The following is a 42,872-nucleotide window of genomic DNA, read 5'->3' as shown; positions in this document are numbered from 1 at the left end:
AAGTTTCTAAAATTTCGAAAAGCCATGTTGACGTTGCTCGCTGCGGCCCGTGTTGGCGTCGCGTTGAGCGGAGGCGGACACTAAGTCCGGACCTCGTTGGCGTCAAGCCCGATTTCGAAAAAGTTTCGTCATCGTCGGTGGCTATCGGCCTCTCTCAGCGAGTGGCTCCGAGGAGCAGCACCGCGTCGAGGAGTCGGAAGTTATGCATCGGGGTGATTTGTGTCAACAGGTTTTTCCACCGATTGCAGAAATATTGGAATCGACGTTCAAAACGGCCCCGAAACGCCATAATTTTGTCGTATTGCGATCTCCTTTGGGCGGAAATGGGTTGTATTGTCGGTTTGGCGGGTGATCGCGGACGATCACCGAGCTGATCGGGAGGATCATCAGGGTATGTCCGGAAGGGTTCCGGTGAGTTGCTGGAGGGCAAGGGTGTGGCGCATGAGTTCGAGGTCGGCCTCGACGACGCGCTCTTCTGCCTCCTGGAGGCGTTGGAGGGCGTCGACGACTTCAAAGGCTGTTCCGCGGCCGGTTTCGAAGCGGGCGCGTTGGGCGGCGACGTTTTCGCGGGTGAGCTCGGCGGTTTGCCTGGCGAGTTCGGCGCGGGTGCGGGCGGCGCGGGCTTCATTGAGAAGAGAGGTGATGGTGTGTCGCGCGTCGGCGCGGGCCTGCTCGAGATCGTGTTCGGCGGCGCGCACCGCGAGCTCGGCGCGTCGGGCATCGGCCTGACGGGCGCGGTTGATGATGGGGAGTTCCAGGCGCAGGCCTACGAAGGCGACGTAGCCTTCGGCGCGGCCGATCTGCGCCAGGGCATCGGGGGTGGAGCGGCCGAGGCCGTCGAGTTGAAAAGATCCGACGGCGTCCAGCGCCGGGCGCGCGTTGTTCCTGGCGAGTGCGGCCTGCTGGCGGGCGTCTTCCAGGGCGATGGTGAGGCGTTGAAGTTCGGGGGAGTTCGCTTCGTAGCGCTCCAATGCGCGATCGCTCTCGGGGAGATCGGGGATGGAGGGGGCTTCGGAGCGGGCGCGTAGAGAGGTGTCGGTGGCGAGCCCCAGCTGTCGGGATAAGGTGAGGCTTCGCTCGTCGACGCGGGTGCGTGCGGCGAGTAGCGCCTCTTCGGCGCGGGCGATCTCGATGCGTAGGGGGATGAGGTCAGCGGGTGCGGCGGCGCCGGCCTCCAGACGCACCGTGGCCTCCTGCAGGCTCTGCTCGGCTAAGCGGCGCGCGCCCTGTTGGATCTCCAGCGAGCGTTGCGCGAGCCACAGATCCCAGTAGGTGGTGAGGCTCTCATAGAGGAGGGCGTTCGTAAGCTCATCGCTCTGGGCCAGGCGCAGCTCCTCGGCGCGGCGCGCAGAGAGGAGCGCGGCATCGACCACATCGCGACCCGCGCCGCGCAGGAGGGGCTGGGTGACTTCTGCGGCGATGCCGGCGTCGTAGGCCACGCCCAGATCCCCCAGCACCACCGAGTCACGCACAGCCCTGTTTAAAGACGCGCTCAACGCCACCCGCGTGCCGATGGGCAGGGTATGGGAGAGGCGGCCGGCCAGGCTCAAGGCGCTGGAGTCGATCAAGCGCGTTCCCTGGGCGGAGAGATCGGGGAACTGGCCGTAGCGGTAGCCGGCATCTGCGCTGAAGACAGGTGTGCGCTCGTGCTCTTCGCTTAGAACAAGCTCGCGGGCGCGCTCTTCTTCGATGCGCGCGCGCTCCAGATCGGGGCTCTGGCGCAGGACCAGTTCGACGACCTGATCGGGGGTGAGCCAGTTCAGGGGGTCGTTCGCGGCGCTCTGGTTCGCTTCTTCATAAGAAGAGGGGGAGGTCTGGGCGAGGGCCGGCGCGCTTCCCGCGATCATCAGAAGTCCGATCGCGGCGGCGGCTCCTTTTATGCTCCCGGCTCTTCGAGTCACGCGTCGGCCGCCCTTCTTACTACGGTCATTCATGGCGAAGCGCCTCAATGGGGTTGAGTCGGGCGGCCTTTCGGGCCGGCACAAAACCAAAAACCACGCCGATCACTGCCGAAAATCCAAAGCCCACGAGCATGGTCTCGGTGGAGAGCACGAAGGGAAGTCCCATCTTGTCGGTGGCGAGGTAGGTGCCGCCGATGCCGAGCATCACGCCGATGAGGCCGCCGAGCGTCGAGATGGCGACGGCTTCCACCAAAAATTGCACGAGCACATCGCGCACGCGGGCGCCGATGGCGATGCGGATGCCGATCTCGCGGGTTCGTTCGGTGACCGAGACGAGCATGATGTTCATGATGCCGATGCCGCCGACGAGCAGGCTGACCGCGGCGATCGCGCCGAGCAACAGCGTGAGGGTGCGGGTGGTGCCGGCGAGTGTGTCGGCGACCTCTTGCATGTCGCGTACGTAGAAGCTGTCTTCGCCGGCGGCGGGGCGGCGCTCGCGCAGAAAGCGCTCGATGTCGGCTTTGACCCGCGTGGTGCTGCCGTCGACAAGCGCCGAGACGTAGATCGAGCGCACGTCCAGGTTGCCGATCAGCCGGCGTTGCACAGCGAGGGTGGGCATGACCACCACGTCGTCGAGATCCTGACCGAGGGAGGCGCCTTTGCTGGCGAGCACGCCGATGATCTGGCAGGCACTCCGACCCACACGCAAGGTCTGGCCCAGGGGCTCTCCGGCCCCAAACATGGTCGTGGCCACGGTGTGACCGATCACACAGACGGTCGCCGCGCTCTCCTGCTCCTCGGCGTCGAAGAGGCGGCCTCGGGCAAGCTCCCAGTTGCGGATCGCAAAAAAGTCGTTGGTCGTGCCCATCACCGACGCGGAGTGGTTGATGCCGCCGTAGACCAGCGTGGCCTGGGTGTTGGCCTGCGGCGCGACGAGTACGCCGGGGATCTGGCGGGCCATCAGCTCGACGTCTTCGTGGCTAAAGGCGGTGGCCGCCCCGCGCACGCCTCCGCGGCCGCGGCCCCGGCCGGTCTGCACGATCAGGAGGTTGGAGCCCATCGAGCTGATGCTCTCGGTGACGCTGCGCGTGGCGGCCTGGCCCAGGTGTACCATGGCGATGACGCTGGCCACGCCGATGACGATCCCGAGCGCGGTGAGCACCGAGCGCACTTTGTTTCGGGCGATGGCGACAAAGGCCATCGTGAGCGTGTCGCGCATTCTCATGCGAGCACCTCCTCAGGCGGCCCATCGGCGCGCAGCGTGCCATCGACAAACCACAACACTCGCCGGGCGTGCATGGCGACTTCCGGCTCGTGGGTCACGAGCACGATGGTGATGCCCTGCTCGCGGTTGAGCGTTTTGAGGAGCTCGATGACCTCGAGCGTGGTGGTGGTGTCGAGGTTGCCGGTGGGCTCGTCGGCCAACAGAAGCGTGGGCTCGGTGACCAGCGCGCGGGCGATGGCCACGCGCTGCTGCTGGCCGCCGGAGAGCTCTGCGGGGGTGTGGTCGGCGCGGGCGCCCAGCCCCACGCTGGCGAGCGCGCGCAGCGCGCGGGGGCGGCGCTCAGACGGCGCGACGCCCTTGTAGATCAGGGGGAGCTCCACGTTTTCGAGTGCGGTGGTGCGGGCGATGAGATTGAAGCTCTGGAAGATGAAACCCAGGTAATTGCGGCGCAGAAGCGCGAGCTGGTCGCGGTCGTAGCGCGCCACATCCAGGCCGCAGAAGCGGTACTGGCCGCTGGAGGGGGAGTCGAGGCACCCGATGATGTTCATGCAGGTGGATTTGCCCGAGCCGCTGGGGCCCATCACGGCGACGAACTCCCCGGGGTGGATGGCCACATCGACGCCGTCGAGGGCGCGGACCTCGGTGTTGCCTTCGCCGTAGATCTTGCGGACGTCGCGCAGCTCGATGATGGGGGTGGGCTCAGGGGTCTGAGGGGGGTGGAGGGCGCTCACCGCTGGCCCCCCTTTTTCCCGGATGTCTTCTCGGATGTTTTTCCGGCTGGGTTTCCGGAAGAAGAGCGATCGCCCTTCCCTTCAAGTCCTTCGCGCTCGGGCGGTGGCCCTTCGGTGAAGCCGATGAGCAGTTCGGTGCCGTCTTCGAGCTCTCCGGAGGTGATCTGGGTAAAGCGGCCGTCGCTGCGGCCGGTGTGCACCCGGAGCTCGGTGGGCATCCCGTTCTCCAGCACATAAACGGTGCCCACGCCCTGGGCCGCGCCGCCGCCTCGCCCGCCCCAGCGGCCGAAGCGCGGTAGCAGCCCGCCGCCGGGGCGCGCGTCTTCGTCGGGGGCGGGCGGGGTGAAGCGCAGCGCGGCGTTGGGCACGCGCAGCACGTCGGTGAGGGTTTCGGTGACGATGGTGACCGCCGCGCTCATCCCGGGGCGCAGCAGGCGCTCGCTGTTATCGACCGAGAGCTCGGCGACGTAGGTGACGACGTTTTCGGTGAGCGTGGGCGCCAGATCAAGGGATTCGACGGTGGCGTCGAAGGTCTGCCCGGGCCAGGCGCTGACGGTGAAGGTGGCCTGCTGGCCGGGCTTTACGAGGCCCACGTCGGCCTCGTCGACCCAGACCTGCAGGCGCATCTTCGCCAGATCTTCGGCGGCTAAAAAGAGCTCGGGGGCCTGCAGCGAAGAGGCGACGGTCATACCCGGCTCCACATGGCGAGCCAGGATGACGCCGTCGATGGGGGAGGTGATCGTGGCGCGCTCAAGCTGGGTCTGCACGTCGTCGACCTGGGCGCGGGCGCGCTGCAGATCGGCGCGGGACTGATCGAGGTCGGCGCGGGCGCGCAGCGTGCGGGCAATCGCGGCCTCCAGCTCGGCCAGCGCGCCGACCTCGCGCTCGACCAGGGCGCGGGTGCGCCGCTCTTCGCCCTCGGCCTCATCGAGCGAGGCCCGGGCGCGGCGCAACGAGGCCTGGGAGGAGGCCAGCCCGGCGCGCGCCAGCGCGAGCTGGCTCTCGAGCACGGTGGTATCAAAGGTGGCGAGCACCTGGCCCACCTCCACCTCCTCGTTCTTGTCGACGTCGACCGTGGCGAGCTTGCCGGAGATCTCGGCGCCGATGGTCACGGTGCGCCGCGCCTCCACGGTGCCGGTGGCGCTGGCCGAGACGATGATATCACCGCGCTCGGCGGGCCGGGTTTGCCAGTGAATCGGCTCCTCGCGGGGCCACTGCCACCAGGCCACCGAGGCGATGATTCCCCCCACCACCAGCGTCGAGCCCACCCACAGGGGCAGGCGACCGCGGCGGCTTCGCGCCAGGGTGCGCTCGATGGTTTCGGGATCGGGGAGAGGACGTGGTGTGCTCATGCGGGGGCTCCGGCGCGTTCGTGTCACCCGAAAAGGGTGCGTGTCGTAAAGACTCAGAAGGCCAGAGAATATTCGCCGCCCCGCTCAATCGCGCGCTGATAAGCCTCGCGCTGGCGCAGCGTTTCGACCATGGCCCGGATGTGCGGGTAGGCGCTGACGTCCCCGCGCGCGGTGGCCGCCTCCAGGGGGAAGCTCATCTGGATATCGGCCGCGCTGAACTCCTCGCCGCAGAAATAGGGGCGGCTGGCCAGCTCGGACTCCCAGTACTTCATGTGTTTTTTGAGCTCGGGGTTGATGAACTCTTTGTTCACCATCGCCGAGATGCCTTTGAGCAGGGGGCGGGCGATCAGCGGGCCCTGGCGGCCGATCTCGTGGAAGACGATCTTGAGGAGCAGCGGGCTCATCGCCGAGCCTTCGGCGTAGTGCATCCAGTAGGTGTAGCGCAGGCGCTCGGGGGTGTCGGCCGGCGGGCGCAGGCGGCCCTCCCCGTAGCGCTCTACCAGGTATTCGATGATGGCGCCGGATTCGGCCACGGTGATGTCGCCGTCGGTGATCACGGGGGATTTCCCCAGCGGGTGGATCGCGCGCAGCTCGGGCGTGGCGAGCATGGTGGCCGGGTCGCGCTCGTAGTGTTTGATCTCGTAGTCGCAGCCGAGCTCTTCGAGCAGCCAGAGGATACGGTGGGAGCGGGAGTTGTTGAGGTGGTGGACGGTGAGCATGGGGATCTCCGGTGGGGGGTCGGCTTAATACACTTTGCGTAAGCGGGGGCATCGTCGCCGCCGGCGGCCTTCGGAGCAAGGGGGAGTGGCGAGGGGAGGTCACCTGCCTCCTCTTCGGGTGCCCGGGTGGCTTGGGAGCCTTAGCGGCGCAAAAAAATGGCTCGAGGGGTGGCAAGGGGGGGAGGTCACCTCCCTGCCCGGGCGTTCGAGGCACGGCAAGGGGGGGAGGTCACCTACCTGCCCGGGCGTTCGAGGCACGGCAAGGGGGGGAGGTCACCTACCCCCTCTCGGGCTCGGCGATCGGCTTCGGAGCCTTAGCGGCGCAAAAAAATGGCTCGAGGGGTGGCAAGGGGGGGAGGTCACCTCCCTGCCAGGGCGTTCGAGGCACGGCAAGGGGGGGAGGTCACCTCCCTGCCAGGGCGTTCGAGGCACGGCAAGGGGGGGAGGTCACCTACCCCCTCTCCCGGTGCCCGGGTGGCTTCGGAGCCTCAGCGGCGCAAAAAAATGGCTCCATGACCGGCTCGGGGGGGAGGTCACCCCCCTCGTCTCGGGGGCGGCGACCGGTTCAGGAGCCCGGGGCGGGCACAAGGCCCGCCCCTACGACGTGGGGGGAAAGCCCAAATCAGGCATAAGACCCGCCCCTACACATTGGGGGGGCGGCGCGCCACGCGGGTCATCACCACCAGGCGATCGTGGGCGGAGACCTCCCAGCTCCGACCGCGCTCCGGGTTGAGCTCCAGCGTCGCGCCGGGGGCCGACCCTTTGCCCTCCCGGGCCGGGGCGCGGCGATCGACGCCCAGAAACACCTCGGCGCGGCGCGCGGCCTCCTCTTCGAGCTCCTCAAAGCTAAAGATCCCCGGCTCAAGGGCGTATTCGTCGAGCTGGCGAAAGCCCACCTCGGCGCCGCCGGCGGTGAAGAGCTCGTCGAGGATCGCCGACAACTCGCGGCGAAGCGCCACCTGCGCCAGCACATGACTCAGCAAGCTCGGGCTGATCATCACCTCCCCCACCCGCTCGCCAATCAGCGTCTTATTATGAGGGTCGCTCAGCTCGACGAGGGGCTGGAGCGCGGGGCGGCCGCGCTTGCGCGGCAGATTCAGCGTCTCTTCCAGCGAGAGGTAGCCCATGATGGTGCGGGCGTCGGCCTCTTCGCCGCTGACGAGGCGATCGCTGCTCATGAAGATGACGTGGTCGGCGCCGGCGATCTCGCTGGCCCCCTCGTCGCCCCAGTGGGTGTAGTCGACCTCGATGTGGCGGCAGAAGCGCTCGGGGAGCTCCAGGCCCTGGTAGCGCAGGCGCTCCAGGCGATCGGCGATGGGCAAGGACGAGACCACCGTGACGGTGAAGGTGCCGTAGGAGCGCAGCTCGGCCAGGAGCGCGGGCACCTTTTCGCTCCAGCCCAGCACGAGCACGCGGCGACCGCCGTGGTCGAGCTCCAGCAGGGGCTCGGGGCTCACGCGTTTGAGGCGGCGGCCCGCGCCACGCCAGGGATCTTCGGAGGGGGCGGCGTCGCGGTAGGTGGGGGCGATGAGCACCAGCGCGTCGCCGGCGGCCAGCTTAAAGTCGGGGCCGGGGGCCAGGTGGTTCTCAAACCCACCCTCGGTGCTGCGCACCACCCCGCAGAGGATCGCACGTTCAAAATGCCTCGCCGCCTCGGCCAGTGTTTTGCCGGCGAGTGTGTTGTGGTGGCGGACGAAGACCTCACTGCCGATCTCGGGACTTAAGAGCTCGTTGTAGACGCGCGAGAGGCCCGGGTGGCGCAGGTTCTGGGCCATCAAACGGCCGATGAGCTGGCTGCTGCTAACCACCTCCAGGGGACCGCCGTAGGCGCGGCGCGCGACCTCCTCATGGCGCGGCTCCTGAAGCTCGATCACCACATAGGGGTGGGGCTCCCCGGCGGCGCGGACCTGGCCGTCGAGGGAGAGGAGGATTTTGATGACCTCCACATCGGCGCTGACCTCCCCGGGTTCTTGTTCCTGAGGGGAGGGCACGATCACGGCGGCGGCGTGCACGGCGGCCACCCGGCGCAGGTGCTCGGCGTTGATGCCCGAGCCCGAGCGCAGCACCACCTCGGAGGCGCGGGGTCCGACGACGTGATCCTGGCGGATCTCCTCTAAAATTTCGTCGTCGAGCTCTTCGACCAGGGTGACGATGCGGGCGCGCCGGCCGCCGCCCAGGCCGGCCAGAAAGTGGCGAACGCGATAGGTGGAGAGCAGCAGTTCCTGAAGCAGCGGCACGGTGCGGTCGGTCCAGCCCAGGACTACAAAATGGTCCTCCATGACCACCGGGGTGAGCCCGCGCTCCAGGGTGCGCATCGAGCGCAGAAGCCAGCCGGTCATGATCGCGACCAGCGTGCCCATAAAGAGCACATAGCCCGCCAGGGTCAGCAGGGTGGCCACCACGCGGCGCCAGGCGCCCTGGTCGTCGCCGAGATAGCCCGGGTCGGTCAGGCGCAGAAACGCCCACCACACCGAATTTTCAAGACCGTCGCCGTTGGCGCCCGGGGGCAGCACGGCCAGCCCGCCCAGGAGCGCGACCAACGCCACCACGGCCGCCACCACCAGGAGCTGGATGTGGGGGCCGCGGATCAGCGCGCGCTCCACCCAGAAACGCAGGCGATCGAGGAGTCCAAAGCTAAACTTCATACGTCTACCTCAGCTACATACACATCAGCGTCGCGCATCTACTTGAGACGGGCCCCGTCGGGCACCTCGCCATCGGGCCTGGCCAGCACAATGGCGCCCCCGGCGTCTTCAAAGCCGCAGATGAGCACCTCGGAGCGGATGGGGCCGATCTGTTTGGCCGGGAAGTTGGTCACGCAGATCACGCGCGTGCCCACGAGCTCTTCGGGCGAATAACGCTCGGTGATCTGGGCGCTGGATTTGCGCACGTCGCCCTCGCCAAAGCGCACCCAGACCTTGTAGGCGGGGCGGCGCGCCTCGGGGAAGGGCTCGGCGCGCACGATGGTGCCGGCGCGCAGGTGCACTTTTTCAAAGTCCTGCCAGGTGATCGTGTTCTCGCTGCTCATGTTTGGCTCCTCATCATCGCTATCATCGGCCGATCGTCAGCGACTCCAACCTCGCATAAGGGGCGCATCGTGGCTACGCGGGCGCATAAGCCGCGTGTTGTAACGTCGTAAGCTATCGTTGCTGCCGCGTCTGCTGCATCGAGAACAACGCATGCCGCGTTGCAAAGCCTCGACGATGCTAAAGCATCGCCTGCGATTTGCGCCTTGCCTGCGTCGCTCTCGATTTCGCATCCAGCGACATCAACATCTGCTCACGACGTGTTAGGCTGGGCGGCGATCGGGCTTTCCGCGCCCGTAGGAACGCCCCACCCTGCCCCGGCTTCGGGCCGGACGAGATCACGCGCGACCGACCCGGGGTCACGCTAACCCACTGACGATGTTGCTGTTTTGAACACAAACTCACGTAAAAGCTCATCAACGAATGCGTTAAAAGACGGGCCGCGCCGGGCGCTGGTGCTCTCCGGGGGCGGGGCGCGGGGGGCGTATGAGGTGGGGGTGCTGCGCTACATCATGCACGCGCTGCCGGCGGAGCTGGGGCATGCGCCGCGTTTTGACATCATCAGCGGCACGAGCGTCGGCGCCATCAACGCCGCCTGGGTGGCGGCCACCCTGGACGAGCCCCACTACTGCGCGGCGCGTCTGGAGCACCTCTGGCGCGCGCTGAACTTTCAGGAGGTGATCCGCTTCTCCTACCCCGAGGTCGGGAGGCTGCTCTACCACTACCTGGTGGAGTCGAAGCTGCCGGGGCCGCTGCGGCGCGCGCAGCTCGCGCTCAGCGATACGAGCCGCCCGGGGGGATTTTTGCACACGGGCTTCTTCGACCGGCTGGTGCGCCACGAGATCCCCTTTCGGCGCATTGAACACAACTTAAAAAGCGGGCATCTGCTGGCGGCGTCGGTCTCGGCGACCGACATCGTCTCGGGGCAGACCACGGTCTTTGTGCAGTCGCAACAGCCCGTGCCGCCCTGGACGCGCGACCGCCGGCGCATTGCCCGGGCCGGGCCGATCACGCCCAAAAAGGTCCTGGCGAGCGCGGCGATCCCGATGCTTTTTCCCTCGGTGCAGGTGCACGGGCGCTGGTACTGCGACGGGGCGCTGCGCCAGAACACGCCGATCTCCCCGGCGCTGCGCCTGGGGGCGGATCGCCTGCTCGTGATTTCCCTAAAGTCCGAGCCTCCCCATGCCCGGGGTCGGCATATGACCCCGGTGCCGGAGCATTTGCGCAAGGTGGAGCACCCCAACCTCTCGTACGTGCTGGGCAAGGTGCTCGACGCGCTTCTGCTCGACCCGCTCGACTACGATTTGAGCGTGCTCAACCGCGTCAACGCCATGCTGCGCTACGGGGAAGAAGCCTTTGGCGAGGACACCTTCTTGCCCACCTTCAACGAGGTGATCCGCGCCCACCGCGGGCAGGGCTACCGGGTCGTTGAGCCTTTGCTATTGCGCCCGAGCCGCGATCTGGGGGAGCTGGCCGCAAACCTCGCGAAGACCCTGCCGGACGACTTCTGGGGCTCGGCGCCGCTGCGGCGGATCGGCCAGCGGGCCACCGAGGCCGAGGGGGGGCGCGAGAGCGATCTCTTGAGCTACGTGCTCTTCGACGGGCAGTACACCGGCGAGCTTATTGAGATGGGGTATGAGGACGCGGCGGCGCGGAGGGAGGAGTTGGTGGGGTTTTTCAGTGCGTAGTTTATATTTTATTTAATGATATTTTTCACTATTCGTACAATCAGCTTACTGCCATTGAATGCGCCTCGAACTTCACACTGACCAAATACACAGCCCCTTGCATAATTGAAAACGAGGCTTTAAGATTCAACACACGCATTAATCATAACGCAGAATATTGGAGGGTTTTATCATGGCCGTAAAACACACCCCAACAGGCGAAGTTCACAAGGGAAGCAAGGGCGGAAAAACTGGATGTGGCGCAGATACAACAAAGCACCCCACCCATTGGGTAAACTCAAGCTCTCGAATCACCTGTGCCAAAAATGGCTGCAAGTAAACTTCAGCTTTAATAATTTAAACATTCGTTAGATGTAAAAACCCCCGGCGCATTCACGATGCGCCGGGGGTTTTGTCGTCGGGGGAGCTTCGCGAACCACTTACGCGTCGCGCTTACGCCGCCGGTGATCAGCAGCCAATTTAACAGGAGTGCCAGGGCGGTGCCCTCGCCGATATGCCATCTCCTTTCCCACAACCGTGGCGGAAGCAAAGACGCCATAATGTGCGAGGTGGCCGACCAGTGACTCCTTAACAAAGTCCTCCTCGGTTGGCCCTTCGACGACAATGATCAGACGCATTAAGGCCGCCCTCCGATGACGCCTTTGTCAAAGATCTCGGAGAGGCTGTAATCCTCCATCCACGAGGCCAGTTGCGCCTCATCCAGACGATGCAAGGTGCTGGCACCGTTTTGACGCTCGACGACCACCACCTCGGCTGGATCAAAATGATCGAGAAAGGCGGTGGACTGTGTCGCGAAAAGCACCTGGGTGTGGCGCGAGACCGAACGCGCCAGCTCCGCGAGCGTGCGGATGGCGGCCGGATGCAATCCGAGTTCGGGCTCGTCGATGCTTATGAATCTGGGCAAATGCGCCGTCGGCTGTGCCAGTGCGGTGATGAGGGCAATGGCGCGCAACGTTCCATCGGAGAGCTGGTGGACGCCAAAGCGCTCATCCTGATCGTCGATCCAGTCGAGCCGAAGCGTCGTAGCGTTAACCGGAGTGGGCGCGAGCTCTTTTACGGCCGGGACAATACGGCTGACGAAGCGGTTGATCCGTCGCCAGGCTTTGCGGTCGGCCTCGTCGTCGCTTTGTTGAAGCCGGAAGAGGTAGGCGGCGAGGTTGCTACCGTCGGAGCGAAGGTAGCGGTCGTCTTCCGCACGAGCGTGGGTGCGGAGCGCGGACGTCATCGACGTATCGTGAACATGAAAAAAGGTGAGCTGAGAGAGCCAGTCGTTGACCGCGCGAGCGTTACTATCACCATCGGAAGCCATCCGGATCTCCGACTCCCAGTGCCCGGCCCCCAGTGAAGTAAGGTGCAATTCTGCGTCGGGGGTTGGCTGGTAGCCGACCTGCTCGTCCAGAAATACGAGTTTATCGCCCGCGGCAAAGCCCAGTCGGGCTTCATAAATATGGCGGTTTTCGCCCTGTAAAAACTCAAGTTTGAGAGTGATGGCAGGGGTGCGTTTAGGGCCGTAATAAAGCAAGGCGGAGGCACCTCCCGCCTCGGCCACAAAACGTTGGAGCGAGCCGGTCCGAATCAGCGGAACCATGCGCAGCGCTCGCAAGACGTTTGATTTTCCCGAGCCGTTCGCCCCGATGAGCACCGTGAGTCGCCCCGGTTGAAGCCGCACGTCGGCCAGCGAACCAAACCCTGCAATATGGATGTCGCACAATCCGTCGCTCATAACGTCTCTTCTGTTGGACTGGCGCACGGTCCCGCCCACACCGCTAAGACAGGGTGTGAGGTTTTGACCGTCACAGGTGGGGTTCATGAGGGCTACGGTTTCATACAAGCCGTCTTTGCCGATGCGGAGATGTTTTGAAGAACACCTCTGAACTCGGCTGCTAGAAGTACAATGTGGCGCATTTCCAGTGCAAGGAGCCCACACGCGTACAGCGGGTCGTCGAGGCCGAGGGAGGTCGCGAGGGCGATCTCTTAAACACCTACCCCATGTTTTGCACTTACGCTCCCTGAACGAAAAAGCCCCTGGCGAAGCGTAGGCTCGCCAGGGGCTTTTTAAGTACGGTTTTAGCTACCGGCCGGCAGCTTACGCGTCGCGCTTACGCCGACGGGTGATCAGCAGCCAGCCCAGCAGCAGTGCCAGGGCGGAGCCCTGACCGGAGCCGGAGGTGGAGGTGCAGCCGCAGCCGTCTTCCTGGTCGGTGATGGTGACCCGGGGGCCTTCGGGCTCTTCGGGCTGCTCTTCGTCGGCGACGAGGCGAGGGGTGCACTCGCTCCAGGGGCCCTCTTCGCCGCCGCCGATGGCGCGCACGCGTACCAGGTAGGTGCCGGGCTCGCTGAAGGTGCCTTCGTCGATGGCGATGGTGGTCTGGGCGCCCTCGCTCTGCGGGGTTTCGCTGCTGAAGACGACCTGGTCTTCGCGGCTGATCTCAAGCTCGAAGCTCAGGGCGTCGCCGTTGGCGTCGATGTTGTCGACGGTCAGCGATTCGAGCAGGCCCTCTTCGCTCATCAGGAAGTCGCCGGAGCAGCGCGCGCCCATCTCCGCGCCGATCACCGGGGCGGTCAGCGAGTCGGGGGCGCGCACGCGGAAGGACAGCGGTTCGGACCAGTCGCTCTGGGCGCCGCGATCGTCGGTGGCGCGGGCGCGCACGAAGTACTCCTGGCCGCCGGTCAGGGCCTCGGTGACCGTCCACTCGACGGCCTGAGCGGCGTCGTCGGCGGGGATTTCACCGCTGGCGACGAGCACCTCCTCAAAGCTGCTAGCCTCGGCGATCTCCATGAGGATGGCGACCGGGTCGTCTTCGGGGTCGGCGGGTTTGGTGGTGGAGATGCGCGGGGTCAGGGAGAGCACCAGCTCACCCGGGACAGGCTTGCGGATCTCGGGGATGCCCGGGGGCTCGTTGGTGGTATCGACGCGGAAGGTCTCCCAGTCGGTCCACATCCCGTAGCCGGTGGCCGGGTCGCCGTCGAAGGCGCGCACGCGCCAGTAGACGAGCGCGTTTTCGGTGAGCGCTTCGGTGCGCCACTCGGTCTGGCCCTCGGCGCCTTCATCGACGGTCACGTCCTGGCCGACTTCGCTCTCGGTGGAGTTCTCGCGCACCATGACGTCGTAGGTGAGGAGATCTTCGTCGACGTCGACGGCGTTCTCCCAGCTCAAGGGCACAGCGTTGATGCTCACGCGCTCGCCAGCGATGGGGCTGAGCAGTACGGGGAGGCCGGGGGCCACGTTGACCTGCTCGACGGTGACCACGACCGTGGCCTCGGCGGTGTATTCGCCGTCGCTGACGATGAAGGTGATCTCAAAAGGTCCGTTGGGCGCGGCGGTCTGCGCGACGTCCCAGGTGTAGACGTCGCCCTGGTCGCCGGGGGCAAGGGTGCCGGCGACCTCCTGGCCCAGCGCGTCGAGGTGCACGACGCTCACATCGAGCACGTCGCCGTCGATGTCGCCGTAGATCATGGAGAACTCGACGAGATCACCCTCCGAGACGGTGATCTCGGCCGGCAGCGGGGCTTCTTCATGGCTGACCTCGATGAAGGGGCGGCGGTTGCCCATCTCCACATCAAAGGCGTAGCGGCCGGCGGATTGCTGGCCGGCGCCGGTCCAGTCGGCGTCGCCAAAGGTGCTGACGACGAAGCAGTGACGGCCGCCCTCAAGCTCGCCAGTATCCAGCAGGCTGGAGAGGGTGCCGCCGGCCGGATCGTCGTCGTTGGAGGCGATGAGCGCCGGGCCGGCCGGGTTCCAGACCGAGAGGATGGGATCGACCCAGGGGTGCTCGCGGGTCTGGCCGTCGACCTCGATCAGCGCGCGGGCGCGGGCGATGAGGCGATCGCCGGGGTCGACCTCCACACAGTAATAATCCACATCGGAGCCACGGGGGGTGATGATGGCCCCCTCACTGCTGTAGGGCAGGGCGTCGATGGCCACGCCGGCGGCCGCCTCGTTGTTGGGCTCGTTGGCGTCGGCGCCCATATCGACCAGGGGGAAGTTGCCCAGCGCGCCGGCAGAACTTTCGGTGACGCTGAAGGGGCCGTCGAGCACCTGGGTCTCATAGCGCCCCAGAGGATCGTAGAGGAGCAGGCGGTAGCTGTGGCCGTCGCCGGTGGAGATCAACCCGCGCATCGAGAAGGCGCCGCTGACCGGGCCCTGCTGCTTTGTAAAATGGTTATGGTGGTAGCGATGATCGACGATGCTCTCGGCGCGCACCCCGATGCCCTGCAGGCCCACGCCGGCCGGGGAGGTGATGCGGCCGTCGAAGCCGCCGGTCAGGGGCAGGTAGACGTTAAGATCGGCCAGGGTGTCGCCCTCGGTGACCTCGATCACGTCGGCATCCGAGAAGAAGAGGCCCTCGCTCATCGGCTCGGCCTCATCATACCAGGTGTCGCCGTAGTGGCCGGTGAGGCCCGGGCCCATGCGCGCGTCGATCTTGTAGGTGCCCGTGGCCACGCCTTCGAACTGGTAGGCGCCGCCGGCTCCGCTGGTGATGGTGTCGACGATGCCGTAGCCCTTCTCCCCGGCCTTCCACAGGCGCACTTCCATGTTGGAGACGGCGGTGCCGGCCTCGGCTGAGAAGGTCGCGCCGCTTAAGGTCGCCGCAAACGCCGGCGCTCCGATCAGCGTTACCGCCGCCACACACCCGGCGCCCAACCAGCCCCGGTACTGCAGGTATCTTTTGCTCATCGCTCTCTCCTCACGGTGGGCTTTGTCGGCGTCACTCGCTGCGCGGAAACACAGAGGAGGCGCCGCTGCATCAAAGCCCGCGTTGACTCAAAATGTTACAAAAATCGAGGTAAGAGAGAGCTTAGCGCGCCTTGGGTCTTGACACAACGCACCGGGCGATTAGCGCCTCCTCCCCCAAACGCGCGATTCCCCCTTTTTTCAACAGGATGCGGCCTCGGTGGCCGCCTTGGTGACAGCCTCAGCTGCAGCTGTCGGCCAGGTTGCCGCCGGAGGCAAACTCACCCTCCCAGCCCTGGTCTTCCAGCTGCTCCTGAATCTCGAGCACCTGGCAAATGGACAGCAGCGGGTTGGCGCCGATCGACACGTTGGCCGCCACGTCCTGCAAGGAGGGTAAGCTCACGCTGACCAGGGCGTCGTTCACCCCGATGCTCAGGTTGTTTCCGACCGAGGCCAGCGCGGGCAGATCGACGGCGATCATCCCCGGGTTCCCGCTCAGCGCGAGGTTATGACCGACCGCCTGCAACGCATCGGACTCCACGACAAGCGCGGCGGTGATCCCGGTGATGTTAATGAGCCCGTGGACCTGCTGCAGCGCATCGATCTCCAGGGTGTCGAGCAGGGGGGTGGTCGAGACGCTAAAGGTCAAGTTCGAGCCCGAATCTCCCAGCGCGCCCTGCTCCTGGAGGCGAGGCATGGAGAGGATTTCCAGGCGTTCATTGGAGTAGAGCGAGAGGCTCTGGCCGATCTGCTCAAGTCGTCCCAGCACGATGCGATCGACCTGCAGCCCGCCGAACATCAGCGTGCCTCCCACCGTGCGCAGCGACCCCAGGCTGAGCTCAAGGAGCGAGGAGAGGTTGAGCAGGGAGAGATCGCCCACCACCGACTCCAGAAGAGGCATGCTCACGGACGTGATCGTGGTGTTGTTGGAAAAAAACACCGAGCCGCCCACCTGACGAAGCTCTGGAAAGTAGAGGGAGCTTGCCTCGGTGTTGGAGATGGTCATCGCCCCGCCGATGGTCTCGAGCACCGGCAGGTTAATCGAGCGCAACGCGGCGTTACCCGAGCCCATAAAGCCCTGGCCGATCGTCGTCAGTGAGGGCAGCGAGATCGACTCGGTGGTGGAGAGGCTGTTGATCATCACCGTCCCGCGCACCTCGCGCAGGGCGGGAAGCTCAATGGAGGTCACGTTGTCGGTGTTGACCTGGAAGGTGAGCCCGCCGGTGATCTCGGTGTAGGGGCGCGCGGCCTCCACGTCGGCGGCGTTCTCCAGGATCAGGGAGCCCTCGTAGATCAATTCTTCATCGCCGCCATCGGGATCGTCGGTATCTGGCGCGTCGGCGTCGGGCGCGTCGGCGTCGGGATCGTCAACGTCAGGAAGGCCGCTGTCGGGATCGTCGGCATCCGGAGTATTGGCGTCGGGATTCTCCGCATCCAGAGTATCGGTGTCGGACGCATCGGCATCCGGAGCGTCGGCGTCGGGATCTTCCGAATCCTCGCGCTCGAGGCACACGCCCGCCTGGCAAAACTCGCCGACAAAACAATCGGCCGCCGAGGTGCATTGTTTGTTCTGAATGCAGCCGGAGCTGACGAGGAGAAGCGCCAGCAGCGCGGCGGTGCTCAGGGATCTGGGGATCTTCGACATAGGTGTATCCAGAGCTTTTTCTCGGCGAGTGAGGCCTCGTGGTGGAGGCGCCTCAGCCTGATCGTTTCACGAAATGTAACACGTACAGGCTGACGAAGTGTGGGCCAACAATCAACGCTGCGCCGGGCTGCCTCGACGCGGCGCAGCCTGTCGCGGGCTTGAAGTGTGAAGCGGAGCACTCTAGCGTGAGCGCGTTCCTACCTGTCAATCATGGGCGGATATCCACGACGTCTGCCCCACGCTTTTCATGGAGTTTGTTATGCTCAACGCCCTCACCTCGTTCGCGCTCATTGCCCAGGCCCAGCCCGAGTTTCCGATCGAAGATCTCATCGGCAGCGGGGTGGCGATGGTCATCCTGCTCATCTCGCTGGTGATTTCGCTGGCGCTCCTCCTGGTGATGGCCGTGAGCATGTGGAAGATCTTCACTAAGGCGGGCCAGCCGGGGTGGATGTCGCTGATCCCGGTGCTCAACGTGATCATTCTGGTGCAGATCACCGGCAAAGAGATGTGGTGGGTGATTCTGCTCTTTGTGCCCATTGCCAACCTGGTGGCCACGGTCATCATCTCGCTGGCGCTCGCGGAGGCTTTTGGCAAAGACGCGCTCTGGGGGCTGGGGCTGATCTTTTTGCCGATGATCTTTCTCCCGATGCTGGCCTTCGGCAACGCGCAGTATGTGCGCGGAGGCTACGCTCGCGCCGGCGCAAGTTTCTGAGATGTCACACTCACCTACAAAGGAGGGCCGGGGGGCGAAGCCGGGGGGCGGTGCGTGTTAAGGGGAAGAAGCGCAAGGGGGGGCGTAACGAAGCGCTACGCGGGGTGCGTTGAACTCTACCCTGGAGTCCGGTAGATCTTAGCCTCCGGTCATCGGTATCGGCGGAAGACAGCAGCGCCTTAAGGTCTCGTGCGAGTCTCCGGGGGTTTTGAGGCCCTGTCGTAGCCTCATCAAAGACGTGGTCATTATGACGTTATCATCGCTCTTCTCGTGGCTGGGGCAGCTGCCGAGGCTTCCGCGCTGGGCGCGCTTAGGCATCATCGCCTCGCTGCATCTGGGCTTTTTTGCGCTGGCCTACCTGCTCGCCTTCCTTATCCGCTTCGATTACGCGATCCCGACGCCCTACCAGACGGCGATGTGGGCGGGGCTTTTGCCGCTCTTGGCCACCAAGGCGGTGGTCTTCGGGGCGCTGCGCATGTTTCAGGGGTGGTGGAAGTATGTGAGCCTCTACGATGTGCTCGCGCTGGCACGGGCGCTGGCGCTGGCCTCACTGGCCTATCTGGCGCTCAACGTGATGGTGCTCACCCCGGCTGATTTTCCCCGCTCGATCTACCTGCTCGACTTTGCGCTCTCACTGATCTTGCTGGGCGGCGCGCGCGGCAGCCTGCGACTTCTGCGCGAGAAGCTGGCCACCTGGGGCGACGATCGCCCGGCGGTGCCGGTGCTCATCTCCGGCGCTGGCGATACCGGTGAGACCCTGGTGCGGGAGATCTCGAAGAACCGGCAGATCGTGTATCAGCCGGTGGGTTTTGTAGACGACGATCCCTACAAGCACGGCCTGCGCATTCACGGTGTGCCGGTGCTCGGCCCCATCGACAAGCTCGCGCAGCTCGTCGAAAAGCACGGGGTCGAGGAGCTGATCATCGCCATGCCCTCGGCCAGCCGCGACCAGATCCGCCGGGTGGTGGAGCAGGCGCAGCGCGCCGGCGTAAAAACCCGCATCGTCCCGGCCTTTGAAGCCGTGGTCGAAGGCAAAGTCTCGGTCAACGCGCTGCGCGACGTGGCGATCACTGACCTTCTGGGGCGCGCGCCGGTGGAGCTGGATACCTACGCCATCGGCCGCTCGCTGGAAGGGAAACGCGTGCTTGTGACCGGCGCCGGCGGCTCCATCGGCTCGGAGATCTGCCGGCAGGTGGTGCGTTTTAACCCCGAGCGCCTCATCTTGCTGGACTGCGCCGAGACGCCCCTCTTTTTCATTCATCGCGAGCTCAGCGAGCAGCACGACGACAAGCTCTTTGCGGCCATCGGCAACGTGACCGACGCGGAGCGCATGCGTCAGGTCTTTGAGCAGCATCGCCCCGATGTGGTGTTGCACGCCGCGGCCTACAAGCATGTCCCGCTGATGGAGGAGCACCCGGCGCTGGCGGTGCAGAACAACATCGGCGGCACCGAGATCGTCGCAAACCTTGCCGCCGAGTATAAGGTCGCGCGTTTTGTGCTCATCTCCACCGATAAGGCCGTCAACCCCACCAGCGTGATGGGGGCGACCAAGCGGGTGGCCGAGCTTCTGGTGCGCCACCTCAACCACACCTGCGCCACCACGCGTTTTAGCGTCGTGCGTTTTGGCAACGTGCTGGGCTCCAACGGCAGCGTGATCCCCATCTTCCGCCAGCAGATCGCCCGCGGCGGCCCGGTCACGGTGACCCACCCGGAGATGACCCGCTACTTTATGACGATCCCCGAGGCCACCCAGCTTGTGCTGCAGGCGGCGACCTTCAAGCAGGGCGATCTTTTCATTCTGGATATGGGCGAGCCGGTTAAGATCGTGGATCTGGCGCGCGATATGATTCGGCTCAGCGGGTTTAGCGAAGACGAGATCCCCATCGACTTCTGCGGGGTGCGCCCTGGCGAGAAGCTCTTTGAGGAGTTGACGCTGGATCGCGAGGAGGTCGACACCACGGCGCACGCCAAGATCTTTATGGGCAAAGAGCCCGCCGACCTGCTCGTGGAGATGGAAGACGCCTTCGACGCGCTGATGAGCGCGGGCCGCGCGGGCGACGATCAGAGCGTGCGCGCGGGGCTGGAAGCGCTGATTCCGACCTACCGACCGAGCGCGCCGTCGAGCAAGGTGATTCGCATTGAGAGCGGGCGGCATAAGGCGCTGAGCAAGGTGTAAGGCAGGCGACGATTTGTGCGTTTCAAAGCGCCTCAGGGCTCGGCGTCGGCCGACTCTGAGGCGTTTTGCGTTTGAGGGGTTGGGAGCGCTTGCGAATCGGCTGCGTGGGGCTCCGTGGCCGAAGGTGGGGCGTAGGCCGGCGCCTCGAAGCGGACTCCCGCCAGGCGGGCGTAGAGGGCGTGGTAGCGCGCCACGATGGCTCCCAGAGAGAAGTTTTCGACGATACGCCGGCGTCCTTTCTGGCCCAGCTGCCGCCTCGCCACCTCGTCCATCGCCAATAGCTCGCTTATCGCCCGCGCCAGCTGCACGCTATCTTGAGGTGGCACCACGCGCCCGGCTTCACCTAAAAGCCAGGCCGCATCGCCCACGTCGGTGACCGCGGCGGGCACCCCACAGGCCATCGCCTCACCGACCACGTTGGGGAAGCCCTCACTCTTCGAGCTGAGCACCGCCACATCAAACGCAGCGGTGATGCGCGGGATGTCGCGGCGCTCCCCGAGCAGGATCACACGATCGTGGAGATCGAGGGCGCGCAGCTGGTCCATCAGCTCGACGTTATCCTCGGTGAGCCCGCGTCCCACGAGCACCAGGCGCGCCTGGGGGTGCTCGGCGGCCACGATCGTCATGGCGGCGAGGAGGTTGGGGTGATCTTTGATGGGATGAAGCCTGCCGACCATGCCGATGAGTGGCGTGGCGGTGGGAAGCCCCAGCTCGCGGCGCACCTCGCGGTAGTCTTCCTCGGAGGGCCGAAAGGTGGCGGTGTCAAAGCCGTTGGGGATCACCTCATCGCGCCGCTCACTGTAGCCCAGCGCGCGGTGCTGAATGCGGCTGAGCCGGGAGTTGTAGACGATGGCGCTGGCCTGCGGGCTCAAGAGCCCGCCCAGGCGAATCACCGCCTGGGTGCCCCGGCTCTCATCGGCCAGGTCGTAGACGCACTGGCGGATGTTCCAGGCAAAGGGGCGGCCCAGGCCGGCCATGATCCCGAGGTTGGCGTGGTACATCCAGGCGTGAATCACGTCGGGGTTATGATGCTCGACCAGCCGGCGCAGTCGAAAGAGGGCGGCCGGAGTGGGGCGTCCGCGGTTTAGGTTCAGAGTCTCAACCGGAGCGCCGGCGGCTTCCAGGCGCTCGGCCATCTGACCGCGATCCATCAGGCTTATCACCGTGGTCGGAAAGCGGCGGGGATCGCGGCCTTCTATCAGGCGAGTCAGCATGGTCTCGGCCCCCCCGGTTCCCAGGCCGGTGATGATGTGGCATACCTTGACCGGTCGCCCTGCCGTTGAAGTCGAGGTCGAGGGAGGACCTGATTGCGTGGCGTCCATGCGCGCTTCCTGCGTGGTTGAAGAGGAAGGCGCGGATAAAAAAGCCGCGCCTCGATGTTACTCCCCGCGCCGCCCGATGCGATGGGCCAGACGTTGCCCCGGAGAACTCGCCAGGATGTTAGAACTAATCCCCAGCTTCGTCACGATCCTCTTCGGGGTGGGAGCCCTGGGCCTTGCGCTCCGGGGCTACGTGCGCCGTGAGCAGGGGCTGATCGTCGGCGCGTTTGCGCTGCACCTCTTCGCCGCGCTGGCCCAGGTCTTTATCACGCGCGACTACTACGGCTACGGCGACATGCTCTCGTTTTTCCGCCACGGCGGCGTGGTCGCCGATGGCATGCGCGAGGACTTCTGGGCCTTTGCTCCCGATGCGGTGGCCCTGCTCTTCCAGCAGCAAACCATCCATTTCGGCTGGCTCGATGAGTCCAGTCCGGCGACCGCCACGATGTACGGCATCGGCTCCTGGCTCAATTACCTCACCCAGGGCTCCCTCTACGCGGCGTGTCTACTGGTGGCGATCGGCTCGTTTTTCGGAAAACTGGCGATGTTTCGGGCCTTTCGCTCCCTCTTCCCCGAACACCTGCATCAGCGGATGATCGTGGGCATGATGTGGATGCCCTCCACGGTGTTCTGGTCCTGCGGCATCCTCAAAGAGAGCATCGCGATGATCGGGCTGGGGGCGGCGACCTACGGGTTGGTGCGGCTGACCGACACGTCGAGCTCCACGCTGCGGGCGAGCCTTGCGCTGGGGGTGGGGGCGGTGATCATGGGGCTGGTCAAAACCTATATCCTGGGGCCTTTCGCCATCGCTGCGGGGGCCTGGTACTACTGGCAGCGCGGGCTGCGCTTGAGCGGCGGGCAGGCGCTCACGCTGCGCCCCTTCCATTTCGTGGTCGCCATGGCCCTGGCGATGGGGGTGGTGATCGGCATCGGGCAGATCTTCCCGCGCTACGCGCTCGATAACCTGGTTGAAGAGGCCAACCACCTCCAGGAAGTCGGGCAGCGCGTCACGGGTGATTCAACCTACGCCCTGACCAGCACCGCCCCCACCAGCGCCGCCGGCCAGCTCGCCCTTGCACCACTGGCGCTCATCACCGCCCTGGCGCGGCCCTTTATCTTTGAAGCCAACAACATCATGGCGCTGATCAGCGCTCTGGAGATGAGCTTCGTGCTGGGACTTTTGCTCCTTGCGCTCTATCGCCGGGGGGCGCGCGAGAGCTGGCAGGTGATCATGCGCTCCCCGCCGCTGGTCTTTGCGCTGATCTTCGTGTTGCTCTTCGCGCTGGGGGTGGGGCTGACCACCACCAATATGGGGACGCTCTCGCGCTATCGCATCCCGATGATGCCCTTTTATATGATGCTGCTCTTTGCGCTCCTGCCGATGCGCGCGCCGCGTCAGCCGGTGCGACTGCGGCGCCAGCGCTTCAGCGCGAGGCCCTGATCACCTCACCCGGGGCCACATCGCTCATGATGTGCACGCCGTTGGCGATCATCGCGCCCTCGCCAATGGTCACACCCAGGTAGACGGTTACGCCCATGCCGACCACCGCGCCGGCGCCGACTTTGACGTTGCCGGCCAGGATCGCGCCGGGAGTGATATGCGCGTGGGAGCCGATCTCACAGTCGTGGGAGACGACCGCCCCGCTGTTGATGATCGTGTTATCGCCCAGGCGCACCGTGGCGCTGACCACAGCCCCGGCAAAGATCTGGTTGCCCAGGCCCATCGTCACCGACGCCGAGACGCTGGCGTCGGGGTGAATCAGGTTGGGCACATGAAAACCGGCGTCCACGAGCTTTTGATACAGGCCGACGCGGCGAGCGTTGTCGGTGACGGCGCCGATGCCGAGCGCGGCCAAACGTACGCCGGCCTGGCGAAGGGTGGTGAGCTCGGCGCTGCTTCCAACAATCGGTACGCCTAAGACATCGAGCGGCGGGGTGCGGCCGTCGTCGAGTGCGGCCAGGAGCTCCCAGTCCGGGCGGCCCTGACGGATCATATCGATGAGCACCCGGGCGTGGCCGCCCGCGCCGTACATCACCATCTGCTCGGCGCTCGGGCGCACCTGCAGATCGCTCAGGTGCACCCTCCCCGCTCCGACTGCACCTTCGGTGGTTTTTTGCACATCTTCTGCTTGCGACTGACCTAAAAGCGCCCGCACATCGCGCTCACGCACCACCCCGGTGAGACCGGCCTCATTCAAGTCCAGGCCGTGGGCCTCGGCCAGCTCTTTTGCTTTGCGCGTGGCCCGAAAATCGCCGCTCTCGGCGGCTTTTGCGGCATCATCGGCGCTGAGCTCATAGGCCTCATCGGCCGTGGCCGTGAGCACGCAGAGCAGCGCGCCGACCTCCACCCGACTTCCCTCCTTCGTCGGCCACTCGCGCACCACCCCGGCCGCCGGCGCCTCCACATCAAAAGTCGCCTTGGTCGACTCCACCGTGCAGAGCACATCGCCCTTCTGGACCTCGTCGCCCACGGCGACCATCACCTCGACCAGCTCCAGCTCATTTTCGTTGGCGTTGAGCAGCGGGACTCGCACAATTTCCATCGGGGTTCCTTTGTTCGTTCGGTGAATCTGCACGCCTGCCAATACTCGCACCGGGAGGATGGCCGACCTCGCCAGCGTATACAAGGCTCGCCAGAGCTCAACCCGGGGATTCCTCGCCCTCACCGCGGCGCTTTAAAACATCGCGTAACAAAGATGGTCCGTGCCTTGTCGCAAGGCGCAGCTTAAACTGCAGCGCAGGCACGCGCCGCCTGCGCCCGGTCGCCTGACGAGCGCCCGGCAACGCAGCCGCGATGTCCGCGGGCTGGAATCGCGCGACGCCCCCTCGGCTTTCATCCTCTGGAGGACGCACTCCCCGGGTGCTCCTCTCCCCTTTTTGCCGATCGACCCAATCCCTGACACGCGAGCCCTGATCGATGTGCGGTATCACAGGTTTCTGGACCTCCCGAACGCTTCTTCATCCCCGTGAGGTGCTCAACGCGATGACCGATCGCCTGGAGCATCGCGGCCCCGACAGCCGGGGGATCCTCTTCGATGAGGCCCGGGGCATCGGGCTGGGTCACCGTCGCCTCTCCATCCTCGATCTTTCGGCGGAGGGCCATCAGCCGATGCGCTCCCCGTCGGGGCGCTACGATCTGGTGTACAACGGGGAGGTCTATAACCACGGGGAGCTGCGGGAGCGGGTGCAGCGCGCCCGGCCGGAGATTCGTTTTCGGGGCGGCTCCGACACCGAGGTGCTGCTGGCGGCGATCGACACCTTCGGGCTGCAAGAGACCCTGGAGTCGATCGTGGGCATGTTTGCGTTCGCCCTCTGGGATCGCCAGGAGCGATGCCTGCACCTTGTGCGCGATCGCCTGGGCATCAAACCCCTTTATTACGGGGTGCAGGCCGGCGCGCTGCTCTTTGGCTCGGAGCTCAAGGCGCTGCGGGCGTTTCCCGAATTTTCACCCGCCATCGATCGCCAGGCGCTGGGTGATCTTCTGCGCTTTAACTCCATCGCGGCGCCCCGCTCGATCTTTGAGGGTATTTTTAAGCTGATGCCCGGCCAGTGGCTCACCTTTGAGGCCCCGGACCAACCTCCCCGCTCGCGCCATTTCTGGGACGCCGGGGCCGTCGCCCGGCGCGGCCTCGCCAACCCCTTTGAGGGCACAGAGCGCGAGGCGGTCGACGCGCTCGAAGCGCTGCTGCTCAAGGTTGTGGGCGATCGTATGGTGGCCGATGTGCCCCTGGGTGCCTTTTTGTCCGGGGGCATCGACTCCTCCACCGTCGTTGCCCTGATGCAGGCGCAGTCCGAGCGCCCGATCAAGACCTTCTCCATCGGGTATCACGAGGGGGCGTACAACGAAGCGGCCCACGCCGCCGAGGTCGCGCGCCACCTGGGCACCGACCACACCGAGCGCTACGTCTCACCGGACGATGCCTTTGCGGTGCTTCCCGATCTTCCCACGCTTTTTGATGAGCCTTTTGCCGACTCCTCGCAGATCCCGACCTTTCTGGTCAGCAAACTCGCGCGCGAGTCGGTGATCGTGAGCCTCTCGGGCGACGGGGGCGATGAGCTCTTTGCCGGCTACAACCGCCACCTCTGGGGGCCCCGGGTCGCCGCAATGCACCGGCTGCCCTACCCCTTGCGCCGCGCATTGAGCCGCGCGCTCCAGGCCCCACAGCCGGCCCAGATCGACACGATCTATGCGGCGGTGGAGCCCTTTTTGCCCGACGCGCTGAAGATGCGCCTCCCTGGCGAGAAGATGCAAAAAGTCGCGACGCTGCTGGGCTTGCGCGACGCCGAGGCGCTGTACCTGCACCTGCGCTCAAACATCGCCGATCCGGCCACCTACATTCGGGGCATCGACCACCACCTGCCCGCCGAGATCGCTGCCCCGCCGGGGGCCTCCGCGGCCGAAGCGATGATGTTCCGCGACCAGTGCTCCTACATGCCCGATGATGTGCTCACCAAGGTCGACCGCGCCTCGATGGCCGTCGGGCTGGAGGCGCGCGTGCCCCTGCTCGACCACCGCCTGGTGGAGTTCGCCTGGAGCCTTCCCCTGGGTTTGAAACTTCAAAACAGCACGACCAAATGGGTGCTGCGCCAGGTGCTCTACCGCCACGTACCCCAATCGCTCATCGACCGCCCCAAGATGGGATTTGGCGTGCCCATCGACAGCTGGCTGCGCGGCCCGCTGCGCCAATGGGCCGGCGATCTGCTCTCGCCGGACGCGCTGCGCCGCCAGGGTTTTCTCAACCCCGAGCCCGTGCAGAAGCTCTGGGATGAGCACCTCAGCGGCGCCAGCAACCACTCCCATAAGCTCTGGAATCTATTGAGTTTTCAGGCGTGGTTAACGCATGGCATCGAGACCCCCGAGAAGGTGCGAGGTCGCGAGGCGATGCCCGCGTAAGGTTAGCCCGATCGACACGACCTCACCAGATCGGCGACTTGCGGCAAGATCATATCTTCAAGCGATCGCGTATTCGCGATGGGATAATCGCGCGCCGCCACACGCTTCGGCGCACTTTTGAGAAGCGAAAACCCCTCGGCGCTCACCCTGGAGATCACCTCGGCGCCAAAGCCCGCGCCGGCGGTGCCCTCTTCGCAGACGACGAGTTTGCCGCTGCGTTTGAGCGAGTCGAGAATCGGCGCAAGGTCGAGCGGTTGCAGGCTCGAGGGTGCCACAACTTCGACCACAAGCTCGTCTTCAAAAAAGAGCGTCTCGGCAGCCTCCAGCGCGAGCTCCACCATCCCGCCGTAGGCCACCAGCGTGACATCGGCCCGGTCGAAAGGCTCCCAGCTCACGGTGGTGGTGGGGTAGCGCTCGGAGGTCGCGCGCGCGAAAAGGTCGCCGATGCGGCCGCCCTCGGCGCTCATCTGACGCCGGGCGTACATCAGCTTGTTTTCGACAAAGACTACCGGGCTTAAGTCATCGAGGACCGCGGCGCGCAAGAGGGCGCCGGCGTCGTGCAGCACGCTCGGGGCGACCACGTGCAGGCCGGGCATCCCCAGAATATGCTTCTCCACGCTCTGGCTATGCGTCGGCCCGTAGCCGCGGCGGGCGCCCATCGGGGCGCGGATCACGAGCGGGACGTGGACCTGGTCGTTGTACATCCAGCGGTATTTGCTGATGTGGTTGAGGAGCTGGTCGGCGGCAAGCATCAAAAAATCGCCGAACATGATCTCAACGATGGGGCGCATCCCGCGCATCGCCATGCCGGCGGCCACCCCCACAAAGCCCGCCTCGCTGATGGGTGTGGTTAAGACCCGCTCCGGAAAACGCTCCGAGAGCCCGCGGGCCACCTTAAAGGCCCCGCCGTAGGGGTCGAGCAGATCTTCGCCGATGAGCAGCACGCGCTCATCGGCCTCCATCATCGCGTGCATCGCGCCGTTTAAGGACTTGAGCACCGTGGTCGTTGCCGCTGTCGAAGTCGTCATGCTCCCTCCCCGGCGTCGCTCGCCGACGCCTCAAAAGCCATGGGCGCCGGTCGCGCCACCCTCTCATCGAGATGTCGCGGGGTGGGGAAGGGCTGCTCCCGACTCCAGCGCACCGCCGCCTCCACCCGGGCCTCAATCCTGGCCTCAATCGCCCGGGCCTCGTCTTCGTCGAGCCAGGCGCGCGCGCCGATGAGCGGCTCGTCTTTGCGAAAGCGCTCGATCTCCTCTTCCGGCCGCATATCATCGCTCTTGGAGTGGTGACAGAGGCGGTAGGTGTGAATCACCTCAAAATGCGGGCGCTGCTCGTTGCGCACCTTCGCGATGATGTCGCCGAAATGCCCAAAAAGCTCCTCGGCGTCGGTGGAATCGATCTCGCCGGCGTCGATGCCAAAGGCGCGGCCGCGGGCGACCATATCGCCCGCCAGCTCCCGCTCCACCGGTGTGGACTGCGCCCAACGGTTGTTTTCAACGACGACGAGGAGAGGCACGCTCCAGAGGCTGGCCATATTCAGCGCCTCATAAAGCACGCCCTGGCCCAGCGTCCCGTCGCCGATAAAGGCCACGGCGATGTTGCCGCTGCCCTTCATCTTCTCGGCCAGCGCCATGCCGGTGACCGTGGGCATGAAGCCGCCCTGGATGCCGTTGGTATAAAAGTTCTCAAAGCAGATATGCTGGCTTCCCCCGCGACCGCCGACCACGCCGGTGACCCTGCCCATCAGCTCGGCCATCAAGAGCTCCGGTCGGTCGCCGTAGACCAGAAAATGCCCGTGGCAGCGGTGGTTGCTAAAGATGATGTCGCCATCCTGAAGATGGTTGATCACCCCCACCGCGTCGGCCTCCTGACCGATGTAGCAGTGCGTGGTGCCAAAAAGCTCCCCCTCGCCAAAGAGCTCCAGCAGGCGCTCTTCAAAGCGGCGGATGAGCATCATCTGCTCAAAAAGTTTGGTGCGAAGCGGCCGCCCGTCGCGCTCAAAACGCGCGCGGGGGTTGGCGATATCGCCTCTCTCGACTGGCTGACTCATAGAGCGTTCTCTTCAGGGATAAAGTGCGTCGCTGCGGCGCCCAGGGACGTTTTGTTGTGATGTAGACTTCAGGATGCCACCATCCGCTGGCGATAGTGCTCGGCAATGACGCGATGGTCAAAGGCCTGCGCCCGAGACCGGGGGTCTGGCAAACCGTCGTTTTGAAGCGTTTCGGCCAGCGCCTCGGCCAGCGCTGGCGAATCATTCACAGGCACAAGTCGGCCCCATTGGCCATCTTCTAAGATCTCGCACGGACCGCTGGGGCAATCCGTTAGAACCACCTTCGCGCCCACGGCCATCGCCTGCAAGGGCGCGGTGGGGAGCCCCTCCCAGCGCGAGGACATCACATACACATCGGCCCGGGCCATATACGCATAAGGGTTGTCCACAAATCCCGGCATCTGCACCTGTTCGCTGAGTCCGAGCTGCTGAACCAACGCCTCAAGCTCGGCGCGTTTGCCGCCCTCTCCCAAAATCAGCAGTCGGCAGGGCACCTGATCTTGCAGGAGCGCCAACGCGTGGAGCAGGTTCGGATAGTCCTTCGCCTCGGTCAGTCGCCCCACGGCGAGCAGCAGGGGCATCTCGCGTGTGCCACGCGCTGTTGCAAGCCAGGGGTGGTCCACACTCTCTTCGGCGGCGGCCTCAATCGCGTCGATCTCCATCGGGCTGTAGATCGTCGAAATCTGCTCCGGCCCCACAATGTTTGCCTCGACCAGCGCTTCTCCCACGCCCCGGGAGACAGCGATCACTCCGTCGGCACGGCGGTAGGCTAGCTTCATCAGTGCCCGCAACCCCTCAGCCTTTACGTTGTCGCCCAGGCTATGCGAGACGGTGCTGGCCTCACGCACCCACACCGAGGTTTTGACGCGGGCGGCGGCGCTCGCCAGCACCGCCACGATGTTGGCGTGGGCGATGGTGCTCAGCAGGGCGTCGGGCCGCTCTTCGCGCAAGTAACGCACCAGGGGAACAAACGCGCGCAGCATACGGCCTGCCTTCAGATCGATCAGGCTCACATGCTCAGGGACCTTGTCACAGTAAGCCCCGCGCCCATCCGCGACGATCACATCGACGCGATCGCCGCCCTCGGCAAAGGCCCGCGCAAGCGTTAGCATCACCCGCTCGGCGCCTCCCCCGCCCAGCGAGGGCATAAAAAGCGCGATATGTCGGCTATCCTGACGCATCGTGATGATCCGGCCGGGCTCTGGGGTTAAACGATATGCATGGTCGCCGAGCAAAACCCCGGCCTTTGTCGGGCTATCCATAGCGTATGGCGCATCGCCTTGCTACCTCACGCATCTTCACACATGGGTGCTCCATTCCGTGCTACACTCTTTTGATTGTGTTCTCTGCATCCCTTAGGATGACGATGTCGACGCGGGGATGTAGTGCGTCATCCCTCACCACCGCGTTTTGAGCCTTCGCTTTTCTCATCCAGACGAGCCCTGTTTTATGCCGTACTTCAAAACTCGTCGCCGTGCACCGGCGTTCGCGGCCCTTTTGCTCGTGATCAGTCTGGCCGCCGGCTGCTCCTCGGAGCCCGCTCCCACCCCAGAGCCGGATAGCAGCTTCGACGCCGCCGAAGACGCTCAGCCCGAAGACGCTGACGCTCAGCCCGAAGACGCTGACGCTCAGCCCGAAGACGCTGACGCTCAGCCCGAAGACGCTGACGCTCAGCCCGGAGACGCTGACGCTCAGCCCGAAGATGCCGACGCTCAGCCCGAAGACGCTGACGCTCAGCCCGAAGATGCCGACGCAGACGCCACGGACGCCACCGACGCCGACGCCTCCGACTCGGACGCCGGCGCCACCGACGCTGATCTCGATGCCACCGACGCCGATGGGGATACAGACTCCGCAGACGCCTCCGACTCGGACGCCGACACTGACGCCGATCCCATTCTCACCGTCCCCACATGCACCGCGGACGTAGACTGCACCGAAGGCCACTGCTCCAACGGCGTCTGCACCCCCGAGGGTCATGTTTATCTGCCGCCCGCCACCTACACTCGCGGCGCCCCGACCACCGAGCGCGGCTTTCACGAAGATCGCGAGAACGGTGAGCATACCGCCGTGCTCACCCGCGGCTTCTATATGAAAACCACCACCGTCACCCAGGGGGAATGGCTGGATGTGATGGGCGGCTCCAACCCCGCCTATTTCGCCGCCTGCGGCGGCGACTGCCCGATTGAGCACATCACCTGGTGGGAGGCTCTCGCGTACGCCAACGCCCTCTCGGCCTCCGAGGGTCTGGAGGCTTGCTACAACCTCCAGGGCTGCGTCGGTCGCGCCATCGGCACGGGCTGCTACCCCACCGATCGTGATGAGGGTCAGATCTGCAGTGGTTACTACTGCGACAAGGACCTGCTGGCGCCGCTGGACCTCGACTGCAACGGCTACCGCCTGCCCACCGAGGCCGAATGGGAATACGCCGCTCGCGGCGGCACCACCACCGCCTTTATCACCCCCTCCGGCGACCTCACCGAGTGGGGCCCCTCCCCGGTTGACCCCGAGATGGATCAGATCGCCTGGTACATCGGCAACTCCGCGGTGACTTACCCCACCGGTTACGACTGCTCCACTGATCCCGACAACCCCATTCCTTGCGGCACGCACCCGGTCGCCCAGAAAGCTCCCAACGGCTTTGGCCTCTACGACATGACCGGCAACGTATGGGAGCTGGTCTGGGACTGGGCCGGCGACTACCCCGAGCCCGGCACCACCGTCACCGACCCCACCGGACCCGCAACCGGCATTGGGCGCCGCATGCGCGGCGGCACCTACGTCAGTGGCGGCCAATATCTGCGCGTGGCCTACCGCACCAAAATCGGCGAAGCTTCGCGACTGCCCTTTATTGGTTTTCGCCTGGTCCGCACCGTCACTCCCGCTCAGGATTGATCGATGATCCCCCTGGTTCGACCTACGTCACACCCCGTCACATCACCCAAACGCGCCATCCTAACCGGCGCAGCCCTGACACTTCTCACCGCAGCTTTTGCGATGGGCGTGAGCAGTTGCTCCCCCCTCGATAGCGAGATCAATGTCTGCGACGGAGAGGGTTCACTGGCCGCCCAACCCGGCGACGGCTGCGGCCCCTGCGGGCTCGACAGCCTCGTCTGCGGCGAAGACGGCTCGCTGGTCTGCGACGGGGAGACCCGCTGTGAGATCGGTGAGGTCTGCGAGTCCGACAGCGAATGCGGCGACTACGTCTGCCACGCCGGGCGCTGCGCCCCCGAGGGCATGAGCTTTGTGCCCGCTGGCGCTTTTGAGATGGGCTCTCCCCTGGGGGAGATCGGCCGTATCGACGGCGAAACGCTGCATGAGGTCGCCATCAGTCGTCACTTCCTCATGGATACCACCGAGGTCACCCAGGGCGAGTGGCAAGCGCTGATGGGCTACAACCCCTCGTTTTTCCCCTGGTGTGGCGAGTCCTGCCCGGTCGATAGCGTCAACTGGCTGGAGTCGTTGGCCTATGCCAACGCCCGCTCCGAGGCCGAGGGACTGGAGACCTGCTACGACCTCTCAAGCTGCGTGCGCGAGCCTGGAAACCGTTTTAGCTGCGATATCGAAGCGATCGACCTGGATCTGGACTGCAGCGGCTACCGCCTGCCCACCGAGGCCGAGTGGGAGTACGCCTACCGCGCTGGCACCACCACCGCCTATTACACGGGCAACCCCTCCTCGCGCGTGACCTGCGAGCAGCCCGAGCTCGATGACACCGCCCAGTATTGTGGCAACTGCCTGACCGACCAATCCCCCTCCTACGACTGCTCCAGCGATGGCCTGCGACCGCATATGCCCGCGGCCTGCGGCCCCGCCCCGGTAGCATCCCGAGATCCCAACCCCTGGGGCCTCTTCGACATGTCCGGCAATGTCACCGAATTCGTCTGGGACGCCAAAGGCCCCTACCCCGAGTTTGCCATCGACCCGACCGGCCCTGAGCCCAACGGCCGCATCGGCATCCGCGGCTCCAACTTCTGCGGCCACCAGGCCCGTCTGCGCGCCGCCGACCGCAAGTTCACCACCCCCACATACGCCGACGCGGTCAACGGGGTGCGCTTGGTGCGCACGCTGCGCAAGGCCGATGAAGACGAGTTCTCGCTGGATTCCTTCTACGACAATGGCTGCGGCGGCCTGGAGCCCATCTCGCCACGGCCCGGATCCCCCTGCGGTCCCTGCGGCCTGGACAGTTACACCTGCGAGGGCACCGACAGCGTCGTCTGCAGCGGCTCCACCGAATGCGACCTGGGTGCTCCCTGCCAGAGCGACGCGGACTGCGGCGGCCTCACCTGCACCGCCGGAAGCTGCACCCCCGAGGGCATGGCCTACCTTCCCCCCGGCGATTTCTTCATGGGCTCGCCAGGCTCCGAACTTGGGCGCTCCAACGATGAGGGGTTGCATCGCGTGGGCTTGAGCCGCCATGTCTTCTTGCAGACCACCGAGGTCACCCAGGGCGAATGGGAAGAAGTCATGGGCTACAACCCCTCCTACTTCACCGGCTGCGGTGATGATTGCCCGGTGGAGAGCATCACCTGGCTCGACGCTCTGGCCTTTGCCAACGCATACTCCGAGGCCCAGAACCTGCCCCCCTGCTACGATCTCTCCGAATGCACCGGCGTCCCCGGCGACGGCCTGCGCTGCCCGGCCGAGAACCTGCAGAGCGCTCTGGACTGCGAAGGCTACCGCCTGCCCACCGAGGCCGAGTGGGAGTACGCGTATCGCGCCGGCACCTCCACCACCTACTATAACGGCGATCCCGATGACCGCACCGCCTGCGAGCAACCCCTGCTCGAGGAGATCGCCAACTTCTGTGGAAACTGCTCGGTCGACTACGAGCAGACCTTTGACTGCTCCGGCGAGGGCTCCCGGCCTCATCTTCCTACGGACTGCGGCACACGCCCCGTGGCGAGCTTTGAGCCCAACCCCTGGGGCCTTTTCGACATGGCCGGCAACGTCGACGAGTACGTCTGGGACGCCGCCGACGCCTACCCCGCCTTCGCGCTTGACCCCACCGGCCCCGAGCCCACGGGGACCGTGGGGATCCGCGGCTCGAACTTCTGCGGGTACCAGTCCGTCTTACGTGCCGCGGATCGAAACTTCGCCTCCTGGACCCGCGCCGCCTCCTCCTCCGGGCTTCGTCTGGCGCGCACCTGGCGCAAAGCAACCGAAGAGGAGTTTTCGCTCGATGAGATCTGCAACAACGGCTGCGGCGGTTGCGTGCCCCTCGACGCCCCCCCCGGTACCCCCTGCGGGCCCTGCGGCGCCGATGCGTACGTCTGCGACGGCGAAGACGCCACCGTCTGCGATGGCCAGACCGTCTGCAACCCCGGCCAGTTCTGCAGTTCCGACAGCGACTGCCCCGGCTCGAACTGCTCCAACGGACATTGCGCACCCCCCGGTTTTGTCTACGTGCCCGAGGGAGAATTCACCATGGGCTCGCCCGTCAGTGAGCCCAGTCGCGAGGATCTGGAAGAGCAGCATCAGGTTACCCTTACGCGCCCCTTCTTGATGCAAGCCACCGAGGTCTCCCAGGGGCAGTGGCGCCGGCTGATGGGCAACAACCCCTCGACCTTCCGCCTCTGCGGCGATGACTGCCCGGTGGAGACCGTCACCTGGCTCGACGCCCTGGCCTACGCCAACGCCCTCTCGGAGGCTCAAAACCTGGAGACCTGCTACGACCTCTCTGATTGCACCGGTAGCCCCGGTAACCGCCTGAGTTGCACCGTGCAGGCCGCCAACCTCGACCCCGACTGCAAAGGCTGGCGTCTGCCCACCGAGGCTGAATGGGAGTACGCGTATCGCGCCGGCACCTCCTCAATGTTTTATACCGGCGATGCCCAGACCAACGCCCTCTGCGACCAACCCCTGCTCGACGACACCGCCAACTACTGCGGCAACTGCACCGTGGAGTACGCCGGCGCCTACGACTGCAGCGGCGGCGGCGATCGCCCCCATATGCTGCCCAGCTGCGGGCCCAAGCCCGGCGGCCAACACGAGCCCAACCCCTGGGGCCTTTTTGATATGGCTGGCAACGTCGCCGAGCTGGTATGGGACGCCTATGGCCCCTACCCCGCCCAGTCCACCGACCCTTACGGCGCCGAGCACGACGGCACCGCCTCGGTGGTTCGCGGCGCCGGCTTCTGCGGGCACCTCGCGCGCCTTCGCGCCGCCGACCGCGTCACCACCCGCTGGATCACCTCGAAGTTCGATATGGGCTTTCGCGTGGTGCGCACCCTGGACTGAGTTTCTCTCATCGACCTTCTTATGACTCCAACTTCGTCGTCGGCCTCTCTTCGGCGCGCCTTGAGCGCGCTGGAGGCGGCCGAAATCCCCCACGCCTACTTCAAAGATCCGGCCGGGCTCGGCCAGGCGCTCAAAGGCGGCCCCAAAGACTACGACCTGCTCGTCGCCCCGGGCTTTCGCGCCCGCGCTGAAACCCTCCTGCGCGAATGCGGGCTCAAGCGCGCGCATAGCTTCGCGGTGCCGCCCGTGCCCGCCACCTCCGACTGGCTGGGCTTCGACGCCGAGACCGGCGCGCTCCACCACCTCCACCTCCACGCCCTTTTGCCCACCGGCAAAGATGCGCTGCGCGACTATGCGCTGCCCTGGGCCGACACGCTGCTGGAGCACCGCCGCCTTCACCCCGACCACCAGGTCTGGGTGCTCAGCGACGCCCTCAACCTGGTGATTTTGCTGCTGCGCACCTGCGTCGAGCAAAAATTCGCGCGCCCCGACGCCTCCACCTGGGCCCCCACCGCTGAGAGCGTTGCGCGTCTGCTGGAGCTTCGCGCGCTCGCCAACAAAGACGAGGTCCTCACCCTGGCCCGCGCCCTGCTCGGGGAGCCCTTCGCAAAGGGGATGGCCTCCTGGCTCGACCCCAGCCTCTCGGGCACCCCGGCCACCCATGAGCTCGTGCGCCTGCGTCCCCTCGTGCTCGACACCCTCAAGCCCTACCAGCGCTTTCACCCGGCCGAAGCGCAGGCCCGCCGCCGCGCCCGCCAGCTCAAACTTTTAGCCGGAGCCGCCGCCCGCAAAACCCCGCTGCCGCTGCCACCGCGTCGCCGCGGCCTGCGCCTCCCCGACCGAGGGCTCATCATCGCGCTCATCGGACCCGACGGCGCTGGCAAATCCACGCTCACCGACGCACTCAACGCCTGGCTCAGCGAACTCGTGGATACCCGCCAACTTTACCTGGGCAAGGGCGACCCCGTAACCACCATTTGGCACGCCTTGGCCCACGCGAAATGGTGGGCGCTGGAGACCTTTGCACGTCGCTCCCCGCCCCCCGCCCCGGAGGTGACCGCACCTGAACACAGCGATACGCCGCCAATCCCCGAGCTCGACCTCGACGAGGTCCTGCGCTACACCCCGCCCCCGGAGCGCTCCACCGGCCGCCAGGTCCTGCGCGATCTCGCGTGGGTTTCGTTGGCCGCGCGCCATCTCCTCAACACCCGTCGCGCCCACATCACCGCCCACCAGGGCGCGCTGGTCGTGGCCGACCGCTTCCCCTTTCGCGCAAGCCACCTCGCCAGCGGACCCTCCATCCCCGGCGGCCCCGATCAGCCGCTGACCCGCCGCGTCTTCAGCCTCGCCGAAGATGCGCTCTTCAACTCCCTACAGCACTCGCCGCCCGATCTCGTCTTTCGCCTCAACATCGCCGCGGACGTCGCCTGGCGCCGAAAACCCGACCACGACATCGCCAACATCGCCGCCAAATCGCTGGCGCTGAGCCAGATCGACCCCGGCCTCGCCAGACTCATCGACCTCGACGCCACGCTGCCCCCCGACGTCCTGCTCAGCCAGGTCAAAGCCCGCATCTGGGAGGCCCTTTGACCCCCACCATCGAGTTCATCGGCCTGCCCGGCGTTGGCAAAAGCACCTGCGTGGAACGCGTCATCGAGGCGCTGCGCGCCGAAGGCCTCGACGTACGCGACCGCCACAGCGCGCGCGAGCACGTCAGCGATCTGCATCGCCAGACCCCCACCACCGCCCGCGCCCTCGATCTGCTCTCCCACCTGGCCTTACGCCCCGCCCCCTGGCTGCACGGCCTGCGCCTTACCCAAAGCATGGGGCCCCCGCACGCGCTGGGCCTTCGCCGCCTCTACGACCTAAGCCGCAAATCCCATAACACCGCACTCTCCCGCACCTCCCAAACGTGCGCCCGTGACGAGGCCTCGCTGACGATCTTCGACCAGGACATCGCCCAGGAGATCTGGAGCGTGCTCAATTTACGCCCGCTCCCCGACGACCTTTTGCTCGATCACCTCGTCGAAAGCCTCAAGCCCTGGCTCCCCGAGATGGTCGTGTGGCTCGATCTCTCCCCGGCCGAAGCCCTGCGCCGCTCCGAGCAACGCGCCCGCGCCGGCGGCCACAGCGTCGACTTTGGCTTGCCATCGCCCCCAACCTCCCACGACTATGCCCGCGGTCACGACAACTTTGAGGCGCTCCTGGCCGCGCTAAAGCGCTGCGAGGTGCACACCCTCACCCTCGACGCCGCGCTCCCCCCGAAGACGCTCGCAAAAGAGGCCCTCGACCACCTGCGCGCCTTTTTGAACGCACGAAACGACATCAACGACATCAACGAAAAACCCAGCCCTGCGGATGACGCTGTTATGAAATCCCCCCTGATCCGAACGATCCGGCGCACCTCCCAGTTTCTCTACCAGCATCGGGGCCTCGCTCGCCTTAGCGACTCCGCGCGCCGCCTGGCCGCGCGCTTCCCGCTGGTCATCGACCTCGACGACTTCGACGGGGACCTGCACTTTCGCCTTGAACTCAACGAACATATGGGCAGCCAGATCTTCTGGCGCGGCTTCTACTCCGGCCCCCAGATTCACCTCTTGCACCATCTGCTTGAGCCCGACCACGTCTTTATCGACATCGGCGCCAACCACGGCGAATTCACCGTCGTTGCCGCCCGCCAGGTCCCCCGCGGCCGCGTCGTGGCCTTTGAGCCCAACGAGGCCATCCACCGCCGCCTGCGCTTCAACATTGAGTCCAACGACTTCGACAACGTCACCCTCTCCACCTTAGGGCTGAGCGAGAGCCCCGGCGTGGCCCGCATCTACGAGGCCGCCGAGCGTTTCGACGACGGCACCACCCACCTCGGCCTTGCCACCCTCTACCCCACCGACCAGCGCGGCCAGGTCGTTCAAGAAATCGAACTCACCACCCTGGACGCCTTCGTCGAAGACGCCGGGCTTGACCGCGTCGATCTGATCAAAATCGACATCGAGGGCGCCGAACTCTCCGCGCTTAAGGGCGCCCACACCGTGCTCTCGGGGTTTCGACCCAACATCATCCTGGAGCTCAACCAGGGCACCTGCAAAAGCGCGGGCTACACCATGGATGATCTTCTCGATCTGCTCGCGGACTACGGCTACACCTTTTTTGAGATCGTCGCCGACCCGGCCGGTTTTGCGCTCAAGGCGCTTGATCGCCAGACACTCAAATCCTTTCAGAACATCGTCTGTTTGCGCCCCGCCCGCGCGGAGGACGCATGAGTCAGAGGCCCAAAACGATCGCCGAATCCCGCGTCCTCCTCTACATCCCCTCGCTGCGCGGCGGCGGCGCGGAGCGCTCGATGATCAATCTGGCCCGCGGCCTCGTGGAGGCTGGCGCCCACGTCGATCTGGTCGTCTCCATCGCCGAGAGTGACTACGCCGACGAGCTGCCCCCCGAGGTCTCCCTGCACATCCTCGACGTGCGCCGCGTGCTCAAGGTGATCCCGCATCTGGCGCGTCAGATTCGCCGCCTCAAACCCGACATCATCGTCAGCCGGCCCTACCGCTCCAACCTTTTGATGCTCGCGGCTGCCGAGCTCGCCAGATCCCGCGCCGCCCGCATCCTCATCGTCGACAATACCACCACCCAGGAGATGGCGCTCGCCAGCGGCACCGCCCGCGGCCGCCTGACCAACCTCGTCGATCTCGGCCTGATGCGCCGCCTCTACCCCCGCGCCTTTAAGATCGTCGTCGTCAGCCGCGGCTCCGCCGACGATCTTGTGCACCTCCTCGAGCTCCCCGACGCCATGGTCGAGGTGATCTACAACCCCGTTGAGATCGACCATATCCAGACCCTGGCCGAAGAACCCGTCGAGCACCCCTGGCTCGATGACGCCATCCCGCTCTTGATGACCGCCGGCCGGCTCGCAAAGCAAAAAGACCACCCCACGCTGATCCGCGCCCTGCACAAACTCAATCAAACCCGACCCACGCGTCTTATGATCTTCGGCCAGGGTCCTGACCAGGCCGCCCTCGAAGCCCTCATCGACGAACTCGACCTCCAAGATCGCGTCGCCTTGATGGGCTTTACCCCCAACCCCTTCCCCTTCATGGCCGCAGCCGACGCCTTTGTGCTCTCCTCGGCCTGGGAAGGCTTAGGCAATGTGCTTATCGAAGCCATGGCCGTGGGCACCCCGGTGCTCTCCACCGACTGCCCCCACGGCCCCGCCGAGCTCCTGGCCAGCGGCCTCCACGGCGAACTCACCCCCGTTGGTGACGCCACCGCCCTGGCGCACGCGATCGAGCGAACGCTCGACGCTCCCAGAGATCCCGAGCGCCTGCGCCGTCGCGCCGCCGAGTTCGACCGCCCCGCGATCTTGGAGCGCTACCTCTCGATCTTTAACGATGCACTGACCCGTTAAGCCCCGCTCTTGCGATGACATCTCTCCAACTTCTGGTTCTTTATGTGCGGCATTGCAGGCTACCTCTCTTTAAAACCGCTGCCCTCCGAAGATCTTCGCTCGCGCATCGAGGCGATGAGCGCCACGCTGCGCCACCGCGGACCTGACAGCGGCGACCTCTGGTGCGAAGAGCGCGCCAACCTCGCTCTGGGTCATCGCCGCCTGGCGATCCTCGATTTGAGCGAAGGCGGCCGCCAGCCCATGCACTCCGCCTGCGGCCGCTACGTGCTCACCTACAACGGCGAAATCTACAACTTTGCCGAGCTGCGCGCCGAGCTCGAAGCCCGGGGAGACAACTTCAAGAGCGACTCCGACACCGAGGTGCTCGTCGCGCTCCTGGCCCGCTACGGGGTCAAAGATGCCCTGCAACGCATCAACGGCATGTTCGCCTTTGCGTTGTGGGACCGCCAGGAGCGCGCCCTCTGGCTGGCCCGCGACCGCGTCGGCCAGAAGCCCCTCTACTATGGGCGCCACGGCCAGAGCTTTCTCTTCGGCTCCGAACTCAAGGCGCTACGCGCCGCCCCGGAATTCAAGGCCACCATCGACCGCCAGTCGCTGGCCTCTCTGATGCGCGTCCGCAACGTGCCCGCCCCCCACGCCATCTACGAAAACACCTTCAAGCTGCCGCCGGGCTGCTTTCTAAAGGTCGACGGCCGCACCCTGGAGGCAGGCGATCCGCAGCCCTACTGGTCCGCCATCGACGTCTTCGAAGAGGGGCAGCGCTCCCCCTTCCAGGGAAGCGCCTCCGAGGCCGCCGATCTGCTGGAGGCGCACATCAAAGACGCCGTGGCCGCCTGCATGGTCTCTGACGTCCCGGTAGGCGCCTTTCTCTCGGGAGGCATCGACTCCTCCACCATCGTGGCGCTGATGCAGACGATCAGCACCCAGCCTGTGCGCACCTTCTCCATCGGCTTCTCCCAACGCAGCCATAACGAGGCCGAGTATGCAAAAAAGGTCGCCGAACATCTGGGCTGCCAGCATACCGAGCTCTACCTCGACGACGCCCAGGCCCTCGACGTCATCGCCGATCTGCCGCGCATCTACGACGAGCCCTTTGCCGACTCCTCGCAGATCCCGACCGTCATCGTCTCCGAGCTGGCACGGCGCCACGTCACCGTCAGCCTCTCCGGCGACGGCGGCGACGAGCTTTTTGGCGGCTACCACCGCTACGCCCTCTTCGAGACCTTCGCCAACACGCGCCGCGCCACCCCATCGCCCCTCTTCAACGCCACCGGCCGCCTGCTCCAGAGCCTCCCGGGCGCCCCGATCGACATCCTCCTGCGCCGCGTCAGCCCCAAACTCGGTGCCCGTCGCCCCGGCGAACGCATCGTCAAACTCGGCGAGTGGATCGCGCAGAGCGGCACCGAGGCTGAAGCCTACCGCCGTCTGATGGATCTGTGGCCCGACGCCCTCAACCCCACCCTGGGAGCCCACCCCCACCCCCGCGCCCCCTGGCCCGAGCACGCCCGCATGAAGCCCCGTCGCCGGGCCATGCTCGACGACACCCTCTGCTACCTCCCCGACGACATCCTCACCAAAGTCGACCGCGCCGCGATGGCCCACAGCCTGGAGACGCGCATCCCCCTGCTCGACCACCGCGTCATCGCGTTCGCCGCCACCCTCCCCCTGAACCTCAGCAGCGGCTCAGGGGGAGGCCCCGGCAAAGCCCTGCTGCGCGAGGTCCTCTCCCGACACGTCCCTCGCGAGCTCTTCGAACGCCCCAAACAGGGCTTTGCCATCCCCCTGCACGAATGGCTGCGCACCGGCCTGCGCGCCTGGGCCGACGACCTTCTGAGCGAAGATCGCCTCCGACGCCAGGGCTTCTTCGCCCCCCAAACCCTCGCCCAACGCTGGCGTGACCACCGCGCCGGCCTCCGCGACGAGTCCGCCCGGCTCTGGCCCGCCCTGATGTTTCAGAGCTGGCTGGCCGACACCCACTCCGAGCGCTGATCCATCTCAGTCGCCGCCGAGTTCGACCGCCCCGCCATCCTGCAACGCTACCTGGCGCTCGTGGACGCGGCGTTGGCCGACTGAACGCCGTCAACGCATACCACGTTAGGGGGTCAAAGCGCGTTCCCTTCCGTCCACGCACACGGTGGGTTCACGTATTTTGGTCAGATGAAGCGCTCAATGGCGATTCTCCCGGCGCCCCATTCCGCCAGAACACGCTGAGATACACGCTACCTTCGTGCCCCCTCTCGATGAACAATGCCCCCGAGCACGCTCCATTCTTTCGCTGGCGACGTTTTAGGCGCCCACGAGCACGCTCCATTCATCCGCTTTCGACATGTTAGGTGTCCACGAGCACGCTCGTTTCTTCCGCTGACGACGTTTTGGGCGCCCGCCGACAGCAGGCGCCGGGGCCGGGAGCCTTACCACCCGATCGAGGACGGGTGCTCGTACGGGTACTCGTACTCGTACTGGTCCGCGTGCTCGTACTCGTACTGGTCCGCGTGCTCGTGCTCGTACTCGTACTGGTTCGCGTGCTCGTACTCGATCTCGTCCCCCCCAACCCGAGTGCATCCAGGGCGGCGATTGGCAAGGAGCCAGGACGAAGCTGTGGCAGCGCCACCGCGAGTCCGCAGCGACGCAGCCAGCGTCGTCCTGGATGCACTCGGCAGGCGCCCCACCTGTTCAGGCCAATACATACCCCCCTTCAGGTACTGCCATCTCCCCGAAAACACGTTACTTTTTTTGACGTCCCCCTCCCCGGCGGCGATAACCGACGTACTATCGTTCCAGCGCTCCCAACACGCGCCACAACCCGCGCACCCCCAAGGGCCCTCACGAATCGACCCACTCCGCATACCCCGGCGCCCCACAACCACCCAACCACCCAACCACCTAACCACACGCGCCCCCCCAAACGCCCTCACGAATCGACCCACCCCGCACACCCCCCAGGCCCCACAACCACCTAACCACACAACCACATAACCACACGCGCACCCCGACCTCCTCCTGATGCGCTCGGCACACACAACCTGGGGCGGATCCCTAAACGAAAAACTTATGAAAAAACTCATCCACTACTTCATCCCCGCCCGCCTCCTCGAAGACGGCGTCGAGCGCCGACTCGCCGAGGCGGCGATCTCCATCATCCTCTTTATGGCCTTCTGGGGGGTCCTTACCGCGATCTTTGCCTACACCGTCATGGACAACCTGACGATGCTGGCGCTGATTGTGGGGGGCTCCTCGATGACCTTTTCGGGGGCCTGGGTGCTCAAGCGCACCGGCCGGCTGGCGTTGACGGGCTATTTTGTGCTTCTGCCCTGCATGCTGCTGATTCTGGCGGTGGCCACGTTCACCGGCGGCCCGATGGCCACCGCGCTGACCTGGCTTATCATCGTGCCCTTGCTCTCGCTGGTGCTGCAGACCAAACGCCACGCCTATGTCTGGATGGGCGTGGTCATGCTGATCTGGACGGCCTTTATCTCCTACGAAAGCTTCGGGCCGGGCTTTGGGCCCTCGATCGCCGGCGGCAGCCCGCTGGGCAACCGCGCGCTGGAGCTTATTGGAGTGGGCTCGATGGTCTTTGGCATTTTTATGTTCAAAGATCGCCTCCAGGACTGGCTGGTGAGCGCGCTCAACCGCCAGCAGGCCCGCACCCGCGCGGTGGTGGAGACGGCGCCCGACGCCATCTTGACGCTGGATGCCCGCGGTCGGGTGCTCGACGCCAACGCCGCGGCCGCCCGCATCTTTGGCACCTCGGAGGCCGCGTTGCAGGGGGAGCCCGTCGCCGCGCTCATCCCCTCGCTGGACGCGAAGAGCCTGGCGCGCCACCGCGCTGACGACGACAACGTCAACCACGAGCACACCGCCCTGCGCCGGGGCCAGGAGTTTCCCCTGGAGCTCGCGTTGGGAAGTTTTGAAGAAGAGGGTGCGCTGCACCACGTGCTCGTGCTGCGCGATATCACCGATCGCAAGGCCGCCCAGCAGGCCCTTCAGCAAGCCCGCGACGAGGCCCTGGACGCCAGCCGCGCCAAGAGCGCGTTTCTGGCCAATATGAGCCACGAGCTTCGCACCCCGCTCAACGCCGTCATCGGCTACTCCGAGATGATTCTTGAGGAGATCGAGC

General features: G+C 65.7%; 27 protein-coding genes (1 of these 27 only partly in view). 12 read left to right on the top strand and 15 right to left on the bottom strand.

Annotation, left to right across the window (positions count from 1 at the left end; all coding sequences use genetic code 11):
* Positions 1–386 precede the first annotated feature (386 nt).
* The 7 genes from FRC98_RS18345 to FRC98_RS18315 form a co-directional block, all read right to left on the bottom strand.
* On the bottom strand, positions 387–1,847 hold the full coding sequence (locus FRC98_RS18345) for a TolC family protein (RefSeq protein ID WP_230467771.1): 1,461 nt from the start codon (positions 1,845–1,847) through the stop codon (positions 387–389).
* A gap of 79 nt (positions 1,848–1,926) precedes the next feature.
* Positions 1,927–3,126 (bottom strand): ABC transporter permease, encoded by a 1,200-nt coding sequence (locus FRC98_RS18340; RefSeq protein WP_146982880.1) that lies wholly within the window; start codon positions 3,124–3,126, stop codon positions 1,927–1,929.
* Positions 3,123–3,857: an ABC transporter ATP-binding protein gene (locus FRC98_RS18335; protein ID WP_146982879.1), complete on the bottom strand. Its 735-nt coding sequence runs from the start codon at positions 3,855–3,857 to the stop codon at positions 3,123–3,125. Before FRC98_RS18335 ends, FRC98_RS18340 begins: the two co-directional genes overlap by 4 nt.
* Complete coding sequence (locus tag FRC98_RS18330) at positions 3,854–5,209, bottom strand: efflux RND transporter periplasmic adaptor subunit (RefSeq protein WP_146982878.1); 1,356 nt, start codon at positions 5,207–5,209, stop codon at positions 3,854–3,856. Before FRC98_RS18330 ends, FRC98_RS18335 begins: the two co-directional genes overlap by 4 nt.
* A gap of 53 nt (positions 5,210–5,262) precedes the next feature.
* A complete protein-coding gene (locus FRC98_RS18325) occupies positions 5,263–5,928 on the bottom strand; it encodes a glutathione S-transferase family protein (RefSeq protein WP_146982877.1) in 666 nt (221 codons plus the stop codon).
* Between the two features lie 641 nt (positions 5,929–6,569).
* Positions 6,570–8,573, bottom strand: coding sequence for a CASTOR/POLLUX-related putative ion channel (locus FRC98_RS18320; RefSeq protein WP_146982876.1), 2,004 nt, complete (start codon positions 8,571–8,573; stop codon positions 6,570–6,572).
* Between the two features lie 38 nt (positions 8,574–8,611).
* A complete protein-coding gene (locus FRC98_RS18315) occupies positions 8,612–8,956 on the bottom strand; it encodes a tRNA-binding protein (protein WP_146982875.1) in 345 nt (114 codons plus the stop codon).
* 387 nt (positions 8,957–9,343) lie between these two features.
* On the opposite strand from FRC98_RS18315, the gene FRC98_RS18310 reads away from it, so the two are divergent.
* A complete protein-coding gene (locus tag FRC98_RS18310) occupies positions 9,344–10,642 on the top strand; it encodes a patatin-like phospholipase family protein (protein ID WP_146982874.1) in 1,299 nt (432 codons plus the stop codon).
* A 616-nt stretch (positions 10,643–11,258) separates the two neighbouring features.
* Here FRC98_RS18310 and FRC98_RS18305 read toward each other — a convergent pair.
* The 3 genes from FRC98_RS18305 to FRC98_RS18295 form a co-directional block, all read right to left on the bottom strand.
* Positions 11,259–12,365 carry an AAA family ATPase gene (locus FRC98_RS18305; protein WP_230467770.1) on the bottom strand — a complete coding sequence of 369 codons (1,107 nt, stop codon included), beginning with the start codon at positions 12,363–12,365 and terminating at the stop codon, positions 11,259–11,261.
* A 363-nt stretch (positions 12,366–12,728) separates the two neighbouring features.
* Positions 12,729–15,320: an MYXO-CTERM sorting domain-containing protein gene (locus FRC98_RS18300; RefSeq protein ID WP_146982872.1), complete on the bottom strand. Its 2,592-nt coding sequence runs from the start codon at positions 15,318–15,320 to the stop codon at positions 12,729–12,731.
* A gap of 238 nt (positions 15,321–15,558) precedes the next feature.
* The gene (locus FRC98_RS18295; protein ID WP_146982871.1) at positions 15,559–16,962 is read right to left on the bottom strand and encodes a leucine-rich repeat domain-containing protein; all 1,404 of its coding nucleotides are present in this window, start codon (positions 16,960–16,962) and stop codon (positions 15,559–15,561) included.
* A gap of 259 nt (positions 16,963–17,221) precedes the next feature.
* On the opposite strand from FRC98_RS18295, the gene FRC98_RS18290 reads away from it, so the two are divergent.
* Entirely contained in the window at positions 17,222–17,674 is a 453-nt protein-coding gene (locus FRC98_RS18290) for a DUF5684 domain-containing protein (RefSeq protein ID WP_230467769.1), read from the top strand.
* Positions 17,675–17,921: 247 nt separating this feature from the next.
* On the top strand, positions 17,922–19,850 hold the full coding sequence (locus FRC98_RS18285) for a polysaccharide biosynthesis protein (protein ID WP_146982870.1): 1,929 nt from the start codon (positions 17,922–17,924) through the stop codon (positions 19,848–19,850).
* A 32-nt stretch (positions 19,851–19,882) separates the two neighbouring features.
* Here FRC98_RS18285 and FRC98_RS18280 read toward each other — a convergent pair whose 3' ends face one another.
* A complete protein-coding gene (locus tag FRC98_RS18280; protein ID WP_146982869.1) occupies positions 19,883–21,172 on the bottom strand; it encodes a glycosyltransferase family 4 protein in 1,290 nt (429 codons plus the stop codon).
* Positions 21,173–21,287: 115 nt separating this feature from the next.
* Here FRC98_RS18280 and FRC98_RS18275 point away from each other — a divergent pair, with 115 nt between their 5' ends.
* On the top strand, positions 21,288–22,610 hold the full coding sequence (locus FRC98_RS18275) for a hypothetical protein (RefSeq protein ID WP_146982868.1): 1,323 nt from the start codon (positions 21,288–21,290) through the stop codon (positions 22,608–22,610).
* Here FRC98_RS18275 and FRC98_RS18270 read toward each other — a convergent pair.
* Positions 22,594–23,712, bottom strand: coding sequence for a NeuD/PglB/VioB family sugar acetyltransferase (locus tag FRC98_RS18270; RefSeq protein WP_146982867.1), 1,119 nt, complete (start codon positions 23,710–23,712; stop codon positions 22,594–22,596). The genes FRC98_RS18275 and FRC98_RS18270 overlap by 17 nt on opposite strands.
* A 374-nt stretch (positions 23,713–24,086) precedes the next feature.
* Here FRC98_RS18270 and asnB (FRC98_RS18265) point away from each other — a divergent pair, with 374 nt between their 5' ends.
* On the top strand, positions 24,087–26,063 hold the full coding sequence (gene asnB, locus FRC98_RS18265) for an asparagine synthase (glutamine-hydrolyzing) (RefSeq protein WP_146982866.1): 1,977 nt from the start codon (positions 24,087–24,089) through the stop codon (positions 26,061–26,063).
* 2 nt (positions 26,064–26,065) lie between these two features.
* On the opposite strand, the gene FRC98_RS18260 is transcribed toward asnB (FRC98_RS18265), so the two are convergent.
* From FRC98_RS18260 to FRC98_RS18250, 3 genes are all read right to left on the bottom strand, one after another.
* Complete coding sequence (locus FRC98_RS18260; protein WP_146982865.1) at positions 26,066–27,091, bottom strand: alpha-ketoacid dehydrogenase subunit beta; 1,026 nt, start codon at positions 27,089–27,091, stop codon at positions 26,066–26,068.
* Positions 27,088–28,113 (bottom strand): thiamine pyrophosphate-dependent dehydrogenase E1 component subunit alpha, encoded by a 1,026-nt coding sequence (locus FRC98_RS18255; RefSeq protein ID WP_146982864.1) that lies wholly within the window; start codon positions 28,111–28,113, stop codon positions 27,088–27,090. Before FRC98_RS18255 ends, FRC98_RS18260 begins: the two co-directional genes overlap by 4 nt.
* A 68-nt stretch (positions 28,114–28,181) precedes the next feature.
* Positions 28,182–29,294 (bottom strand): glycosyltransferase, encoded by a 1,113-nt coding sequence (locus FRC98_RS18250; RefSeq protein ID WP_230467767.1) that lies wholly within the window; start codon positions 29,292–29,294, stop codon positions 28,182–28,184.
* A gap of 322 nt (positions 29,295–29,616) precedes the next feature.
* Between FRC98_RS18250 and FRC98_RS18245 the strand changes: the two genes are divergently transcribed.
* The 7 genes from FRC98_RS18245 to FRC98_RS18215 form a co-directional block, all read left to right on the top strand.
* Positions 29,617–31,008 carry a formylglycine-generating enzyme family protein gene (locus FRC98_RS18245; RefSeq protein ID WP_230467772.1) on the top strand — a complete coding sequence of 464 codons (1,392 nt, stop codon included), beginning with the start codon at positions 29,617–29,619 and terminating at the stop codon, positions 31,006–31,008.
* A 102-nt stretch (positions 31,009–31,110) separates the two neighbouring features.
* The gene (locus FRC98_RS18240) at positions 31,111–34,353 is read left to right on the top strand and encodes a formylglycine-generating enzyme family protein (protein ID WP_230467766.1); all 3,243 of its coding nucleotides are present in this window, start codon (positions 31,111–31,113) and stop codon (positions 34,351–34,353) included.
* Between the two features lie 21 nt (positions 34,354–34,374).
* Positions 34,375–35,943 (top strand): nucleoside/nucleotide kinase family protein, encoded by a 1,569-nt coding sequence (locus FRC98_RS21750; protein WP_230467765.1) that lies wholly within the window; start codon positions 34,375–34,377, stop codon positions 35,941–35,943.
* On the top strand, positions 35,940–37,613 hold the full coding sequence (locus tag FRC98_RS18235) for an FkbM family methyltransferase (RefSeq protein ID WP_230467764.1): 1,674 nt from the start codon (positions 35,940–35,942) through the stop codon (positions 37,611–37,613). The genes FRC98_RS21750 and FRC98_RS18235 overlap by 4 nt, the downstream gene beginning before the upstream one ends.
* Positions 37,610–38,755: a glycosyltransferase gene (locus FRC98_RS18230; protein ID WP_146982859.1), complete on the top strand. Its 1,146-nt coding sequence runs from the start codon at positions 37,610–37,612 to the stop codon at positions 38,753–38,755. Before FRC98_RS18235 ends, FRC98_RS18230 begins: the two co-directional genes overlap by 4 nt.
* 42 nt (positions 38,756–38,797) lie before the next feature.
* Positions 38,798–40,744 (top strand): asparagine synthase (glutamine-hydrolyzing), encoded by a 1,947-nt coding sequence (asnB, locus tag FRC98_RS18225; protein ID WP_146982858.1) that lies wholly within the window; start codon positions 38,798–38,800, stop codon positions 40,742–40,744.
* A 1,062-nt stretch (positions 40,745–41,806) separates the two neighbouring features.
* Positions 41,807–42,872 carry the 5' portion of a response regulator gene (locus tag FRC98_RS18215; protein WP_230467763.1) on the top strand. The gene runs 1,499 nt beyond the window's last position, so the window shows 1,066 of its 2,565 coding nt (coding positions 1–1,066); it begins with the start codon at positions 41,807–41,809; its stop codon lies off the right edge, out of view.

It is taken from the genome of Lujinxingia vulgaris (genome assembly GCF_007997015.1).
Lineage (GTDB): Bacteria > Myxococcota_A > Bradymonadia > Bradymonadales > Bradymonadaceae > Lujinxingia > Lujinxingia vulgaris.
Note: the sequence above shows the minus strand (reverse complement) of the source record. Positions and strands in the feature narration are given on the sequence as shown.

Bases quoted from the DNA above. Each gene is read 5' to 3' on its own strand.
- FRC98_RS18345 (WP_230467771.1), bottom strand. From the start codon at position 1,847: ATGATCGCGGGAAGCGCGCCGGCCCTCGCCCAGACCTCCCCCTCTTCT.
- FRC98_RS18340 (WP_146982880.1), bottom strand. From the start codon at position 3,126: ATGAGAATGCGCGACACGCTCACGATGGCCTTTGTCGCCATCGCCCGA.
- FRC98_RS18330 (WP_146982878.1), bottom strand. From the start codon at position 5,209: ATGAGCACACCACGTCCTCTCCCCGATCCCGAAACCATCGAGCGCACC.
- FRC98_RS18325 (WP_146982877.1), bottom strand. From the start codon at position 5,928: ATGCTCACCGTCCACCACCTCAACAACTCCCGCTCCCACCGTATCCTC.
- FRC98_RS18320 (WP_146982876.1), bottom strand. From the start codon at position 8,573: ATGAAGTTTAGCTTTGGACTCCTCGATCGCCTGCGTTTCTGGGTGGAG.
- FRC98_RS18315 (WP_146982875.1), bottom strand. From the start codon at position 8,956: ATGAGCAGCGAGAACACGATCACCTGGCAGGACTTTGAAAAAGTGCAC.
- FRC98_RS18305 (WP_230467770.1), bottom strand. From the start codon at position 12,365: ATGAGCGACGGATTGTGCGACATCCATATTGCAGGGTTTGGTTCGCTG.
- FRC98_RS18300 (WP_146982872.1), bottom strand. From the start codon at position 15,320: ATGAGCAAAAGATACCTGCAGTACCGGGGCTGGTTGGGCGCCGGGTGT.
- FRC98_RS18295 (WP_146982871.1), bottom strand. From the start codon at position 16,962: ATGTCGAAGATCCCCAGATCCCTGAGCACCGCCGCGCTGCTGGCGCTT.
- FRC98_RS18290 (WP_230467769.1), top strand. From the start codon at position 17,222: ATGCTCAACGCCCTCACCTCGTTCGCGCTCATTGCCCAGGCCCAGCCC.
- FRC98_RS18285 (WP_146982870.1), top strand. From the start codon at position 17,922: ATGACGTTATCATCGCTCTTCTCGTGGCTGGGGCAGCTGCCGAGGCTT.
- FRC98_RS18280 (WP_146982869.1), bottom strand. From the start codon at position 21,172: ATGGACGCCACGCAATCAGGTCCTCCCTCGACCTCGACTTCAACGGCA.
- FRC98_RS18275 (WP_146982868.1), top strand. From the start codon at position 21,288: ATGTTAGAACTAATCCCCAGCTTCGTCACGATCCTCTTCGGGGTGGGA.
- FRC98_RS18270 (WP_146982867.1), bottom strand. From the start codon at position 23,712: ATGGAAATTGTGCGAGTCCCGCTGCTCAACGCCAACGAAAATGAGCTG.
- asnB (WP_146982866.1), top strand. From the start codon at position 24,087: ATGTGCGGTATCACAGGTTTCTGGACCTCCCGAACGCTTCTTCATCCC.
- FRC98_RS18260 (WP_146982865.1), bottom strand. From the start codon at position 27,091: ATGACGACTTCGACAGCGGCAACGACCACGGTGCTCAAGTCCTTAAAC.
- FRC98_RS18255 (WP_146982864.1), bottom strand. From the start codon at position 28,113: ATGAGTCAGCCAGTCGAGAGAGGCGATATCGCCAACCCCCGCGCGCGT.
- FRC98_RS18250 (WP_230467767.1), bottom strand. From the start codon at position 29,294: ATGCGTCAGGATAGCCGACATATCGCGCTTTTTATGCCCTCGCTGGGC.
- FRC98_RS18240 (WP_230467766.1), top strand. From the start codon at position 31,111: ATGGGCGTGAGCAGTTGCTCCCCCCTCGATAGCGAGATCAATGTCTGC.
- FRC98_RS21750 (WP_230467765.1), top strand. From the start codon at position 34,375: ATGACTCCAACTTCGTCGTCGGCCTCTCTTCGGCGCGCCTTGAGCGCG.
- FRC98_RS18230 (WP_146982859.1), top strand. From the start codon at position 37,610: ATGAGTCAGAGGCCCAAAACGATCGCCGAATCCCGCGTCCTCCTCTAC.
- asnB (WP_146982858.1), top strand. From the start codon at position 38,798: ATGTGCGGCATTGCAGGCTACCTCTCTTTAAAACCGCTGCCCTCCGAA.